The following is a 57,460-nucleotide window of genomic DNA, read 5'->3' as shown; positions in this document are numbered from 1 at the left end:
GCAAGGGCGTGCGTATTGGGGATACCGTTATCATCCGTAAGGCGGGGGAGATCATCCCGGAAGTACTGGGTCCCGTTCTAGAAAAGCGAGACGGCACAGAGAAGGAATGGACTTTCCCGGAGAAGTGCCCTTCCTGCGGCGCCAAGTTGGCGCCACAACGTGATGGTGACGCCGATTGGCGTTGCCCCAATACCCGCAGTTGCCCAGCGCAATTAGCTGCGCGTTTGGAGTACCTTGCCTCGCGCAAGGGGATGGACATAGAGGCACTGGGAGAAAAGGCCGCCACCGATCTCATCACCAGCGGCGTTCTGCACGATGAAGGAGACCTTTTCGACCTCGATGAGGAAAAGCTGCTCAAATCCGCCGCGTATACAACCAAGGCGGGAATTCTCAATGCCCAGGGAAAGAAGCTCCTGGAAAACCTCAGGACCGCGCGGCATGCGGATTTTTGGCGGGTGTTGGTCTCCTTGTCCATCCGCCACGTCGGCCCCATTGCCGCACGTGCCCTAGCCACGCGCTATGGATCGATGGAGGCCTTGCGCGCTGCTCCGGTGGAGGACCTAGCGGAGACCGACGGAGTTGGCGGCATCATTGCGGCTTCGTTCAAGGAGTGGTTCGACGTCGATTGGCACCGCGAGATCGTGCGCAAGTGGGCCGAGGCCGGCGTGACCATGGAGGTCGAGGATACCGATAAGCCGGAGCAGACTCTAGATGGATTGACCATCGTGGTGACGGGTACTTTGGAGAACTTCTCCCGCGATTCAGCCAAGGAGGCGATTCTTTCCCGCGGGGGCAAGGCTTCGGGTTCGGTGTCGAAGAAAACGGACTACGTCGTCGTGGGTGAGAACGCCGGCTCTAAGGCTGATAAGGCCCGTGAGTTGGGTGTGGCGGTGCTCGACGAGCCTGGGTTTGAAAGGCTGCTCGAGGACGGAGTGGCTTAGGCTGGCAGTATGAAGATAGCGGCATTCGATATGGACGGCACCATCTACTTCGATGGAAAGATTCCGGAGGAGATAGCGCAGTCTATTGCGCGCTGGCGAGCGGAGGGCAATATCGCCATCGCCGCAACCGGCAAGTCCATTCATTCTGCCCGCACTTCGCTCGATCCCTTCGGCGTGACCATGGATTATGGAGTGCTCTATAACGGCACCGTGGTCACCGATTCCGCATTTGAGGTCCTCTACGAGGAACATCTTCCCCAGGATGCGGTGGCAGCCATCGCGCGGCACTTGGAGGGAATTGATGGTCTCAATCTTTATTGCACCACGCTCGAAGGCGCGGACGGGCTGGTGTGCCGCGGCGTTTCCGGGCCCACCAATCACATCATCAGCAACCCTCGCCCCATGGGGTGGCAGCAATTGATGCACGAGCAGGTTGTTCTGCTCACTGCCTGGGCGCCGGATCGCAGGGATCTACAGCGCGAGGTTGACGAGTGGGTCACGGCGCACTTCGACCTGGAAACCTCCCACAACGTGGGCTTTTACGACATCATGCCGCCTGGGCATAACAAGGGCTGGGGGATTTCCTGGCTGCTCAAGCACCTGGGAATTGAACGTGATGCGGTGGAGCTTTATACCTTTGGGGATAGTTTCAACGACCTGCCCATGCACGCGCTTGCCGACGTCTCTTTTTCCTTCCCCTGGGCTCCCGCGCCCGTGCGCGAGCAGGTCACCCATGTGGTTCTCGGGGTGGCCCAGGCCCTGGAGGAGTTGTGAATCCGCTACTTCTTTCCGTTACTTCTTGAGGACAGCTCCCAGAATGGTGCCCAAGTTTCCGAGATGCTCTACCTCGGAGGCGAGGTAGTCGGGCCCGCCGGTGCGGCCGATGACGATAACTAGGCCGGTATCGCCCAAAGGCGCGGCTGCGAGCGCGGAGTCGAGCAGGGACCAGCGCTCAGGAACCCAGGACTCAACGTCGGCGCTGAGAGTGCGTGCCGTATCGACCTGGATGTCAGCCGGTACCGTGCCATCATCCTCAGGAGCGGCGATAGAGGAGGCCACGCGGTGGATGGGCTCGTTGTTGTCTATGACGATTGCCCAGCTAGAGGTCAACGCCTTCGGTATGGCCGCTACTAATTCCTCCATAGCTGCTTGCACGCTATAAGCCTTGGCGGCGACCTTGGCTAAAAGATGTATCTGGCCACGCCTGTCCACGCGGCCACTAAAGGGGCGAATCGAGTCGACCTTTACGCCTTCCACCGTTGACGCGGCGGTGATAAGGGCATCCGCCATCGTGGTAGCTGGAAGCTCGACCACGATATCGTCCATGACGGTGCCGTCCGGAAAAGTCTCCACTATATCGACGGATTGGATATTTCCTTCTAATTCTCCAATAGCCTCGGCTAGATTACCGAGGCTGCCAGGCGAATCGGGCAAAAGGACACGAATCAGAAATGACATATGAGGGTTAACTTTCTTTGTAGGAATAGTTTGGCCCATGTTACCTGTGCCGGATTAAAGGCCTCAACCAATCGCGGGCAGGGGCCGGGCGCAGACAGGGTAGTAAGAGTGCAGTAACATGGTCCGGTAGCAATTGACATGGTATGCGTCGCCGCCGGGTTTTCCGTGACGGCGCCACTGTAATGCAGAGAACAAAGGATGGAGTACGCGTGTCTGAGATTTCGCGTGATGAGGTCGCCCACCTCGCCAAGCTATCGCGCCTGGCGTTGAGCGAGGAGGAATTGGCGCAGTTCGCCAAGCAGATCGATGAGATTGTTGGGGCCGTCTCGGCCGTCCGCAACGTTGACGCTGAAGGCGTGGAGCCCATGAGCCACCCGCATTCAATTCAAGCGCCTATGCGCGAGGACAAGATCGTCCGCACGCTAAACGCGGAGCAGGCTTTGGATCAAGCACCCGCCGTCCAAGATGGTCGTTTCGCGGTGTCGCAGATCCTGGGAGGAGAATAAAATGTCTAGTTGTCTAGCCCCGTCCGAAGGACTGCTTTCTTATACCGCAGCCGAGCTTGCGGAAAAGATTCACTCGCGCGAGCTGACCTCCCGCGAGGTTACCCAGGCTTTCCTAGACCGTATCGCGGAGACTGACGGCGAACTCAATGCCTTCCTCCACGTCGGGGCCGAGGAAGCTTTAGCCACCGCTGATGCCGTAGATAGCGCACTCGACGCGGGGGAGGCCCCTGCTTCTGCACTGGCCGGCGTCCCGCTGGCCCTCAAGGACTTGCTGGTCACCGTCGATGCTCCTACTACTGCAGCATCCAAGATGTTGGAGGGCTATCGCTCTCCTTATGACGCAACCGTGACAAAGAAGCTGCGCGCGGCAGGCATCCCCATTTTGGGCAAGACCAACTTGGACGAGTTCGCCATGGGCTCATCGAGTGAGAACTCGGCTTTTGGCGCGGTGCACAACCCTTATGACACCACCCGTACGCCTGGTGGCTCCGGTGGTGGCACGGCTGCAGCGCTGGCCGCTGGCCAGGCTCCTTTGGGAATAGGCACCGATACTGGTGGATCTATCCGCCAGCCGGCCGCGCTGACGAATACGGTCGGTGTTAAGCCCACGTATGGCACGGTATCCCGTTATGGCCTCATCGCTGCAGCATCTTCCCTGGATCAGGCGGGCCCCTGCGCGCGTACCGTACTCGATACCGCCCTTTTGCACGAGGTTATTGCTGGACACGATGCTTTCGACGCAACCTCCGTCGACAAGCCCGTGGCTCCCGTAGTTGCCGCGGCGCGCGAGGGCGCGAACGGAGACCTCAGCGGCGTCAAAATTGGTCTCATCAAGCAATTCGAGCGTGATGGTTGGCAGCCCGGCGTCATGGAGGCCTACCACGCCGCGGTTGAGCAGCTGGTTTCCCAAGGCGCGGAGACCGTAGAGGTTGATTGCCCGCACTTCGACGCGGCGCTGTCGGCCTACTACCTCATCATGCCTTGTGAGGTCTCCTCCAACCTTGCCCGCTTCGACGGCATGCGTTATGGCCTGCGCGCGGGCGATGATGGAACCCACTCTGCGGAACAGGTTATGTCGCTCTCTCGCGCCCAAGGCTTCGGCTCCGAGGTCAAGCGGCGCATCATGCTGGGCACCTATGCACTTTCTGTGGGTTATTACGATGCCTACTATCTGCAGGCACAGCGTGTGCGTACTTTGATTTCGCGTGACTTTGCGCGCGCCTTCGACAAGGTCGATGTCCTCGTTTCCCCGACCACCCCGACCACAGCCTTCAAGCTGGGGGACAAGGTCGAGGACCCGATGGAGATGTACAACTTCGACCTGTGCACCCTGCCGCTGAACCTTGCCGGTCTGTGCGGTATGTCGGTTCCCTCGGGTCTGGCCTCTGACACTGGCCTGCCCACCGGTCTGCAAATCATGGCTCCGGCCTTTGCGGACGATCGCCTCTACAAGGTCGGCGCGGCCTATGAGTCTGGACGCAAGTAGACTGGCGTAAATAGCCCATCGCCCCCAGCAAGGAGTCGCCGTGAATAATAATCCAGGACAGACCCCGGACATCGATGACTTCTTGCGGGGTTTTAGTGAAGGCTACCAGCAGGGCTTTGCCCAGGGCTTTAGCCAGGGTTTTAGCGCCGGCTTCTCCGCAGAGCAGCCGCGCAATCAAGCCCAGCTCCCGCACATGCCGTCAGTTCCCGCTTCTTTGCCTGTTTCCTCTGCCATGGGATTCAAAGGTGTCGAGGCCACCGTGGTGTCTAAGGAAGTTCTTTCTCCCAGCATGGTGCGCCTGCACGTTTCGGCGCCCTCTTTGCGCGGAACGCGCCTAGCGCACACAGATTCTCGCATCAAGATTGTGTTGGCTCCGCCGGGGGCGCAGTACACGTGGCCTTTCGATCGATCTGAGCTCAAACGGACGCAGCCAAAGCATCTTATGCCGGTGTCTCGTACCTATACCGTGCGGAGTCTCGATGCGGAGACAGGTGAGATGGATATCGATTTCTTCATTCACGGTACGGCCGGGGTGGCTGGTCCGTGGGCGAGCAACGTCGAGCCCGGTGAGAAGTTTGGGTTCTATGGTCCGAAGGGAAAGTGGCGCCCCGATCCTTATGTACAGCGCTGCGTATTTGTTGGGGATGAGTCGGCCGCACCGGCCATTGCAGCAGGCCTCGAGGCACTGCCGGAGAAAGTAGCGGCAACGGTGTTCCTTGAAGTGGAGCGCCCCGGTCATGAGCTTTCCCTCCCGCCCAACGCACAGGTGCATTGGGTTTATCGGGAGGATCGGCGGCCGGGGATGGCACTGGCGGACGCCGCGGTGCGTTACACGCCGAGCGAATCCTCCTGCCAGTGGTTCGTGCGTGGCGAGTCACGCATGGCCCGCCTCCTGCGGGAGGAATTGCTTAAAGTACGGCGCCTAGACAAGAAACAGGTCTCCTGCGCCGGATACTGGAAGTCCAAGTAATCTAAGTACCCCTTCAATCGCTACGCTAAGAGCGCGTAGGTTGAGGGGTACATCGAGGGGTGGGAGATTTACTTGGAGTCGGAGAGCGCGTAAGCGGCACCGGCTGCGGCTGCAGTAACTGTGAGCACGGAGGGCCATGCGCCTATCTTCTTTGCGAGCGGGTGGGAGGCTCCAAATCCGCCTAGGTAAAGAGAGCTGAGGGCGGCAGTGGTGGCAACGTTGGTCTTGGCCACCCAAGAGCGCCCGGCCCACACGCCGGCTGCTGCGAGAATGACGCCGCCCAGTGGCCGGATTCCGGTTTCCTTTGCTGTGACCCAGCCGCCGATTAGGCCCAAGGCAACGGTGGTGGCGGTGGATACTTCTTGTGGTTTCTTAATGCTGATCATTGACATGGAACCCGATTGTAGGCTCAAAGCCGGCTTGGTGGACTAAGCGGTGGACGCAGTAGCTAGACTTCCACGCATGACCGTGTTGCCTCCCGTGCCCCCGAATGCCCTGCCCTCGCAACGCGATGCCTGGAAGGCTATGTTTGCCCTCTCTGTCGGCTTCTTTGTCTCTTTGTTGGACCAGACGATGGTGGCGGTGGCGCTTAGTGGCATCCAGCATGACTTGGGTGCGAGCATCAACCAAGTCATGTGGGTATCGGCCGTCTATCTGCTCGCGGTGGTGGTTCCGCTGTTGTTTACGGGGCGGCTCGGAGATATCTATGGCCAGCGGACCGGGTTCCGCATCGGCATCACGCTCTTTGGCATTGGCGCTGTGGCCTGTGCGCTCGCCCCTAACATTGAGTTCCTCATCGTGGCTCGAGTGGTCCAAGGGCTCGGAGCCTCTATTCAGATGCCGCAGACGATGTCCGTTATCAACCGAGTATTTGCCCGCGAAAGGCGCGGACGTGCTTTGGGCGTCTGGGGAATTGTGGGCTCTGTCGCTACGCTGACGGGCCCGTTGTTAGGCGGTTTCCTCGTCAGTGCATTTGGCTGGCAGTCCGTATTTTGGGTTCATGTACCTTTCGCCTTTTTGGCCGTCGTGTTGGTCACTGTGTGGGTTCCCGCCTTGCCCACCACGGCACGGCAAGTAGATTACGTCTCGGTCGGGGTTTCGCTTTTGGCTCTTGGAGCCTTGGTGTTTGGAATTCAACAGGGCCCTGAGGTGGGCTGGACGTGGAAGATTTGGCTGCTGCTGGCGGCAGGTGCAGTCTTTGTGGGCTTGTTTGTCTGGTTACAATCGACGGCGCCTCGACGCGGCACTCAGGCTCTAGTTCCGCTTCAGCTTTTTGGGGATCGCAATTACTCTGCGGGCTCTATAGCCATCGTCGCGATGGGATTCATGGCGGCATCAATGATGCTGCCGCTGATGTTTTGGCTTCAGGACTTTAAGGGCTTGAATGCGGGAGAGGCTGGCGCTTTGGTAGCGCCCATGGCTGTGGTCTCCATGGTTCTCTCTCCTGCCGCAGGCGCGCTGGCGGATAAGCTTGCGCCGCGAATCCTTGCTATCTCCGGGTTCAGCACCCTCATCGTGGCTCTGGCTGCTGCCGCATTCATCATGGGCGCGGATCTTTCTGCATTATGGTTGCTTATCCCGGTGGTTCTGCTGGGAGTCGGCCAATCCTTCGTGTGGGGGAGTAATGCTGCGACGACGATGCGTGATGTCCCGCCGCGCTTAATGGGAGCTGCTTCTGGTGTTTATAACACCTCCCGCCAGCTCGGTTCGGTCCTAGGCGTGGCCGTGGCATCGGCGGCGATGCAGATGGCGCAGGGCGCCTTGGGGCTCGTGCACGCGGTGTTTGTCATCGTCGTTGCGCTGCTAGGAGGCCTTGTTGCCTCGCTCTTCTTCCGCGACACTCTGCATAGCAACACGTAGCGAGGTAAGTTGGAGGGCATGCGCCTTGCTGTACTTACCTCCGGCGGCGATTGCCCCGGACTCAATGCCGTTATCCGCGCGGTCGTTCGCACCGCTTCCAACGAGTTCGGTGACACCGTCGTCGGTTATGAGGATGGATGGGTCGGTCTTATGGAGGACCGCCGTCGCGACCTTTATGATGATGCCGAGATTGACCGCATCCTCCTACGCGGTGGCACGATCTTGGGCACTGGCCGTCTTCACCCAGATAAGTTCAAGGCCGGCCTCGATCAGATTAAGGCCAACTTGGCGGACGCCAAGGTTGATGCGCTTGTTGCCATCGGTGGAGAAGGCACCCTGAAGGGAGCGAAGTGGCTCTCCGATAACGGCATTCCGGTGGTTGGTGTGCCTAAGACCATTGATAATGACGTTAATGCCACGGATTACACTTTCGGTTTTGATACTGCGGTCTCCGTAGCCACTGATGCTATCGACCGCCTACACACCACCGCGGAATCTCATAACCGCATCCTCATCGTGGAGGTTATGGGCCGCCACGTCGGATGGATCGCGCTGCACGCTGGTATGGCAGGGGGAGCGCACTATACCGTCATCCCCGAGGAGCCATTTGATATCGCCGAGATCTGCAAGGCCATGGAACGCCGCTTTCAAATGGGAGAGAAGTACGGCATCATCTGCGTAGCCGAGGGTGCCATGCCCAAGGAAGGCACCATGGACTACTCGGAAGGTGGCGTCGACCAGTTCGGGCATCAGACTTTCAGTGGAATCGGCCACGTCATCGCGAATGAGATCAAGGGTCGCACCGGCTATGACGTGCGCACCACCGTCCTTGGGCACATCCAGCGCGGAGGTACGCCAACCGCCTATGACCGCGTTTTGGCCACCCGTTACGGCGTACACGCCGCTCGCGCCGCGCACGATAATCGCTCCGGCATGTGCGTGGCTTTGCACGGCGAGAATATTGAGCTTGTGCCACTCGAGGAAGCAGTAGGCGAGCTCAAGGTCGTTCCTCATCGCCGCTATGCTACAGCCCGCGCACTCTTTGGCTAGATTTCCGCAGTTCAAGCCCAGGATATGTTCAGCGCTGGAATCTCCGCGTTGACAAACCAGCCCGTCTCCGAAATGGAGGCGGGTTTCTCGTTTTCTGAGAAGGCTAGGGTGTCACCATCCTTAAAGGAGGCGCCTTGCAGTACGTGGTCGGCGATATTGACCAGCCGATAATAAAGCTCAGTGGGGTCCGCGTGTGAATCAGCAATCTCCAGCTCGGGGTGTCCGGCGCTGGTCAGTCCGTAGGTAAAGGCATGCAGGCCATCCTTGTCTGGAAAGACCCATACAGTCGCCGCGGACATGGATAATACATCGCGAGAGATGGCCTCGAAGAAAGGCTCGGGAAACACCGTGGTATTTGCGTTCATCAGGTGCACGGCCCGCGCCTGGGAAGCACGTAGTAATGCCGTAGTGGCCCTGAGCAATAACCGAATCTGGTGCAAGCGGGGTTCACGGAACTGCTGCGCCTTATCAAAGATATCGCCACCTTCCACCACACCGATGAGAATATGTGCGCCAACGTCATTCAAGTCGTGGGGATTGCCGCTGAGCACAGGGTGAAAAGAATACTCTGCCTGCGCGCTAGGCTTCGCCGCGATACCACGCACGGCAAGGTGCACATCCTCGAACTCGTAGCCTTGTTCGAGTTTATGCAGACCCGTCCCAAACTCAGCGCTCAGCAAAGTGCTGAGCTCCTCCGAGGTAGGCAACGATGAGAAGAGGACGGAGTTGAGCAAGGGGGCTTCGACAAGCGGGGCAGCAACGGAATGGGGCGTAGTCATGACTGCCAGCCTAGGGCGTGTGAACACCTGCGGCATAGCGAGGTATTAAGATGGCACGCATGACTGCTGCGATGTATGACCTCATGGACTTTGATGAAGTCCTCGAAACCTTTGATCCGGTGATGGGCCTGGAGGTCCACGTCGAGCTCAATACCCAGACCAAGATGTTCTCCTCCTCGGCGACGAACTTCTCTGCAGCCCCCAACTCCAACGTTGATCCAGTCTCGCTGGGCCTGCCCGGCGCGCTGCCTGTGGTCAACGCCAAGGGCGTAGAGGGCGCCATCAAGATTGGCCTGGCGCTCAATTGCTCGATTGCGAAGTCCTCGCGTTTCGCACGTAAGAACTACTTTTACCCAGATCAGCCCAAGAACTACCAGATCTCGCAGTATGACGAGCCCATTGCCTACAACGGATACCTGGATGTTGTTCTCGAGGATGGAACGAAGTGGCGCGTGGAGATCGAGCGTGCACACATGGAAGAAGATACTGGCAAGCTCACCCACCTCGGTGGCGTCGGCGGACGTATCGAAGGCGCAACCACCTCCCTGGTGGATTTCAACCGCGCCGGGATTCCCCTCATCGAGATTGTTACCAAGCCCATCATCGGTGCGGGTGCCCGTGCCCCGGAGGTGGCGAAAGCCTACGTGGGGGCCTTGCGTGAGCTGGTAGCAGCACTCGGTGTGTCCGATGCCCGTATGGATCAGGGATCGATGCGCGTTGACTCGAACCTTTCCCTGCGCCCCATCGGCCAAGAGGAGTTTGGCACGAGGACGGAGACGAAGAACATTAACTCTTTGCGCTCGGTTGAGCAGGCCGTGCGCTTTGAAATGCAGCGCCAGGCCCGCGTCTTGGAGGATGGCGGCAGCATCGAGCAAGAGACTCGTCATTATCAAGAGACCAATGGAACCACCTCCAAGGGTCGTCCGAAGGAAACGGCGGATGATTACCGCTACTTCAACGATCCGGACTTGCCGCCGGTTATCGCCCCGCGCGAGTGGGTCGAGGAAATTCGCCAGACCCTACCGGAGATGCCGTGGATTCGCCGCGCGCGCATCCAGCAGGAGTGGGACATCAAGGATGAGGAGATGCGTGACCTTGTCAACGCCGGCGCGCTTGACCTCATCATTGCCACGGTCGAGGCAGGCGCGCAGCCCTCTGAGGCGCGTTCCTGGTGGGTATCCTACCTAGCCGGCAAGGCCAACGAGGCCGGTGTCGAGTTGGTTGCTCTGCCTATTACCCCGCAGCAGGTGGTACGCGTCATCGGGCTCATCAAGGAGGGCAAGCTCACCACCAAGCTGGCGCGCAAGGCTGTTGACGGCGTGCTCGCTGGCGAGGGTGACATCGATGAGGTGGTAAAGGCGCGCGGCTTGGAGGTCGTTCGTGATGACGGTGCTATCGAAAAGGCCGTCGATGAGGCCCTGGCTGCTAATCCCGACATCGTGGAGAAGTACCGCGCCGGAAACAAGAAGGTAACAGGTGCAATCGTGGGAGCCGTGATGAAGGCTACCCGCGGCAAGGCGGACCCCGCGCAGGTCAACAAGCTCATCGCGGCAAAGTTGAACTAAGCCAGGTACCATGGTCGACCATGGGAATTAAGACTAAAGCACTACAGAAAACCGCCCCGCAGGAGCCCTTCCGCGTGGTGGAGATCGAAAGGCGTGACCTGCGCGCCGATGATGTCCTCATCGACATCAAAGCCGCAGGCATCTGCCACTCTGATATCCACACCATCCGCAACGAGTGGGGCGAGGCTCACTTCCCACTGACCGTCGGACACGAGATCGCCGGAGTTGTCTCAGCAGTAGGCGATGAAGTGACCAAGTTCCAGGTGGGTGACCGCGTGGGCGTGGGCTGCATGGTCAACTCCTGTGGCGAATGCGAGCAGTGCCTCCAAGGCATGGAGCAAGACTGCCTGCGGGGTAATGTGGGCACCTACAACAGCACTGATGTTGATAGCACCATCACGCAAGGAGGCTACGCGCAGAAGATCGTGGTCAACGAGCATTTCGTCCTGAACATTCCGGAAGGAATCGACCTCGATGAGGCAGCGCCGCTGCTCTGCGCCGGAATCACCACCTATTCTCCGCTCGCGCGCTGGAACGTTCAGGCGGGGCAGAAGGTGGCCATCGTCGGTCTCGGCGGGCTCGGGCACATGGGCGTGCAGATCGCTGCGGCCAAGGGCGCAGAGGTCACTGTCATTTCGCGCAGCCGCCGCAAGGAAGAGGACGCGAAGAAGCTGGGAGCGGTACGCACGCTGGCTACGGGGGAGGACCCGGACTTCTTCAAGAACCACCGCGGTGAGTTCGATTTCATCCTTTCAACCATCTCTGCGCATTACGATCTCGATGCCTATCTTGGTTTGCTTAAGCCGCGCGGCACGATGTCTATTGTTGGACTGCCTCCGGAGGCACTCGCTGTCCGGGCTGGCAGCCTCATCGGCGGCGGTAAGGTGCTTACGGGCAATAACATCGGCAGCATCACAGAGACCCAGCAGATGCTCGATTTCTGCGCCGAGCATGGATTCGGGGCTGTCATCGAGAAGATAGACATCAATGAGGTGGATGACGCCTATGACCGTGTTGTTGCTGGTGATGTACGGTTCCGCTTCGTTATTGACACGGAGACCTTCTAGGGGCTCTGTGCCAAAAGCCGCATTGTGTCAGTCGCTGCATTGAGCTGCGTTAGTGCAATAGAAGCTTGAGGGTCAAGGCGACCATCATGAAGCCGACGGCGATATTGAGCATGCGCCAGACCTGTGGCCGCGAGAGCACGTGGGAGTAGCGGGTGGCGGCATAGCCGATGAAGGGAAACCACGTGAAGCTGGCGGTGATGGCGCCGGCGGCAAAGATCCAGCGTCCGGACTCGCCATATTGATTGGCCATGCTGCCCATCATCACTACGGTATCGACATATGCCGCGGGGTTCAGCCACGTCAGGGCGAGTGCAGTGAGCAGGGGCTTGAGCCACGGGCGGGTGGCGGTGCGACGCTTAGTCTTGACGCGAGTGAGTAGCGTGCCGCTGCGCGCGCTGCCGTCGAAGGAGTCTACTTCCTCCACGCTAGCCGGAGCGGATTGCTCGAGGGTAGTCGTGGACTCGCGCCGGCGCAGCCCATCGCGGAAGCAGGTATAGGCAAAGTAGCTCAGGTAGGCCGCACCCAGGTACTTCATAATGGTCAAGAGCTCGGGGTGGCGGTCTACTAGGTAGCCCACGCCTGCGGTGCCGGAGAAGATCAAGATGACGTCTGACAAGGCACAGACAGCCAGGATGAGGGTGACGTACTCTCTCCTGATTCCCTGCTTAATAATCATGGCGTTCTGGGGACCAATGGCCACGATGAGGGAGAGACCCATTATAAAACCGGCGAGCAAAATCATCATGCGCCTAGTGTGCCTTCGGGCTTATATGAAGTCCAGTTAAACTCTCTTAATATGGTTTAGAATAGCTTCATGAACCCTATTCACCTGGAAACTTTGCTCACCATCGTCGAGGAAGGCAGCTTCGAGGTGGCCGCCGCGGTGCTTGGTATCTCGCCTTCGGCAGTAAGCCAAAGGATTAAATCGCTGGAGGCCGCCACGGGGCGAGTTCTTCTGCGGCGCACCAACCCCGTCACCGCCACGGATGCGGGGGAGATTATTGTTCAGGCGGCGCGACGCATGGCGCTGCTGCAGGCGGAGACGGACGTGGCGCTGGGGCGTCGCCTAGCGCGCGTGCCTTTGTCGGTGGCCATCAACTCGGACTCTTTGGCCACGTGGTTTCGCGGGGTCATCGATGAGACTGCGCGGCGGGGGGAGGCGGCGCTGCGCATCCGGATCGAGGACGAGGCCCGCACACTGGCCCTGCTGCGGCGCGGGGACGTGCTCGGCGCCGTCACGCGCGAGCACACGCCGGTGTCCGGGTGTGAATCCAGCTTCATCGGTACCATGCGCTATCACGCGGTGGCCTGCCCGCGGCTGGCCCGGGAGTTTGCGGCGGGGGAGATAACCTGGGAAACTATGCCGCTCGTGGGCTACGGGCCCAATGATCAGACGGTCAACGATGCCATGCGAGAGCGCTTTATCGATTCTCACGTGGTGCGCGCGCGGGTGTCACAGATCCCCTCATCGGAGGGATACCTGGAGTCGGTACGCTGCGGGCTAGGGTGGGGGCTTATCTCTAAGTTGCAGGCGCGCGAACTACTCAAGGCGGGGCAGTTGGTACTTCTTGACGACAAGCCGCTCGACATCGACCTCTACTGGCAACGTTGGCGCCTGGAATCGGAAGTACTCGAAGCCCTGACCCGGGACGTGCTGGATGCGGCTAGGGCTTTGGCACCATCGAAGCTTGGAAAGGCTCGGGATTCTTAACTTCTTCTCCCGCAGGTACCGGGCCAGGCAGGGTAGTGCCTTTAGCGAAGGGCTGTCCGCCGAAGCGCTCGCGGCCGTGAGCCTCCATGAGCCAAGACATGTCCGGGCCCACGGGGACAATCTGGGTGGGGTTAATTTCCTTGTGGACGATGTAATAGTGCTCTTTGATTTCCGTGAAATCGGTAGTATCGCCGAAGCCCGGGAGCTGGAAGAGCTCCTGGAGATAACCGCGTAGATTCGGCATCTCGGCGATCTTGGTGCGCGAGCACTTGAAGTGCCCGTAGTAGACGGGATCGAAGCGAATGAGGGTGGCATAGAGCCGGATGTCGGACTCGGTGATGTGCTCCCCGACCAGGTAGCGCTGTTTGCCTAGGTGCTGCTCGGCCCAATCAAGCGCCTCCCAGAGCTGGGCATAGGCCTTCTCGTAGGCCTCTTGGGAACCGGCAAAACCACAGCGGTAGACACCATTGTTGATGGAGCGAAAAACGTAGTCATTGACTTTGTCTATCTCTGCGGCATGCTCGGCCGGGTAGAGATCCGGTGCGCCCGCACGGTGGAAAGGGGTCCAGGCGGTGATGAAGTCACGCACCAGCGAGTTGTAATCGTTGGTGACCACGCGCACGGTGGACTCCTCCACGAGCGCGGGAACAGTAATGCCACGCGGGTAGTCGGGGAAGCGGTTGAAGTAGGTCTCCTGCAGCCGGGCAATGCCGAGAACCGGGTCAATATTTCCCGGATCGACGTTGAATGCCCAGGAGCGAACATCGTGCGTGGGGCCAGCCAGTCCCAATGAAATGGCGCCCTCCAATCCCATGAGGCGGCGGGTAATCACCGCGCGGTGCGCCCAAGGGCACGCACGCGCGGCAATGAGACGGTAACGACCTGCCTCCATGGGCCACAAGAAGGTGCCGTCACTTTGCTTAGTGGGCTCCGAGACTGTGGGGGAAATGCGATCTTCTATGTAGTTGGTATCGCGGACGAACTCCCCGTCCGGGGAGGCGTTGTGGGCATCCTCTGTCCAGTCGGCATCTTTGTGTGTACTCATGATCTTCTTCTCCATTCGCGGTGCTAGTGGTGGCCCCTGGCCCCGGCTAGGAAGGCTGGAGGCGTTAATTGTATATGTGTCAACAACTTCTTAAGGCCATGGTAGCGCCGCTTCCGATCCGGCGCAATGGTCTGGTCTAGGCCGAGGGAGGAGGCAGAAAGTCAGTGCCACGCCGTCGCGTCTGCGCCGAACGCGCCGGCAGCTGCCCTAAGTTGGAGACATGAGCGATAAGAACACCCCCGATAAAGCTACTGACCTTAATGAGGACGTTGACGTTCCCACTTATTCACCCTCTGCGCGCAAGGCCGCCCCAGAGCCTGCTCCTGCACCTGCTGATAAGGAGCCCCCCAAGCCAGCTGCGGATTCTGGTCCAGCAGGCAGTAAGACGGAAGCTATTCGCCCCCCGGTCTCCAAGGAGCAGCCCAAGAAGGATGTCTTTTCCTGGGCGGGCCGCGCCGCTCCCCAAAAGATAGAACCGGTGGCCAGCGAGCCCACCGAGATTATGCCTGCGTCTGCCGCGCAGCCGGAGGCTGCACAACAAGACGCAGAGCCTGCGCAATCTGCTGAGCCTGCGGAGACGGAGGTGCTCTCTGTATCGAAGGACGAGCCCGCTGCGGCTTATCATGACGAGGACTTCGCCCCGGCCGCCGCTTCGGAGACTGCTTCGCCGCAGGCACATCCCGAGACTCTTCTTGCGCCGGCGGCGATGCCTACTCCCTCCCAGGAGGATGACATTCAGGATGCGGCAGCTGGCGAGGAAGAGACTGCCACTGAGTCTGCGGAAGGCTATCGCGCCTATGGCCGCCGTGGAACTCTAGACTTCGGGCTCTTCGTTGCTCGTATTGCGCTGAGCGCCTACCTTATCGTCGCGGGGCTGGGAACCTTCTTTGGGCTGGGCGGCAATGAGGGGCTAAGTGGGCTGGAGGCGGAGTATGCCGGCTACGCCATGCCCGCTGTGCTCGCCATCGTTGTACCGACCTTGCAGCTGGTGGCCGGCGCGTTCTTACTCTTTGGCTTGGTATTCCCCTTCGCGGCGGCGGTGGGTGTGGTTGTCACCGCCTTTGGCCTATTGCATACCGTGGCCTTTGCGGGCGCCGGCTTCGATGTGTTTGCCTGGCCGGCGCAGGTCTGGCTCGCTCTTATCCTCGTGCTACTCGCCGTGGCGCTGCAGTTCAGCGGGCCTGGGTTTGTCTCCCTCGACTTCAAGCGCAGCTGGGCGCGCCGCCCCCTGGCATCTTCCTGGATCTGGGTCGTCGTTGCGGTGGCCGCAGCAGCCGCACTGTGGTGGTTTGGGGCGGGAGTGAACCCACTGTCCTAGCCTGTGCTTCCTCATACTTTCCGGATTGGAAACTGTTATAGTAGCCCTAAAGGAAAGCAAACGCGTGGGTATGTAAGTGCCGCGCTTAAGGGCGAGAAAGGAGACCCGTCATGGATGGCAGGGACGGCATGGATGACAGAGGTGAAGGTCAGGAAGTCCCCAAAGAAGTCCACAAGGACGTCGCAAGGAAGTCTCTAGAATTTCAAGAACAAGTCACTGCTCAGTCTCGCAGTGGCTCCCGCTTTCGGTGGCTCCTTAATCTCGCCATTGCGCTCGCTGTGCCTGGGTTCTTTCTCATCTTGACACAGGGCCCACAGTGGCCGGCATGGAGTGGACTGCTTATCTTGGCTGTGGTTTATATTGCAAGCACCGTGGGATTGGCGTCCGCACGCCCGAAGGTGCGTAGCTCCTACCGGCAGGCACCGGAAACCCAGGTTAAGCCGGATAAACAGTATCTCATCGCCATAGCAATCATCCTCTTGCCCGGCAGCTTTTTCATTCTTCTCTCCTCCCGCCTGCCTTGGGCTCTCCTCCTGGCAGTGTGCTGGGCCATAGCCATCTTTTGGGTGCTGCAGACCCGCATGCTTGATGTCAACGCGCGGAGCTAGATCATGGGGGAGATAGATTCGGTCATCTACCCGCTGCCGCGCTTTAAAATCTGCGCCGTCCTCAAGGCGCGGGGCGCGGTGGAAAAGTCTCTGCGGCGCGAGATGAAGTTCTCCGCGCTGAGGAAAGAGTTGGGGGTTAGTGATCCCACCCTTTCCAAGCACTTGGGCGTGCTGGAAAAAGCGGGCTACGTCGACCGTTTCCGCGAGTACGGTGCCACCCGCGCCAAGGACACAGTGTGGGTGACTCTCAATGCTCGGGGGCTCGCGGCCTTTGACTCTCACATAGCCGCGCTGCGGGAGCTCGCGGGGGAGGAGCTGTGAGCGGTGGCTGGAACAGTGCGTAGGCAGATTGCGTAAAGCGCTACCGAAATGAGCGCCAGCCAAACAAAGTCATCGACGAGGAACTTCTGATAGAAGGGCATGGCAAAGACATTGATGGCATCACCGAACCACCACTTAGGCGGGACGGTGACGAGCATGGCGAGCCACGCCACCAATACTGTCAGCAGGGAGCCCGCGACCCACGTGTGATGGCGCCACGTCCACGCCCGGTAGATGAATACAGGCACGACAAGGCTGAGCCATACCCAGTGGTGCGACCACGACACCGGTGAGATGAGCAGCATGACGAGTGCGGTGATGAGCTGGGCGTCGACAAGCATGGAGCGCTTGAGAAGCGCGAGGATGAGCGCCGAGCCGCAGACAATCACCACGAGGGAAAGAACTAGCCACGTCACGTTCAACAGCGTTGATTGTGCTTCCATCGACTCCGCAGAGGAGAAGAGGCGCTGCAAAGCACCCTTGATGGAACTGTTGGATTGGTATTCTGTGGCTACACCCACGTTGGAACCGGAACCCAAAGCGAAGAGCTTGGTGGAGAAGAACTCCACGAAGGCCTGCCAGCGAAAGAGCCCAGCCACCACAGTGGCCACAACGGCGCTGGCTAAAGCCGTGAAGATGGGCCGAGCCTCCTTGCGCAACAGGAAGTAGAGCAAGATGGCCAGCGGGGTGATCTTGATGGCAGCGGCAAGGCCGATAAGTATTCCTTGGGGCAGCCAGCGCCTGCGCGGAACAAGGTCAAGGACAACGAGTGCCATGACAACGATGTTGATCTGCGCGAAATCATTGTTGAGCCGAATGGGCTCTATGGCCATGTCGAGGGCCCACACGCAGGCCGCCACCGGCCACAGCAGATCGCGCTTTGGCAGGATGGCCTGGAATACGAAGTAGAGGCAGACCAGCACGAGGATATTGGATAGGACAATCATGATGTTGCCCGCCATATCGTTGTCGATCCACCCAAAGGCCGTGAGCGGCACCATGACAAAGGCCCCGAAGGGTGGGTAGATGAAGGGCAGGGCGACATCGCCCGCCATCATCGGCTCTGAGTAGACGGAGCGTCCCTCCAGATAGGCCTTGACGCCCTCGCGGTAGATAACCATGTCAATGGGGAAGTCCGTGACGCGAGTGTGGAGCCACGTGCCAATGACACCGACGATGAGGCCAAACGCCGCGAGCGTGTGGCGAAGAATCGAGTGTGCGGGTTTCATCGCGTTTAAGGATAGGTTATGAGGAGTCAGACGCGCGCAAGGGACGCGGCTGGTATTCAAAAACCCCAGCCGCGTCCCTTGAGCGGGGTGCGTTAATCCACGCGACCGTCAACGATGCGGACCGCGCCGCGGTCTGCGGAGGTAGCCATGTGGGCATAAGCACGCAGAGCCTTGGTGACCTTGCGATCGCGTTCGACCGGGGTCCATGGGTTCTCGCGCTCCTCCTGCGCTAGACGACGCCGCTCCAGCTCCTTTGCATCGACGTCCAAGCTAAGGAGGCGCTCGTGGATGTCAATGGTGATGGTATCGCCGTTCTCCACCAAGCCGATGATGCCCTTGTGCGCGGCCTCGGGGGAGATGTGGCCGATGGAAAGCCCGGAGGTGCCTCCGGAGAAGCGCCCATCAGTGATGAGAGCACAAGCCTTACCCAGGCCAGAGCCCTTGAGGAAGGAGGTGGGGTGCAGCATTTCCTGCATGCCCGGACCACCGGCTGGCCCCTCGTAGCGGATGACGATGACGTCTCCCGCCTTGACCTCGCGCTTCAAGATGATGGAGACGGCCTCTTCCTGGGATTCGACGACCCGCGCGGGGCCGGAGAACTTCCAGAGCTCTTCCTCGACGCCCGCGGCCTTGACTATGGCGCCGTTGGGGGCCAGGTTGCCGCGCAGGACCACGAGCCCGCCATCTGAGGAGAAGGCGTGCTCGGCGTCGTGGATGCAGCCGTTAGCCTGGTCGGTATCGAGCGACTCCCAACGGTTGGACTGGGAGAAGGGCTCCGTGGTGCGGACGCCACCCGGTGCTGCGTAGAAGAGTTCCCGGGCCTCTTCTAGAGCCTTGTCGTTGCGGATGTCCCAATCATCGAGCCATTGTTCCGCGTTATCGTAGAGCGCGGTGTGCACCTTGAGGTTGAGGTGTCCAGCACGGCGCAGCTCGCCGAGGATGGCCGGAATGCCGCCGGCGCGGTGGACATCCTCGATGTGATAGTTGCCGTTAGGCGCGACCTTGGACAGGCAGGGCACTCGGTAGGAGATCTCGTTGATGTCATCGAGGGTGAAATCCACCTCGCCCTCTTGTGCAGCGGCCAAGGTGTGCAGGATCGTGTTGGTCGATCCACCCATGGCCATATCGAGGCTCATCGCGTTGGTGAAGGCTTCCTTGGTGGCGATGTTGCGCGGCAGAACCGACTCATCTTCTTCGCCGTAGTAGCGCTGGCACAGCTTGACAATGGTCTCGCCGGCCTTGCGGAACAGTGCGCGCCGAGCAGTGTGGGTAGCCAGCGTGGTGCCATTGCCCGGCAGCGCCAATCCCAAGGCCTCGGTGAGGCAGTTCATGGAGTTGGCGGTAAACATACCCGAGCAGGAACCACAGGTGGGGCAGGCCGACTCTTCGACGATGCGCAAGTCCGCATCCGAGACGTCATCGGAGGCAGAAGCGGTGATGGCGGTAATGAGATCCGTCGGAGCCTTTGCAACGCCGTCGACGACGACGGCCTTTCCGGCTTCCATCGGGCCACCGGAGACGAAGATCGTGGGGATATTCAGACGCAGCGCGGCGTTGAGCATGCCTGGGGTGATCTTGTCGCAGTTGGAGATGCACACGAGTGCGTCAGCGGTATGCGCGTTGACCATGTACTCGATTGAGTCGGAGATGATCTCGCGGGAGGGAAGCGAATAGAGCATTCCGCCGTGGCCCATGGCGATTCCATCATCCACGGCGATGGTGTTGAATTCTTTCGGTACGCCACCGGCGGCGCGAATGGACTCGGCAACGATGTCGCCGACGTTTTTGAGGTGGACGTGACCGGGCACGAATTGGGTATAGGAGTTGGCGATCGCCACGATGGGCTTGCCGAACTCGTTTTCTTTGGTTCCGGTGGCGCGCCACAGGGCACGGGCACCAGAGGCCTTGCGGCCGACCGTGGTGACTTTAGAACGAAGCGGGAACATGGGGTGGGAGGACTTTCTTAACTAGGTGAATAACTATCTCGGTGCAGGCGGCGGGGTACGCCGACTTTATTTCTCAGTACCCTCTACATCGGGGTGCTCGGCGCGATACTGCTCGTAATCGTCCTTGTTGAGAAGTACTTGCCGGCCATCGCGGTGAATTACCACGACCTTGTCATCTGCAGCTTCCTGACCGGCCGTGAGGGCATCGGGGATGCGGCCTCGTGAGGCGGCTGCCAGCCGCGGAAGGGAGTTGAAGGTAACTCCGGGAAGGGTGAACTGGCGGCCATCTTTGGTGCGCGCGAAGGCGTGGGCGCGTTGGAATCCAATGCCGGCGAAGTCTTTCCAGGTGATGGAGGTGTTGGCGCGGAAGGCATAGGAAACGGAGATTCCGCTCTCAGAAACTCTGGTACGAGATTTAATGACCCACCACAGCGCTAGCGCTGGGATGATGAGAAGCCAGGCTAGATATTGAGGCGCCCAGCTGATGCTGAGCAGGGCGATCCCAGTCAGCAGGGCGATGGCCAGGATATGGTCGCGTGCTGGCTTGAAAACCTCGGTCGGCGGGTGAGTCCCTGGAGGCGTTGATTGGGTCATGGTTCCTCATGCTAATTCACGTTGACGTGATTCGGCTAGCCGCCCTATGGTGGCGCGTCCCATTAAGTGGGAAGGAGATTCCAAAACGGGGGTAGGGTTGCGGGGCATATGGCTGCGGATTGATAACTGTCAGTGTAAAGTCGTCGGCATGATCAACATTCGACTTCAGGTAGTACTAGTGCGGCGCTTGCCGTAAAGACTATTTGTCGTCGAAAGCAAGCGCCCTCGCCAGCCTCTCACCTGAGGTTGTGACGGGGGCTTTGCTTATATGTGGCCGCACCTAGGTCGCAGGATCAATGTGAGGACTTCGCCCACCACCATCGGGATCGAAGAAGCCGAAGCAGCAGTATCGAAACGCTAAACCAAGGAGCATTCACATCGTGGCAGCTTCCACACCGCCGACCCCCGCGTCGGTGGCGTCTGCGAGAAAGCAGCGCCCCGAGCGCATCACCGGCGCCCAAGCTATTGTCCGCACCCTTGAAGATCTCGGAACCGACCTAGTATTCGGCATTCCGGGCGGCGCCGTGCTTCCGCTCTATGACGCACTCTATGAGTCAACCCGGCTCCGTCACGTGCTTGTTCGCCATGAGCAGGGTGCCGGGCACGCCGCTGAGGGCTATGCTCAGGCTTCCGGAAAGGTCGGCGTGTGCATCGCCACCTCGGGTCCGGGGGCTACCAACCTGGTAACGCCGCTGGCGGATGCCAATTTGGACTCGGTACCTGTAGTGGCAATTACCGGGCAGGTGGGCCGCACGCTTTTGGGTACTGACGCCTTTCAAGAGGCCGATATCCGTGGCGTGACCATGCCTATTACCAAGCACAACTTCATTGTTACCGATCCTCAAGACATTCCTGGAGCAATCGCGGCGGCCTTCCACTTGGCCTCCACCGGTCGCCCTGGCCCCGTCTTGGTGGATATTCCTAAAGACGTCCAGAACTCTTATCTGGATTATTCTTTCCCGGCCCGCTTCGACCTGCCGGGCTATAAGCCGACCACCACACCGCACCCTCGGCAGATTTCGCAGGCTGTCAAGCTTATTGCCAAGTCGGAGAAGCCGGTGCTCTACGTCGGCGGCGGAGTCATCAAGGCCGAAGCCTCCCGCGAACTCCTCGAGTTTGCGGAATACACCGGTATCCCCGTCGTGACTACGCTCATGGCCTTGGGATCCTTCCCGGACGGACACCCGCAACACCTCGGGATGCCCGGAATGCACGGCACGGTTCCCGCTGTGGCTGCAATGCAGCGCGCGGATCTGCTTATCGCCATCGGCGCTCGTTTCGACGATCGCGTAACAGGGGATACCTCGACCTTCGCGCCGCACGCGAAGGTCATCCATGCCGACATTGATCCGGCTGAGATTGGCAAGATCCGCGAAGCCAACGTCCCCATCGTGGGCGATGCCAGGGAGGTCTTGTTGCAGCTGACAAAGACCTACCGCAACGACTCCACGGCGAATCCGCCGGAAATCTCGGCGTGGTTGGCATGCCTTGAAGATCTCAAGAACCGTTTCCCGCGGGGCTACGAGCCCACCGCTGACGGCATGCTTAATCCGCAGTTCGTGCTGGAGAAACTCAGCGAGACTGTGGGGCCGGATGCCATTTACTGTGCAGGTGTGGGCCAGCACCAAATGTGGTCGGCGCAGTTCATCGACTTCGAGCGTCCCCGCACCTGGATCAACTCCGGCGGCGCGGGAACCATGGGCTACGCAGTTCCTGCAGCGCTGGGCGCCAAGGCGGCCGAGCCGGACCGTGAGGTCTGGGCCATCGACGGCGATGGTTGTTTCCAGATGACGAACCAGGAATTGACCACGGCTGCGGTCGAGGGCTTCCCGGTCAAGGTTGCTGTTATTAATAACGGTAACCTGGGAATGGTCCGCCAATGGCAGACCTTGTACTTCGGACAGAACTACTCGAGCACCAAGCTGCGTGAGCAGGATGTCTACGTGCCGGACTTCGTCCAATTGGCGGAGGCATTGGGCTGCGAGTCTATTCGCGTCACCAAGGAAGAAGAGGTCGTGCCGGCTATCGAGTGGGCGCGCACCATCAATGACCGTCCTGTCGTCATCGACTTCATTGTTGGCCAGGATGCTCAGGTGTGGCCGATGATTGGTGGCGGAAAGTCCAACGAGGAGATTCAGTACGCGCTCGGCCTGCGCCCGCTCTTCGATGAAAACGAGTCAGCGGCCGAAGAACCTGCTGAAATCCACGAGACCTTGGAGGAGGCCCAAGACCAATGAGATCCACGGAGATTACTCGCCATACCCTGTCAGTACTAGTCCAGGATATAGATGGAATCATCACACGGGTGTCCGGAATGTTCACCCGCCGCGGCTATAACCTGATTTCCTTAGTCTCGGCCCGCACCGAGACGGAGGGTATCAACCGTTTGACCATTGTCGTCGACGCCTCCGATATCGTCATCGAGCAGGCTACGAAGCAGCTCAACAAGATCATCCCCGTGATCAAGGTTGTAGAGCTGGAGGAGGATTCGAGCGTGGCCCGGGCCATCATGTTGGTCAAGGTTGCCGCTGATAATTCCAACCGCCCCCAGGTGGTTGACGCGGTCAACATTTTCCGCGCTCGCGTCGTAGACGTGGCACAGGAATCCGTTGTCGTCGAGGCAACCGGAACCCCGGGCAAGCTCGCCGCTTTGCTGGAGGTGCTCGAGCCCTTCGGCATTCGTGAGCTCATTCAATCCGGCCACGTCGCGCTCGCGCGCGGGCCCAAAGCGATGGCTCCAAGCAAATAGTCAATCTCACAATGTGAGCAACTTATCCCGCCGTGTGGTATTAATAGAACAATAGAGATACCCGCCACACGGCTTTCAACCTCAAGGAGATTTTAAGAAAATGGCAATTGAGACTTTTTATGACGACGACGCCGATCTGTCCATCATCCAGGGCCGCAAGGTAGCCGTTATCGGCTACGGCTCCCAGGGGCACGCGCACGCTCAGAACCTGCGCGATTCCGGCGTTGAGGTCGTCATCGGCCTGCGTGAAGGCTCCAAGTCCCGTCAGAAGGCTGAAGAGGCCGGTTTCAAGGTCATGAGCAATGCTGAGGCTTCCAAGTGGGCCGACGTGGTTGTCCTGCTGGCACCGGATACCTCCCAGGCCAAGATCTTCGCAGAGGACATCGAGCCCAACTTGGAGGCAGGCAACGCCTTGTTCTTCGGCCACGGCCTGAACATCCACTTCGGCCTCATCAAGCCGGATGCTTCCATCACCATTGGAATGGTTGCTCCTAAGGGGCCAGGTCACCTGGTTCGTCGCCAGTTCATCGATGGAAAGGGCGTTCCTTGCCTCATCGCCACTGCCCAGGACCCCAAGGGTGAAGGCCACGACCTGACTCTGTCCTACGCTGCTGCTATCGGCGGTGCTCGCGCCGGCGTCATCCCCACCACCTTCAAGGATGAGACCGAGACCGACCTCTTCGGTGAGCAGGCAGTTCTCTGTGGCTCCCTGGAGCGGCTCATCATGACCGGCTTCGAGGTCCTGACTGAGGCCGGCTACGAGCCCGAGATGGCTTACTTCGAGGTTTGCCACGAGATGAAGCTCATCGTTGATCTCATCTACGAGGGTGGCCTGGCCAACATGAACTACTCCATCTCCGATACCGCTGAGTTCGGTGGATACATCTCCGGCCCGCGCATCATCAACGAGGATGTCAAGGCTCGCATGAAGGATGTCTTGACCGACATTCAGAACGGCACTTTCGTCAAGCGTCTCGTCGCTAACGTTGAGGGCGGCAACAAGGAGCTCGAGGGTCTGCGCGCTGAGGTTGCTGCGCACCCGATTGAGGTCACCGGTGCTAAGCTGCGCGATCTCATGAGCTGGGTCAAGAACCCGCTCGACGCCACGGCTTAAGCAACTGGCTGAAGGCAAAGTCAAGGCCAGGCCCAATAGGGCAAAAGTGCCCCTGTGGTTTCCATAGGGGCACTTTTGCTATGCGGGCACCTCCACGCAGGCGGCGATCCCCGCAATCGTATTTTCAATAGATTGACCTTAGTGAAAATACGAGTAGTCTTAAGACATGCACACACATGACAACTCCGCCTCCGGAGCGCACGTCGGGGCGCCAGCGCCAGGAAAAAGCTGGAAATACTTAGCGGCCACACTAGCGGTGACCGCTACCATCTTCTTTGCCGAGCTTTTCGGGGCTTTCATTTCTGGCTCACTAGCCCTGCTATCTGATGCGATGCACATGCTGAGTGATTCCGCCGGCCTTGTTGTCGCCCTTATCGCGGCCCTCGTTGCAGCCAAGGGCAGCAGCGCCAAAGCTACCTATGGGATGGGAAGGGTAGAAGTCATCGCCTCTCTTCTCAATGCTGTGACGGTACTGGCAGTAACCATCTGGATTGCGGTAGAGGCGGTGCGTCGTATCGGCTCGCATGAAGAAATCGACGTGCGCCTGATGCTCATCGTGGGCGCTATTGGTCTGACGGCCAACATCATCGGGGCCGCGATCTTGCACGGACATCAGCGCACCAGTCTCAATGTACGGGGAGCCTACCTGCATATCTTGGTGGATCTCTTCGGCTCCATTGCAGTTATAGTGGCCGGCGTTATCATCGCCTTTACCGGAATTGCCTGGGTGGATACAGTGGCCTCGTTGTTGATTGTCGCGCTCATTTTCCCCCGGGCATTGTCCCTCGCCAAGAAGGCACTGAGCGTTCTTATGGATTGGGTGCCCCAAGAAATCGAGATGGAGGATGTGGAAGAAGCCGTGAGTTCGCTTCCCGCGGTGCGTGAAGTCCACGATGTGCATGTGTGGTCCCACGATGGAGTGCAGCAACTAGGAACCTGCCACGTTGTGGTGGCGGAGGATGCTGACCGCGGCTGTGTTCTCGATGATGTCCAGGCAGTCTTCAGGGAGTTCGGAATTGATCATGCCACCATACAAATAGAAACCAAGGATCACCGCCAGCACGAGGTTATTTGTAGCGATCTGCGATCAAAGTAGAGCCTGCTGCCGCTGGCTCTTCGGGGGTTAGAATTTCCACCGCGGTTCGATGCCGTTGTCGATATTGCGTGCACGGTTGGAGATCAAGAAGGCGTCGGCAAGCGTCCACAGGCCAAAGCCGCCAAAGGTGAGCAGCTGGAGAGTGCCGATCCCGTAGTTGCCGAGATAGAAGCGGTGGCCTCCGAAGAATCCAGTAAAAAGCCACAACAGCCACATTACTGGACGATTGATGTGCTCCGAAAAAATGTGTGAGACAGTCAACGGAGATTCCTCTTGGGCCGAAAGGCCGTAGGGGGAGCCGTAGGGGGAGGGCCCCGTCGCCGGTCGCTGAGCAGGTAGTTGCGCAGGCACCGTCGGAGGAGGAGTTGGGGCACTAAGCAGCGCGTTTGATTGTGGCTCTGGACGCGGATCGAGGAAAGGGTTCGAGATATCCCTGCTGGGTTGCGCGGGGCCGCTTGGCGTGTCGGTGTCGGGCGGCGTGCCCGCTGTCTTTTCAGAAGCGGTAGCGAAAGGCGATGCCTCGCGAGGGACCGTGCGTCGGGTGGGCGCTTGGGGCACCAAGGCCGGCAGAGGATTGACCTGGGGCTCCAGTTCTTCCTCACTGATTTGCGCAGCACGCTTGGCGTGGAGGAAAAGGCGGCCTTGTGAATCCGTCGTGGCAAATCCCGCGACGATAAGCCCCAGCGCCTCGTAATGGCGCACAAGGGGAAGAAGGGCCTCGGAGTCTGTGTCCCCGAGCCTTCCGTAGTCCTGAGCATCGACAGAGACATCGAGAAGCGCTACGGCCTGCCCGGGACGCTCTTTTAGGGTGACGAACACAGCATGCGGATGGCTTTGCTTGTCGACGTCCGCATCCGTTGCCGCCTCCACCGCTAGTGACTCGCCGAAAGGGAGCAGCGCCCACGGGCTTGATGGCGGTTCATTTATCGGGACATTGGTATTGGGGCCAGACAAGGCCAAACGCAGCTGGAACCCGAGGTCACCATCGAGCCGCGACTCGATGTGTACAGTAGCCATCGTCGTGGCAACGGCACCACTTTCATAGACGCGGGAGAACTCCGGAAAATAAGCGGCGCTTAAGGCTTCGGGGATAAAGCCTAAGACCTCATCGCCGCTGCGTATAGAGAGAGCGGTGCCCGTGGCGGAGTTCTTATTATCGAGCTCGGGGACGATGGATACTGAGACATGGAAGCTGCCGTCCGGGGCGGGAGAAAGTCCGGCGACGGCCGTCTGTATCGCGTCGGCATGATAAATCTCGCCAACTACATCAACCACAGCAGGTTGATTGCCAGAAGGGAGAAAATACTCGGAATGTGGGGCTGACGAATGGTCTAGCACAGTGCAGGGTCTCCTAGTTCGTGGGAAGAGCCGCGGTGGGAAGGAGCAGAAGGCAGGGGTGGAGCGCGACTAGTCTCGATCCTCAATTCTAGATCCTCCATTCAAGCAGAAGGCCACGCCAACGCAAAGCACGGGCACCCCGCGCCGCGGGCATTATGGGGGTAGGCTCGGGCTCATGGGTTTTTCGACGCCAAGCTATGACCTCACCGACCTCTTCGCCCGGGTTGATCGCGGCGATATTCAGCTGCCTGATTTCCAGCGAGATTATGCCTGGGACGAGGACCGCATTCGCTCACTTATCGTCACCGTGCTGAGAGGTTTTCCCATCGGCGCGTTCATGGCCTTGGACACGCGCAATGAGAAGATGCGTTTTCGTCCGCGTCCGCTCACAGGCGCGCCGGATCCTGGGGTCAAGCCGGGCTTACTACTGCTGGACGGGCAGCAGCGCCTAACCACGCTCTATCACTGCCTGCGCGGCTCGGGAAGCGTCTCAACTAAGGACTTTCGTTCGAAGAAGATCACCCGCACTTTCTACGTGGATATTCGCCGCGCCACCCAAGAAGACGTCATGCCGGATGATGCGGTATTTGCCGTCAATCAAAACGGGGAGATCCGCTCCCACTTTGCGCCCACCATTGTCTCCTCCATCGTGGATAGGCAGCAGGCCATCGATGCCTATTGCTTGCCTGTAGCTTCGCTGTTGAGTGAGGAGGGTACGTCGATGCTGTTCGAACTCGCCGCCCAGAGCGAGGGGGAAGACCGAGAGGCTCTCGCCGCCTTCAATAACCGCATCTTGCGCCCACTGGCGGCCTATGACGTCCCCATGATCCGCATTGCGCGCGAGACCCCGCTCACCGGTGTTGGCTCCATCTTCGCGCAGGCCAACTCGGCGGGGCTGCAGATGGACGTGTTCGATCTGCTCACCGCTGTATTCGCCGCGGAAGATTCGCACTTCCACTTGGCACAAGACTGGACCCTGGTGGAAAAGGATCTCCGTCGCGCCCCAGCACTGGACGGGATCGGGCGCAATGAGTTCCTCTCTGCAGTCTCCCTGCTGGTCAGCGGCGAGCGCGGCAGGGCCGGCGGTGAGCGGGGCGACATCGTCAAGCTCACGCTCAATGAATACAAGAGCGCGTCGGCCTCGTTGCGCATTACTTTCCGCGAGGTGGCTGCATTCTTGGCGCAGCGCTGCATCTTTAGTATTGAACAGGTTCCCTACACTGAGCAGATCATTCCCCTCGCGGTTATTCTGGCCCGGCTGGCGCAGCGCAGTGGGGTCTTGTCGAGCCAAGAGGCTTGGGACAAGATCAACCAATGGTTCTGGTGTGGCGTATTCGGCGAGCTTTATGGATCTTCCGCCGTCAAGTTGCGTGCAGCACGGGACGTCGAAGAAGTGACCGAGTGGGTCTCTGGAACCACAGAAGAGATTCCTAAAACCGTTCGTGATGCTAGGTTCCGCGAGTCGCGCCTGTTGTCCGTGGACGCGCACGATGGCGTGTGGCACGGCATCTATGCCCTGCTGATGTCGCGTGGTGCCCAAGACTGGCGGACGGGAGAAAAGTTCAACCGGAAGACAGTAGAGAGTCTGCGTCCCGGCTTCTACGCCATCTTCCCGCTGAATTGGTGCCAGCGTCACGGAGTGGACAAGGTTCTCGCCGAGTCGGTTCTCAACCGCACCCCCATGGGCAAGCGCACCGAGGTTGTCATCGACGGCAACTCGCCGGCCCGCTACCTGCCGCGCGTGCAGTCCAAGTCCATCATGGAAGATCCCGAGTTTGATGTGGTACTCGAATCCCACGATCTCGACCCCGAGCTTTTGCACGCTGCCAAGGCGGAGGAGTTCTTCATCGACAGGCGTGAGCGCTTCGTCGGCATCGTTGAACATGCCTTGGGCAAACCCGTCATCCGTGACGTGGACGAGGAAGATCTTGCAGGGGGCGAGGAAGGGCCACAGGCCTTTGCCCGTTAGAATCTTTGGTGCCTCGCTCTCAATTCTTGTCCTAACGGCGGCCCTTTCGGCCTGCTCTGGAATCGGAGGCAGCGAGAAGCTGGTTTCCCCCAGCATCACCTCGCTGCCGGACTCGGAGATTGATCTTGAGAAGGCTCGCGCCGAAAATACGCACCGCCTGGTTGATCCAAAGTTTGAGAATCAGATCGAGGTCATAGAAGATTCCAGCGGCATTGAAAGCGCTCGTACTTTCTTTTCGAATACGCGTACCCTCATCGTGGCCGAGGACCGCGACTCGGCGCTGTTGCGCGCGGCGTCTCTGGCTGTATCCCAACGCGTGCCGCTGGTGGTCTACAGCGACGAAGACCGCGGCGCGATAATGCAGTTGGTTCGAGACTTAGAAGTCGAGCAGGTTGTCACCGTGGGAAAGGTGTCGTGGGCCGAGGCAGAAGGCTCCCTTGAGGTTGTCCATGATCCGGGCACCACCGCGGCGATGGGGCAATTCACGGCTTTTCAGTTTACCTCGAAGGTCGTGGCGAGTCCGTCCCAGATGGTAGAGGCCGTGGCGCAGCTCGATTCCGATGAGAAAACCGAACTCAAGGCGGCGTGGGAACCATTGGTCCGCAGCGATGAGGAACGCACGATGCCGGCCATTGAAGGGCAGTCGAGACGCGATTCACAAATGGCCCCTAATATGATTGCAACCGCAGCGACGCCGCTGGCCAATGTTATCAACGCCAATGCTTATGGCGGAACTGTACTGGTTATGCCCAGTTCCGAGCTCATGGCAACCAAAGCGAGTGCCGCAATGGTCATCGGCTTAGAGCATGGTTCCCTTATCGCTCTTGGGCCGGAGTTTGGTCGCCCAGAAGAAATTAGTGAAAAGATCTCGCGGGGCTACGAGCAATAAACTACTCTTCAATTCATCGTCTGTCTCAAGCTCGTCCGACGTGCGGTGAGACTTGAGCGCAGACGCCTCATACAGAGAGTCGAGTTGAAGGAAGATATGTCGAAGCCGGTAGTTCTCATCGCCGATAAACTTGCCCCCTCCACCGTGGAAGCCCTTGGGGATTCCGTTGAGGTTCGATGGGTAGATGGCCCCAACCGCCCCGAGCTTTTGGCCGCGGTTCCTGAAGCAGATGCGCTTTTAGTGCGTTCTGCCACCACCGTCGATGAGGAAGTCCTCACTGCCGGCTCCAATCTAAAGATCGTCGGCCGCGCAGGCGTGGGTCTAGACAACGTTGATATCCCCGCCGCCACCGCGCGCGGCATCATGGTGGTCAACGCGCCGACCTCCAATATTCACTCCGCCTGCGAGCAGGCCATCGCCCTGCTTCTTGCCACTGCGCGCCAGATTCCTTCAGCTGACCATTCGCTGCGTGAGGGCGAGTGGAAGCGTTCCTCCTTTAAAGGCGTGGAAATCTACGGCAAGACGGTCGGAATCGTGGGCTTTGGCCACATCGGTCAGCTCTTTGCCAAGCGCCTGAAGGCTTTTGAGACCAGCATCATTGCCTACGATCCCTATGCCAACCCGGCCCGCGCCGCCGCACTGGGCGTCGATCTCGTCTCGCTCGAGGAGCTCATGGCTCGTGCGGACTTTGTCACCATCCACTTGCCCAAGACTCCGGAAACCGCCGGCATGTTCGATAAGGACGTGTTGGCCAAGGCCAAGAAGGGCCAGATCATCATTAACGCCGCCCGTGGTGGACTCGTTGACGAGCAGGCCTTGGCAGATTCCATTCGCGCAGGCCATCACCGCGGTGCGGGCTTCGATGTTTATGCCACAGAGCCTTGCACCGACTCGCCGCTCTTCGGCCTGCCTGAGGTGACGGTGTCACCACACCTGGGTGCATCCACTGTCGAGGCACAGGATCGCGCCGGTACCGACGTTGCAGATTCCGTGCTCAAGGCCCTGGCCGGCGAGTTCGTGGCAGACGCCGTCAACGTTTCCGGTGGTTCTGTGGGTGAGGAAGTTGCAGGTTGGCTCGATCTGTCCCGCAAGCTGGGTCTGGCCGCGGGCAAGTTGCTCGCACAGGCGCCGGTTGCGATCAAGGTTCAGGCCTGCGGCGAGCTCTCCAACGAGGATGTTAGCGCCTTAGGGCTCTCTGCTGTGCGTGGCCTATTCAGTGGCGTCATTTCCGAGCCGGTTACTTTTGTCAACGCCATGCAGATAGCCGAGTCGCGCGGTGTCGAGGTTAACGTCTCCACCAAGGCCGAGTCCAAGGGCCAGCGCTCCTCCCTCGTTGTTACCGTCATCGCGGCGGATGGCTCCACGAGCACTCTGACCGGTGCTCTGACCGGAATCGACGGGGTGGAGAAGATCATCCGTATTGACGCACGTGGCGTCGACATGCGCGCTATGGGCCGCAACCTCTTCTTCTCCTATGCTGATGCCCCTGGCGCCTTGGGAACCGTGGGCACCAAGTTGGGTGCGGCGGGCATCAACATCGAAGCTGCAGCGCTGACGCAGGGTAAGGAAGACAGCGATGCAGTGCTGATTCTGCGAGTTGAGCGCGAGGTGCCGGAAGAGTTGGTGGATGACATCAACGCCGCACTGGGCGCAACGAGCCAGCAGATCGACTTCGACGCCTAAGTTACGCCGATAGTCAGGCGGGGGCTAGGCGGAGAGGGTTCCGGATTTTGGGAACCCGCTCCGCCATCTTTTTTGCGTGCTAAGCTGAAGCAAATAGTCCAGTACGTGAGAAAGGAATCCCGCAAAATGAAACTCGCGGTAATTGGCGGAGACGGCATCGGACCAGAGGTAACGGCGGAGGCGCTGAAGGTTCTGCGTGCGGTGCGCGATGATATCGAAACCACAGATTATGATCTAGGCGCTCGGCGCTACCTGCGCAACGGCGAGCTCCTCACCGACGAGGATCTCGCTTCGCTGCGCGAGCATGACGCTATCTTGCTGGGTGCCGTTGGCGCCCCAGGTTCGGTTCCTCCCGGCATCCTGGAGCGTGGCCTCCTGCTCAAGATGCGCTTCGCACTCGATCATCACGTTAATCTGCGTCCCTCCAAGCTCTATCCCACCTCGCATTCTCCGCTGGCTAATCCCGGCGAGATCGACTTCGTCGTCGTCCGTGAAGGCACCGAAGGGCTCTACTGCGGGAACGGCGGAACCCTGCGCGAGGGTACCGAGCACGAGATCGCTAGCGAGATCTCCCAGAACACGCGCTTCGGCGTCGAACGCGTCGTGCGTGATGCCTTCGCCCGCGCGCAGGCGCGTCGCGGCCACCTCACGCTGGTGCACAAGACCAACGTGCTCGTTAATGCCGGCGGCCTGTGGCAGCGCACCGTGGATGAGGTAGCCAGTGAGTTCCCGGACGTCGAGGTGGACTACAACCATATCGACGCCGCCACCATCTACATGGTCACAGATCCCGGTCGCTATGATGTCATCGTCACGGATAACCTCTTTGGCGATATCCTTACGGATCTGGCAGGGGCCGTCACGGGCGGTATTGGCTTGGCAGCTTCCGGAAACATCGATGCTTCCGGAAAGAATCCTTCGATGTTTGAGCCCGTCCACGGCTCGGCGCCGGATATCGCTGGCAAGGGAATCGCCGATCCCTCCGCGGCTATATTGTCCGCAGCTATGCTGCTGCGCCACCTCGGCGACGAGGCCAATGCGGCCCGCATCGAGGAGGCCGTGGCGGCGGATGTCTCCACTCGTGGAGATGGCCCGCTCAATACCACGGAAATTGGGGATCGAATCGCGGCCGCACTGGCCTAGCCACACGGTATGTTTGACGCATGAGCGTCGAACTAGACGAGGTCCGTGGCTTCCTCGCCCAGCATGAGCCCTTTTCCCGCCTTACAGGCCCCGTCCTTGATGAGCTTTCCGCGGCGTTGCGTATTCGCTACGCACGCCGCGGGGAAGAACTCGTTGCCGCAGGAGCGAACAACGATACTCTTTTTATCATCCGCTCTGGAGCGGTCGATGTCATCGACCCGGACGGACTGCTCTTGGATCGCCGTGAGGCGGGTTTTGCCTGTGGCTACTCCTCGCTGGTCAGTGGCTCTCTGAGCCACTTTTCTCTCGAGGCCGTAGAAGATAGCCTCCTCTTTGAGCTAGATCGCCCTGGTTTTCTCGCTCTTATTGAGGAGAATCCAGCGGTCGAGCGCTTTTATTCAGCCCAGTCGCGCCAAGTCCGAGCAGCAGCAAAGGAGCTCGTGGATGACGCGCCGACCGATGTCCTGCGCACCAAGATCTCCGAGCTCTTGGGCGATCCGGCGTTGCAGGCTTCGCCCGAGACCAGCATCCGCGAGGCCGCCACATTGATGGCTGAGCGTGGGGTATCCTCCTTGCTCATTGCACAGGGCACGAGCCTGCAAGGGATCATCACTGATCGTGACTTGCGCGCTCGAGTACTGGCCGCCGGGGTAGATCCAGCTACGCCTGTCTCCGAGATTATGACCCCGCACCCAGTCACGGTGGCCTCCGATGCGCCGGCTATGGAGGCGCTGCTGCACATGGCGCAGATGTCCATTCACCATCTGCCTGTGGTTGATAGTGGCAAGCTCGCCGGGATCATCAGCCAGAGCGATATCACGCGGCTTTTGCACAATGACCCCATTTATCTCACCGCAGACTTTAGCCGGCGATCCTCGCCCGCAGCCTTGGAAGGCGCATATGGTGAGGCAGCTACCCTGGCCGCGCGCTACGTAGAACGCGGCAGCTCGCCGCAGGAGGCGGCGAGCATGCTCACCCTGGCTGCCGACGCCCTTGGCCGCCGACTGTGCACCCTCGCAGAGGAAGAACTGGGCCCGCCTCCTGTGCCTTATGCCTTCGTCGCGGTGGGCTCACAAGGCAGACGCGAGATGGCAATGGCCTCTGATCAAGACAATGCGCTGGTCTTAGATGATTCCTATGATGAGGCCGCGCACGGGGAGTACTTTGCGCAATTGAGTGAGTATGTCTGCCGCGGCTTGGCCGGCGCGGGCCAGGTGCTGTGCCCCGGGGAGATGATGGCAATGGTGCCGCGCTGGCGCATGACGGTATCTGACTGGAAGGCAACCTTCCACGATTGGATTGCCGCACCAGAGCCGGATGCCCTGCTCAACGCGCAGATCTTTTTCGATATGCGCTCCATCTTTGGCGCACAGCAGCTCGTCTCCGAGGTGCATTCCTATGCGGTTTCCGCCGCCCGCCCCGCGCGCAGGCTCCACGCTCACTTAGCAAGCCTAGCCGCGCGCCGCGAGCCGCCTTTGACATTCTTCCGCGGGCTCGTGGTTGAACGCGATGGGGACTACGCCGACACCCTTGACATCAAGAAGGGCGGAACGGCTGGCATTGTCCAGATGGCGCGTCTTTTTGCCCTGGCAGGGGGGATGGAAGCCGTAGATACGCGCGAGCGCCTGCGCCAATCCGCTGGGGATACGGTTAGTGCCCAGGGGGCGAGAGATCTGGAGGATGCCTTTGATTTCCTCACCTTTATAGGGCTGCGCCACCAAGCAGCGCAACTGCGGGCGGGTGAGGCGCCGGATTATCACATTTCTCCTAAGTCCTTGACCAAGCTCGAACGCGAGCGGCTGCGTGATGCCTTCAGGGCTATTAAGTCCATGCAATCGGCGCTGGCCACCAAGTATCCGGTTCGGAATATCTGATGGGTATCTTCGATCGCTTTCGAGACCGGCTGGACCTGCAGGCGCCGGCGCCTTCGACAAGCGTGGCCGAGCTTGACCTTTTGGCGGTGGACATGGAGACCACCGGAGTGCATCCGGGTAAGGACCGCCTTCTTTCCATCGGCTGGGTGCCGGTCACAGGCGGGAGAATAATCCTGGCACAGGCGGGCTACGTCCTCATCAAAGGATCGCAGGTGGGGGACTCGGCCACCATCCACGGCCTGACGGACCAGGCTTTGGAGGCGGGAGTGGACTATGACGAGGCCATCGCGAGATTGCTCGATGCGCTGCGCGGAAGGGCGCTGCTGGCACACTTCGCCGCCTTAGAGGTGGGTTTCTTGAGCGCAGCTACCACGAGGCTCCATGGTGTGCGGCCGCGGCTGCGGGTGGTGGATACTTTTGCCTTGGAGCGCCGGCACATGGAGCGGATGGGGACCTACCCGCGTGGAGAAGACCTGCGTCTACCCCGGGTGCGTGAGCGCTATGGATTGCCACGCTATGCAGCGCACAACGCTCTTAGCGATGCCCTGGCCTGTGCCGAGCTCTACTTGGCCCTGAGCGCAGACCGGGGGAGTGATACCTTGGGCGACCTCACCCGTGTTACACAGATTAACAACAATTAAGTGGAGCCTTTGCATAGCCGTTAATGAGGATCTTAGTAGTATGGCCGTTATGCGTTTAGGAAGAATTGCTCACCCTGATGGGATATGTTTTGCCGTTATTGACGGCCCCGATGAAGCTCCAGCAGAACAACTAGTAGTGAAGGAAATTGCTGGAACGCCCTTTACCAGCCCGGAGCCAACCGGACGCGAGTGGAAGTTGAGCGATGTCCGCCTCCTGGCTCCTACCTTGCCCACCAAGGTCGTTGCGCTGGGACGCAACTACGCCGACCACGTCGCCGAGGTATTCAAGCAGTCCGCGGATTCGCTTCCGCCGACCATCTTTATCAAGCCCTCTACCGCGGTCATCGGCCCAGGCGCCCCGATCAAGATCCCGGAATTCGCCACCAAGGTCGAGTTCGAGGGCGAGCTAGCCGTTGTCATCTCCAAGCCTTCGAAGAATATCAAGGCTGAAAACTGGAAAGCCCACGTCTTGGGTTATACCATCTGCAACGATGTTTCCTCCCGTGACCTGCAATTTCAGGACGGGCAGTGGGCGCGCGCCAAGGGCATGGACACCTTCTGCCCGCTCGGCCCCTGGATCGAAACTGACCTGGACAAGCTCAACCTCGATGATCAGAAGATCAACGCTTTCCTGACCCATGATGGCCACCGTGAGCAGAAGCAGGACTCCAACACCGACCAGATGATCGTGAAGATGGGCGGCATCCTTGAGGAGATTTCCGCCTCCTTCACCCTCTTGCCCGGTGACGTCATCACCACCGGTTCTCCGGCTGGCACTGCACCGATGGTCCCGGGGGACTCCATCGAGATCGACATCCCTGGCGTGGGTTCGCTCATCAACCCCATCGCTCGGGCTTAGTTACAGGCTCAGCGCTAAAGCCCCAGCGCCCGCAGGATGGTGCGCAGCTTGGCCGAGGTTTCGGCCAGCTCCTCCTCGGCGATGGAATCCTCCACGATTCCGCCGCCTGCCCAGGCGCGGGCACTAAGGCCCTCGCCGCCCACTTCAGCGCAGCGAATGGCCACCATGTATTCTCCGTCCCCGCTGCTATCACACCAGCCCACGGCCCCGGCGTAGAAGCCGCGGTCGGTCTCGGCGGTATCGATAAGCGCCTGCGCAGCCTCGGTAGGGGTGCCACAGATAGCTGGGGTGGGATGGACTAAGGTGGCAAGCTCGAGGGCACTAATACTCGGATCCTGTAGGGTGCCGGCCACCGGCGTCCCCAGGTGCCACATCTCATTGGTGGACATCAACTCCGGCGTCTCCGGTGCGTCAAGGTGCGTACACAAGGGGCTCAAGATGCGGCGCAGATGCTTGACGACGAATGCGTGCTCCCGCAGGTCCTTCCCCGAGTGCAGGAGGTCTTGACCTGCGACATAATCGCGTGCCTTGTCTGCCAAGCGCGGGGTAGACCCGGCCAGCGGAAAGGCCGTGACCGTGGAACCCTGCTTCTTCACCAGTACCTCCGGTGAGGAACCAACGAGCATCGCGCCTGGGCGGCCGGCCGGGGTGAGATCAGCAATGAATCCATCGCGGTTGGCGGAAAGATCAATAAGGCGCGCGGCAACGAGGCGGGGATCCACTGGGCGCGCGAACTCGATGTCGACTGCGCGGGCCAGCACGACCTTCTCCAGCTTCGAGGACTCGATGGTGGCAATGGCTGCCTCCACGCGGCGCAGGTGCTCCTCGGGCTCGGGATCAAAACCCACCACGCGGGCCTGCAGCGTGCCCTGGCGATAGTAGGCATGTGGCTCGAGGGGGCCTTCCTCCCGAATGATGCTGCGTGGCACCGTCAACGCAGCCGGCTCACCCACATCAAAAGGCAGGGCGCCGACGACCATCTCCACCTCGCCGGCGCGCAGTGCCTCGATGGCATCCTGGGGATCCTGGAAGGTTCGCAGGCTGCCCTGGGTGCGCACCGATCCCGTTGCTCGGGAGAGGAGGAAATCGGGCGCGGTGGTGGGTCTGTCTGCGTGCATGTCCATCCACCTTAGTTCTTGGGCTTTTATCTACAGAATTCGCACCGGAAGATTGTCCAACTTTCCTCCCCTTATCCAAGCCGCGCACCTGCCTGAACTACGATGTAGGGCATGACTGAAGTTCGTGTACGTTTCTGCCCATCTCCAACCGGCACCCCGCACGTCGGCATGGTGCGCACCGCCCTATTTAACTGGGCCTATGCGCGCCACACCGGCGGCAAGCTCATCTTCCGCATCGAGGACACCGATGCTGCCCGCGATTCCGAGGAATCCTTCCAGGCGATTATCGATTCCCTCAACTGGCTCGGCCTGGGCTGGGATGAGGGAGTGGGCGTCGGCGGCCCCGATGCTCCCTACCGCCAGTCCCAGCGCATGGACATCTACGCTAACGTCCTTGAAAAGCTCAAGGAGGCCGGCTATGTCTATCCGGCCTATTCCACCGCGGAGGAAGTAGAGGAGCGCCACAAGGCCGCCGGGCGCGACCCGAAACTCGGCTACGACAACTTCGACCGCGATCTCACCGCAGAGCAGGTCGCCGAATTCGAGGCCGCCGGACGCAAGCCGGTCTGGCGCCTGCGCATGCCGGAGCAGGACTGGTCCTGGAACGACCTCGTGCGCGGGGAGCTGACCTTCAAGTCCTCCACCCAGCCGGATTACGTGGTCGCCCGCTCCAATGGCGCCCCGCTTTATACCCTGGTCAACCCGGTCGATGACGCGCTCATGCGCATCACCCACGTCTTGCGCGGCGAGGATCTGCTTTCCTCCACCCCGCGTCAGCTGGCCATGTATGAGGCGCTCAAGGGCATCGGCATCGCCACCTTCACCCCGGAGTTTGGCCACCTGCCCTTCGTCATGGGGGAGGGCAACAAGAAGCTCTCCAAGCGCGACCCGCAGTCCAACCTCTTCAACCACCGTTACGCCGGCATCATCCCGGAGGGCATGCTCAACTACCTCTCTCTGCTGGGCTGGTCCCTGTCTGCCGATCAGGACATCTTCTCCGTCGATGAGCTCGTTGCCAACTTCGACATCCATGACGTGCTGGCCAACCCCGCCCGCTTCGACCAGAAGAAGCTCGAGGCCATCAACGCCGACCACATCCGTCTGCTTGAGCCCGCCGACTTCGCTACCCGCCTGCGCGAGTACCTGAGCGAGTACACCGACTTCCCGGCCGACTACGACTCCGCCAAGTTCGCCTTCGCCGCCGACCTCGTACAGACCCGCATCAAGACGCTTTCCGAAGCCTATGGTCTCCTCGCCTTCCTCGTCATCCCCGACGCCGAACTCACCCTGGATGAGAAGTCCGCGAAGAAGAACCTCAAGGAAGACGCCCTCCAGCCGCTTGAGGTCTCCATCGACATCCTCGAAGGCATCGACCCCGCCGACTGGAACACCGCCACCATCGAGGCCGCCCTTTCCAAGGCCCTTATCGAGGACCTCGAACTCAAGCCCCGCAAGGCCTACGGTGCCCTGCGCGTTGCCATCTCCGGCCAGGCCGTCTCCCCGCCGCTGTTCGAATCCATGGAGCTGCTGGGCAAGGACTCCACCCTCTACCGCCTGCGTGCGGCCAAGGAGCGCACGCCCTTCGTCCCCGCCACTCAGTAGGGAAGCAACTACTAGCTAACTTCCATGGTTGTCATTAGGTAACCAGACCACGCTCGCCCGGCGCCTCAAAAATCACCAACTAGCTGCCGATTTGGCGCTTTCGGGCGGTGGTGGTTATAGTTATAAACCGTTGCAGAGAGCGCGACGGAGCGAGTACAATCCCTCCGAACAGAGCTCAATGCAATGATTGGCCTATGGTGTAATTGGCAACACAGCGGTTTCTGGTACCGCCATTCTAGGTTCGAGTCCTGGTAGGCCAGCAGTGAGAACTGCCGAAGCAGCAATCACTTGTTCTATGCCCCGTTCGTCTAGCGGCCTAGGACGCCGCCCTCTCACGGCGGTAACACGGGTTCAAATCCCGTACGGGGTACAAAAGCACAATCCCGGGTCACATGCAGTATCGTGGCTCGGGATTTTCTCGTCCGGGTGGAGGCCCATTTTGAGCGTCTCCGTTATCGGCGTTGATAATGCAGGCGTGGTTTCGATCTTCAGTAGTGGTAGCGGGCCTGAAGAATGATTAGATCTTCTCCAGCGACTAGATAGACCAGGCGGTGTTCATCGGTGATCCGCCGTGACCACGCCCCTTGTGCGCCGTACTTGAGTTGCTCGGGCTTTCCAATGCCTTCGAAAGGTTCGCGCAGGCATGCATCGATCAGGGTGTTGATGCGTTTTAGTATGCGCCGATCAATGGTTTGCCAATGCTTATAGTCCTCCCACGCCGACTTGTCCCAGACGAGACGCATTATTCGTCTCGGTCAAGCTCGTGCTCCTGGACCGCGCCTGCGCGTGCACGCTCATAGGAATCAAGCAGCCTGCGCGCATTTGCCGGAGAACGGAATAGATAGGCCGTCTCCTGCCACGCTGCGTACTCGTCGGCGGGCATCAAAACGGCATTGCCTTTGCGAGAAACGATCTCCACTGCGTCCCGATCGGCGTTGATTCGCTCGATCAATGGAAAGAGCGTCCTCCGGGCTTCACTTGCGGTGATGGACATTGCTGGAACCTCCAATCATTCTGCCAACATGTACCACATTACGGTACCACCCATTCAGAGTGGAGTCACCGTCTCCGCCATGGCCGCGGGAGGCAGGGGAAACTACCTGAGTCTTTCATCGAGAGCTTCCAGAGCAGCGTCCCAGGGAATGCGCTCCTGCTCGATACGGATCTTGCCATGCATGAGCAGGGCCCGCCGGGTATCGGACTCTTCGCTGCTGAGGAGCGGCAGGTCGGTGGCATAGTTGCCTGGGTCCGGGACGCCGAGGTGGGCCCAGCGGTCGACGTCAGCTGGCGACATAAGCACAGACTCAACCGTCGGGAAGTGGTGGCGCAGCCGGTGAAGGATAGCAAAGCCCTCGGCATCGAGGTCACCCCAGTACACAAGCCTTTGGCAGCGGTGGAGCCACGGCAGGCGGTCTAGCATGCCCACCGCGTAGCCAGCACCCCATACTGCGACGGTGCTAGGCCAAGCGTTAGTCAGATTTAAGAAGGTTTCCTTGTTCTCTACTATCAATGCGACTTGTGGCCCGCTCGATGGCCCGCCTGCTGGCCACAGCGTGGAAGCCTCTGCGAGGGGAGTGGAGACATCGATAAGCCCAGTGCCCAGTGATCTATCTAAGATTCGCAGGCGGATAAGGTGATCGCCGGAGACGAGACCAAGGTCTTCGACTCCTAGCAGATGGCGCACCAACCGTGCGTGGTGCTCCAGCCATTTGCCGTGGACTCCCGCCACGGGCACGCTACGGGGGCGCAGGCCAGAGCTAGGATTGACCCGAAACCAGTCCACCACTTGAGGTACCCAGGCGCATTCTTGCGGTGTTAGGTCGCGCCACAATTGAATTACTTCTAAGGCACGTTCGGTATTTGCACTGCCGAGGAGCACCAGTTTTTCCTGTAGAGCCTTAAAGTCCTCTGTGGCACCCGCCAGTGCGGCGAACTCCGCAGGGGTCGACGTGCTGATGCGAGTTGGCACCTGCTGGATTCCCAAGCCAGCGCGATGCCAGTGCTTGCTTTTGGTTGTGATGCTTCCGGGGCCAGTCCAGCCCTGCCAAGTGCGGATAAAATCCTGAACCGTGTCAAAATCTATCGAGGCGGTAGAGGCTTGAGGAGCGTGGAGAGGTAAGGACCACTCATATGAATCGGCATCGAGAAGCTCCGGAAGCCGCGAAGCGAACTGTCTGGCGGCGAGCCGGGAAACGTCGGCAGGAAACCTCACTGTGTGCCCTCCGCGGAAGAATCGATGTGGGCCCACCCAGACCTTGCCACGTCGTTGCCTTTGTCATCGACTCCTTCGGAGTAATTGATTACTACGGTGCCGTCAACGTAGGGAGAGAGCGTTTGAACGAGCTTTAGGGGTGTGGCCAAAACCATGTGGAATCCGAACTCGCTAAAAATATTCATAGCGGTGCGAGTAAAAGCGGGATCGGCGCGGTCGAAGGCCTCGTCGAGCACTACCGTGGCGTAGCGCGGATGCGCCTCGTCGGCTTCGGCGAGGCGGAAGCGCAGTGCCGCAGCCAAGCAGAAGAACACCAGTTTCTGGGCCTGCCCGCCGGAAAGGGAAGCCGAATCGACGTAGGTGTTTAAAACGCCTCCTGTGGCGTCGATCTCCGAGGCGATGAAGCGGACATGCAGGCGGGTGTCTAGGACCAGACGGCGCCAGCGTTGATCCTCGGCGTTGTCACTGCCGAGGCGATCCAGGATGATGGAGAGTGCTTGGTAGCGCTTCTCGGCCTCCTTAATGTCTCGGTCGCGAGTGGCGGCCATCGCGCCACTTGTTGCCTCCGTGAGATCGTTCATAAACTTCAACGCATCAGCATTGCGGTTGTCCCGGACTTCGACCTTTAACCAGCGGCCGGCATTAAACTCCGAATCTCCGAGTGATTCGTTGACCGGTTGCAATCGCGTTTCGATATCTCCGCGGGCGCGGCGCAGCGCAGTAGATAACGCGCCTAGGTTCTTCACTGAGCTTTCATTCATGAGGTCGAGGAAACGTCCCTCAAAATCACCTAGTCGATCGCGGCGCAGGAATGTCAGGCGATTGATGGCCTCGCCCGCGAAGCTGGGATCGTCTCGCAGCTCAGACTTCTCGGCCGGCCATTCGGAGATGTACTGGGTCAATATCCGGGTGATGCGGGAATTCGCCTCAGTGATAGCGGTCTCGCAGGAAGAAATCGTGGCATCGAGTTTCCCGATAATTTTTTCGGTCATCTGGTCAATGTTGCGCTGAGTCACGCGACGAGTGATTTCGCCGATGAGAGAGCTTAACTCCGCGTAGGTAGCGTCCTCGACCTTCTCGCGGTTGGCCAACTCGGATTCCAGGCGGGCTACGTCTTGGTTGACGGTAGTAATTTCTCCTGCGAGCTGCGCAGCCTTGCGGTCGGCGGCTCGGTAACTGGAGTTTACCTCCGCATAACGATTCTCTGCTTCGTTGACCAACTGCTGGAGCTGCGCCAACTCAGGGGAAGTTAGGATATCAGCGCGCTGTTTTGCCAAGGCCTCGAGACTGGCATCATCGACACGGATGTCGATCTGGTCAAAGGTATACTGGGCAATCTTTTCTGCGCAATCGATCATCTCTCGTTCACGGTCGATCAGGCGTTTCTTTTCTTTAATTCGGTTCTCAGTGGCAGTGATCTTTGAGTTCAGTCTGGAGATTTCTTTACGCAACAGCTCGACTTTCTCGTCGTTGGAGGTTCCCAAACGATAAGAAGAGAGATCACCTAGCCTGCGGCGGTCATCTTTGACATAGCCGACCGATCCATCCTTGTGGGTTCGCTCACGCACAAGCCCTTTGATGGTTGCGCCCTGTTGATGGGCTCCAAGGGCTTCTAGTTCTTGTTCGTTATCGACGCATTCGTAGTCATAAACTCGCAGTATCTCGTTACGCACCCACGTCGACATTGGTGCCTCGAGGAAGCCGAGCTTATTGCTCAGGGCCCTTGGGCTCCCAGAACGGCGGGAAGGAACAATGTTTGATGGAATGACTCGATAAGTTAATCGAATGCCGAGGCTAGTCCGATTGACGTAGCTATTGATGGTGCGCGCAAGACGCTCAGGGACCAACAGTGTGGTGGCGAAGCTGCCCAAGAGTCTCTGGACGACCGGCTCCCAGCGCCGCTGATCATGGCGAACATCGATGAGCTCACCGGCGAATGGAAGTTCCTGTTCAGTGACTTGCAACGACTCAGCAAGTTGCTTCCTTACGTGAATATAGCGCCGGTCTATATTACTGCTGCGCTGACTCAAGGAGCTTAACTCGGCCGCAAGTTCTTCGCTCTGCTTCTTTAAACCGCGGCGGTCCACTTCATCACTGATCTGTTCTGCTTCCCAAAGGCTAATCTGCTCAGGGGAGTTCGACTCAATCTCTTGGACTTGGACTAGCAGCTGTGCGTATCCTTCGGCGTCGGTGGGCATGGCGCCTCCGACGGACTGCACAGCATTGTGGACTTTAGTTCTATTTTCTAGGCGCCATGCGCGCTTTTCCCTAGCCCGAGAGTCTTGTTCCTCAAGGACTCCAAGACGGCCATCACCTTGGGCCTGGAGCGCCGCAGTGGCCGAGGTAACCTGCTTTTGCGCTTGGTCTAGTGCTTCTTGCAATTGAGCAACATGGGAGTCAGCTGCCGTTACCTCCGTGGTCAACTCTGCCAAGCGATCGCGGTTCCCCGCTAAGTGCAAACTGTCTCGGACCGCCGGAAAGGCCCGCTTCATCTCTAGTGCGTGAGCTTTGCTGACCTCCGCGTTGGAGCGTTGGTCCCGCAGGCCAACCAGTGGCTGAAGAGTATCGATCTGGGCGCGGACGTCGACGACGCGGTGATAGGCCTGGCGCAGATCGTCGAATTGTTCGACCGCTTCCTCGGCCATGGCGAAAGTAGTCGGCGGCTCGAGCATATAGTCGCGAAAGAGTTGGTCGAGGCTCGTCAGGGACTTCGCCGACTGTGTACGATGCAGGAGCAGTTGCGCTTCTTCGCTGCGCATGCCCAGACGCGGCCGAAAGTAGTCGGCGAAAACGCGGTATTGGTCGCTGAAGCGACCATCGGCGAATGTGCTCTTTATCTTTCGCTTGTCGACGCCTGCCTTGAGAAACTGTTCGAATTCTCGTACATCGACGCTGGCGGGAATCATGCCATAGAATTTCTGTACTTGCGCGTTTGCCGTGTCACCTGCCCTTAGATAGAACAGGCCGACGAGTGTGAAGACGGTGCCTTTAGCGTTGTCATAAGTCAGCCCGACTACAGAGTAGGTGGCTTTGCTGCGCAGGAAGGTCGAGGCGATGCCGCCGGTCTCGGCATTTTCCCGGCGCCGCCATGCGCCCCGGATATAGGACGCCAAGGTACGTCCTTGTTCCCGCCTGAGTCCTTGTTGTGCCGCCTCATTGAAATGAACCTTGACGGGAGGAACGAGGATGGAGGACATGGCATCGAGGAGAGTGGATTTACCAGATCCAGAGCCGCCGGTGATGAGATGCCCGCGGCGGGCGATGGGCATGTCGACATAACCCGAAAAGGTGCCCCAGTTGATCAACTGAACTCGGGAGAGCCGGAATTGCCCGGGGTAGACGTCACTCATAGCTCGTCCTTTGCACTACTCGTTTTATCTTTTGCGGCGTAACGCGCGTACTCATCCCGGAGCGCGGTTACAGTGTCAGCATCGAAAATATGGCGCAACACCGGAGAAACCTCATAGCGCCCGGCGGTTTCGGTGTCATCGAGTAGGTTATAGGTGTTGCGTATGCGGGTGATCGCAGCGTTAAAACGCTTGGTATATGCAGCGTCATCCAAGTCATCTGAACGCTGGTAGGAACGAACCTGGTCACGCAGTTCCTCCGCATCAATGATTACGCGCTCTCCGGGAGTGCTCAGACCTAGTTCACTGCGCAGGTGCAAGAGGATCAACGTATCGACGTGCTTAAGTCGGTCGACGCGCAGCACTGCGGGAACCTTTAAGTCGTTGTCTATTGTGACCATACGAGTAAAGGCGATTCCGGCTTCCTCATCGATGATCAGGTCGAGGAATACATCGGCGAGGCGGCTACGGAGGGCCTCGGTGTCCGTGATGAGAGCTGACCACAGATCCGGATGTTTAGACTTGCGCATCAATGGACCTTTTAGGAGCTGTACCAAAGCGCGGCGAGAGTCAAGGGTCAAAGTTCCCAAGTCTCCGGTCCATAACGGGTCAGTATTTGACATCTACATTTCCTCCAGGCTTGTCACATCAAAAGAGTACTGGTCGATGGTGGCACGGCGCGTTGAGTCGCCCTCTTCCCAGGAAACTTCCCCGGCCCTTCCGCTAGGGATACCGTATTTGAGTCCCAAGTGGAGTAACCCGACAATGCTACCCAGTCCCTGAGTTGCGGGGTGCCTGGTCAATACTTGGCTGATGGTGGCTTGGCCAGTTCCTGAAGTCACGGTGTCCCGAACTGAGTTGATCAGCTCCTCTAGATCAATTTCGGACTGACGGACCGCAGACAATAGCTCTTTAACGTCCAGTGCTTGCGGCGCATTTACTGCAGTTTCGCCCTCAACTATTTCTTCACCAGGATTAGTGAGAACAATTGAGCTCACTGACTGGATACTCATACCGATACGTTGAAGGGGAGTCTCCATGGCATGAATCGCACTCAGTTCAAATTTTTCAACGGCGTCAGCAGCCAGAGCACGGGTTTCTCGGATCAGCTCAATCATTCTCCGGTCCTCCGCGAACTGCTCGCTGGCGACATAATGGCGAAGCGAACGCGCCAGCCCTGTCATTACGGAGTTCACTTCGGCTCCGGATTCCTCCATGTCTCGGATGAGACGGCGCAGCGATACTCGGGTCTCTGGATCAAGTTCGCGTGCGGACTCGCTACTGAGAATCTTGTCGATCCAATTATCGATGTAGGCGCTGCGCTCTGGGTCCGTAATGATGGAGTAGAAGCCATTGAAACTGCGACCTGCCTCTGAGCTGCTGATGACATCGACGCCGGTGAAAATATCGTCTAAGACGTCACCGCGGGTGGAGTCAGGATCCAGTAATTGTCGGCGCAGGGTCCGGTTTAGGACCTCGAACTCGTGACGCACGCGTGCGAAGTCGGCGGGTACTGAAGACGCGGAGGTTAATATATCCCCGATCCTTTCAGACACCAGATCTGGAGATGGCAACTCAAAGTCACCGCGTGAGACTCGTTCGATTTCACGATCTAGGCGATCTCTTTCGAGTTGCAGGCGTTCGAGGCGCGAGGAGATGTTCGGGTCGGTGTCTCGAGCAAGGCTGCCTAGAGCTTCGGAGATTGATTCCAACCGCGAAGCAGTGACTGAGGAGCGTGGCTTTTCCCAGCTCTGGACTGTATGAAGAGCACTTAGCGCGTCTGTGGAAGGTTCAAGCAATTCTCCGGTTCGCTGGTTTCCTGCCTTGCGCATTAGCCACCGACTGCGAACCCAATCGGTGCAGTATTCTGCTGGAGTCTTTGGCAGATCCATCCCGTTTTGACGAAGCACCGCCAAGTCTGCCGCCATTAATTCATACAGCTCGGATGCCGGACGCGCGGTAGGAGAGTCGCCGAAGTGAACGGCAACGGTAGCCAGCACAAAAGGCGCATTAGTGGCGGTCAACAGGCGGACGGCTGAGGAGTCCTTCAGAATGCGTTGAAATGACAACACTTGGGAGAGCGAGCTCATGGTCATTAGTGTGCCACAAGGCTTGGACACACCAAGATGATTAGAACAAATGCTCGCGCGAGAAAATACCGCTCAGGATGTTAGTCAGACACTCCCTAGCAAGCACTTCCTAGGCGGTATTCCTCAGCCTCCAACATCAAACGAGCAGTGTTGGAGTGATTCATATGAAACTAAATATCGTCTTCGCCACCGGGGCCACCTTCATCTTCCCAGCGCTTGAGCTGGCGAGTCTTCGAGGCGTTGTGGCGTTTGCGTACTCCGTAGCCGTAGTTCTCGTCTTCTGCGATGAAGGCGACGCCGTAGTTCTCGAGGGTCTTGTAAAGGCGAGCCTTTTCTTCGAGGGTGAGCCTACCAACGCGCTTCTCAAAGTCCCTGACTTGTTGCCGGGTTAGACCGTCATCTTCGGCGATGATAAGAGAGTTGACTTGAGCGAGGGCGCGTCCGGCGCGGGCGAGCCCTGGAGTGATGTCTTGTGGAAGTACACGCATGATCTGATCCTTTCTTGATTTAAAACACGATTGGTAGAGTATGTGAATTGGATCTCAGTTTACCTGTGATTATACAGCTTGGGTAGCTGTTCCAACAGCCCCGCCGAGCACTCCCTGGTACAGCACGAAATGCTCTGCGGGATTCAATAAATTACGGGTTTCGCGGAGGCGCCGTCACCAGTCTCAGTTAGGCTGCCGTTCCGGGAGGTTTCTGCAGGGTCATTGCATGCTCGATCTTGGCCTCGAACTCGGGAAGTAGCTTCGAGTATTTGTATCCGGGGTAGAGCTTGTATTGGTGCTCGTAGACCTGCATCAGGGCCGAGGCTAGGGAAAGCCAGCGAGTAGGCGCGTCTGGCCATAGTTCACAGGCTAGGTCCCACGTCGCGCTGTCGCTGGAAAGGTAATGCCACTGGGTCATCCACAGGTCTGGTGAATTTAAGACCTGGAGGCTCGGCGGGTTCTCCTCGTGTTCCTTCAGCTCCGCCTCGATTGCTTCCTGGGTCAATGGATCGAGCCACAGTTTGCGGATCTCGTCCGCCGCAATCTGGTTGCTGAGTCTAAGTAACTGGTCCCTAATCATGGCATCGACGAGGGACCGACCCGTCTGGGCTACCACTTTGTTAGTCAACTCACTCAGCTTGGTCAGCGCCAATTCTTCCCACTCACTCATCATCTGCTCATAGCGTTCGTCGAGCTGGGATTCTGTTATTTCGTAGCCAGCCGCCTCGTAGGCCTGTCTCATCGTGTCTTTGAGTATCAGCAACGGGGTCTCCTTCTCGTATGAAGCGCAGTTAAAAGCCTCAGTTATGTCTCGTCCTTGGCGTGGCTCCGCATTGTAGAGGAGGTCTTGGACATGCTCTCTGGGTAAGGCCTGCGGCAGTGTAGTTGGTCCAGAAAAGTGAGACAACTGAGGTTTGGTGACGGCGAATCTTACGCGTCGGCTGGACTTGAGGAGATGTGGGGTGCTGTAAAGCGCAGCTTAGAACGTGGGGAAAGACAATTTTCAATGGGGGAGGTACCGGATCATCAACAAACTCGGCGTTCAAGCGCTCGTGACAGGAGGAGAAACCCAGAACTACTCTTGTAATCGCACTACAGCCAAGCCTTGCCAGTCGCAGCAAAGCATGCCACGCCAAATAGCGTGGAACCGCCCTACCGGCAAGGTACAGCGGTTCGGCCCCCACTGAAGGCTACTGGCAGGTGGGGGCCAACTTAAATTTCGAGAAGAGTTGTGAATTTCTCGACATATTCGGCGAATAAGTTCGCAGTCGGGTCCACATGGGTTTTACTTCGGCGGAAAGCCACGCCGAACTAGATCTAGGAGCCACAGTGTCTGTTCTTCTGCGGGCGAAACCCAAGCGAAATGGACGCCATGTGGCACCACTCTTTGTCGCCTCAGTGCCTTAATAAATCTCCTGTCGCGGTAGTTGTCATTGTTCTCACGGCGAGCTTCAAAGATGAGGCCGGAAAGTTGTGGTATCTGGGGGACAGCATGGGAGAGCAGCGCTCGCATGCAGTCACGGCGCGCATCTTCGAGTGCCCGCTCAGGTGAGAGAGCGGTTTTGCAGCTTATGAAGGTGGGGTCTTTCCATTCTTGGCAATGACTCAGCAGATTCTTGGCACGTTGCCGGTCCACGTCGGATTGTAGTGCTTCAGTGGCGTGCCATTATTGTGCCGCAGCTGTTTCAACTAACGCCTGCCTAATGGCGGGCAAGTCCGCATGACGAAGTTGAACTGCGGTTAAGAAGTAGAAGGATTGGCTGAAGCTCTCCTGGGAAGTCGAATATGTCTCGTCAAAATAGAGGGACTCAGCGGAAGCTTCGCTGTAGATGCGAATCAATGAGGGGTGCAGCGGGCGATGCATAATCATCTTCTCATTTTGGCTTCTGGGTGGTTTGAGTTCCAGCTCTTGGCTCAGATTAACCGAGCACGGGAACACGCGTAGACCAGAAGTCCAACAGCATCTTTTGGCGCCTACTGAAGTAGGATTACCGGCGGTAATGGTTTAGGAAAAGTTCAGAAAGAGCGTGAAATGTCGGATTCGAAATTCTTGCTGTATTTGCATGGTGTGAGCACAAGCAAGACTCATGACAGTGGCTCCAGCGAAGCATGGAAAACGGCTCTATTTGCAGAACTAGAAGAGTTGGGTTTCCGCAACCTAGATTCATTTCGCGTTATTGAGCCTTCCTATACAGACCTGCTGCATTCGAACGATGCTAAAGCTGACGTTCCGCCGACGACCACGAAGCGTTTGGGCAAAGTGGAAGCCGAAGATCACCTCCGGGCTTATCAGGAGAGGGTCTCTGCCCTTGAGGTTAAGTGGGGATATAGCTACGAGGGCCCAGGCATGGCGTACCAAGATTCCCTCGTGTCCGCGGTTAAGAATATCGGGGCATTTCGGCAGGCGAAGTCTTATGTTGAAGATGACAACGTCAGAGCCCAAGTACTCAGCAAGATTCTGGATTCACTTCCTGATGAAGGGCGGCTTGTCATTGTGGGCCATAGTCTTGGCTCGGTCATCGCTGCAGATCTCGTGACGCGGATATCCCCGAAAGTACAAGTGGAAGGGATGATTACCGTGGGCAGTCCGCTCGGGACCTCATACTTCTCAGGAAAGAAGCTGACGAAGGAACTGGTCAACTCGCCCCAGAATCTTGGGTGGTGGGTAAACCTTTGGGGAACAGGAGACCCTGTAGCGGCATCACGGGGGATTTCAGCCAAGATTGAATGGGTCCTCGACTTGCCGGTAAAGACCGGTTGGAAGCCCGTGCCGGCGCATTCTTCCAAGAACTATCTATCCAACCCAAATGTGGCGAATCTTATCGGCACTGCGCTGCTCGGCCCGCTGTGCAGAGAAATCGTCCCAGTGGATTCTGGTGTCGACGTTCCCTTTGACCAGGCCGAATGGTTGGCCGTGGCGGCGCTGCGCTACGTATACCTTGTGGAGTGCCAGCTTAAGGAGAATAGCAAGAGCAAGAAAGACAAAGAGACGTTGGAGCGGTATTCCGGGGCCCGCATCCTCGTCCAATCGCGCGCGATAACGGAGCTGATTGAACGCAGAAAGACTGAAGCTAAGCCCATTCCCTCTGAGCTCATTCGGATGAGCATAGAACTCGCTGAGGAGGGAAAGAAGACGGCCCCAGAACCTACTCAGCTGACACGACTGAGCCGAGAAGACGCAGTGGAAATCGTGCCGCGTCTTTTGACCGAGAACCTCATTAATCCCTATGAGATCTCCATCCGCGAGGAGATTAGAAAAGAGGCTGCTAAAGATCTTAGCGCGGAGCTGGGGTTGAGAAGCACCTTCGGCGTGCAAGCGCTGGAATCAATTCAGCTTGTCCAAGAAGAATTGCGAGGAGGCAGTAACGCCCTTGGGAACGGGCTTATTCTGGGCGCTGCCGGCTTGGGGGCGGTGGCAATGGTAGTCGCGACAGGTGGACTTGCCCTGGCAGCGGCTCCGGGTGCATTTGGAGCCGCGGCGGTGACCAGCGCTTTAGCTGCTTTTGGCCCAGGTGGAATGATTGGGGGGCTCTTTAGCTCCGGCGCCTTGTTGAGTGCCGGAAGTGGAACTCTAGCTCTTAGCCTCTCAAACACCCGAGCTAGTGCTGCGGTTGTGGAAGAAATGCTCGTGTTACCGCTCGTGGAGGCAGAACTTCGCAAGCAGCTTAAGCTTGAGGCAAATCCTTCGATCTGGTTTGAGATCGTTGAAGCGGAAATGAATGTCCGCCGTGAGTACCAGCAACTTGTGCCTTTCTGCGACCATAAGTCTGCGGCGTTGAAGGGCCTAAAGTCAAAGCTCACCTCTATAGTACGTGCCCTCGACTTCTTGAGAGCACTAGGTCTTGAACCAGGCGTAGAGAAGTCTGAGGCAAAGAAAGCCCCAAAGAAGGCCGCAAAGAAAACTGCAAAGGATGCAGATGCTAAAGCGGAGCGTAGAGACGTAGGACAGCGAAAGGTTCCTAAGCTGGAGTTAGCCGCAGGCACTTCTAAGTAAGAAGCTTGGAGCCTTCGGTCATGGTCATTTGCTAAATGCCGAGTTCGAGGGGGAACTTTTGGTCTGGCGGGGCATCGCCAAGCGCGGGCAGGAGCTGTGTTGCGGGCGTGCTGTAGGGGGCGTGGGGGCCTCGTTGTCTTGGGAATTTGTTGCAGTCAGTGGCATAAAGCAAGGTCTGAGTACAGTTTTTGATTCGTCACACAAACTCGATAAAGTGAGGCTTCCTTTAGTTAGTACATCCTTTGGAGAAGGGGGCTACGCCTTGTCGCGATTTCGTTTGTTGAAGCAATGGTCTGCACTGACGGCGGTGGGACTTGCTGGTGTGATGATGGCGTCGTGTGGCGCCTCCGAGGCTGTGGACGAGGCGCCGGCGCAAGCACAGGGCGAGGGTGCCACGCAGTACCCGTTGACCTTGGAGAACTGTGGTACCGAGGTGACCATTGACAGTGCGCCGTCGCGGATAGTGTCGCTGGACCAGAACTCCACGGAGATTCTCTTGTCTTTGGGACTTGAGGATCGAATGGTGGGCACGGCTTCGTGGACGGACCCGGTGTTGGATTCGCTGGCCGAGGCCAATGACAAAGTCCCGCGCCTTTCAGACAACGCGCCGACCTATGAGGTGCTGTTGGATGCGGACCCTGATTTCGTGACCGCATCATTTGGGCGTCACTACAAGGCGGAGGGCGGGGTGGCCTCCCGCGAGCGCCTTTCCGAGACGGGCATTGGTTCTTATCTCTCACCGACCGATTGCGAGGGTGGGGTGAGCATCAACGCGGGAGGAACGCGCACCACGCCGCTGACGGTCGATGTTCTCTACCAAGAGATTCGTGATTTGGCGGCCATTTTCGATGTGCCAGAGCGCGGTGAGGAACTCGTCGACAAGCTTGAGGAGCGCACCCAGGCTGCCCTTAAGGGCGTGGATCTGCACGGCCGCAGCGTGGCCTTCTGGTTCGCAGACACCCGAGCGCCGTATATTGCCGGCGGGTTGGGCTCGGCCTCCATGCTGGCAAATATGACGGATATGAAGAACGTCTACGCCGATGTGAAGGACGATTGGCCCGCGGTTGGTTGGGAATCCTTCGTTGGCAAGGATCCGCAGATCATTGTCTTGGGGGACTTGCAGCGTGACCGTTTCCCCGGAGACCGGCTCGATGACAAGATTGACATCTTGAAGTCGGACCCGCTGACGAGCAAGCTTTCAGCCGTCCAGAATGAGTGCTTCATTGCGCTACATGGGGCGGAGATGAACCCGTCGATCCGCTACGTGGATGGGCTGGAGAAGATTCAGGCCTGGACGCGTGATGCAGGAGCATGCGCAGCTAGTGAGTAATAAGACCATTGATGTGGGGACGGGCCCAGCAAGCTCGACGACCCCAGTGAGCCCAACGCGTGCGGCGATGGCCCCGCGCGCCGGGTCGAAGGCATCGCGGGGCCTGGCTGTGGCGGGTTTTAGCCTGCTTGGCATCCTAGTCTTTCTCCTCTCCGTGGGAGTAGCTATGACGCTGGGCCCGGCAGATGTTTCTTTGGTGAACGTGCGCGATATCATCACAAATCATCTGGGGCTCACGGACATTCCGATACGTGTTTCGGATGAGGCGATTGTGTGGCAGGAGCGTCTGCCACGCGCGCTCGTCGCCGCAGCGTGCGGTGCCGGGTTGGGGTTATGCGGAACGATCTTGCAGTCTTTATTGCGTAACCCGCTGGCGGATCCCTTCATCCTGGGGGTGTCCTCGGGCGCGTCCACCGGTGCCGTGCTCGTCGGTGTCCTGGGTCTTGGGGGCACGTTCATCGGGCTTTCGGGCGGTGCCTTTGTCGGGGCGCTTGCGGCCTTTGGCCTGGTGCTCTTGCTGGCGAGGTATTCGAATGCAGGCACGGGAAGCATCGTGCTTGCCGGCGTGGCGAGCACACAGCTATTTTCGGCGCTCACCTCGCTGGTGATCTTCGCCTTTGCTGACTCCGATGAGGCCCGGGGCGTGATGTTCTGGCTGCTTGGTTCCTTGGAAGGAATGAGGTGGGCAGATGTTGCGCTGACTGCTTCGGTCGCTTTCATCGGGGTGGGGATCGCACTGTTTTATCTGCGCTCACTCGATGGCTTTGCCTTTGGCGATGAAGTGGCCTCCTCCCTAGGCATTCACGTCACGCGCACGCGGGTGATTCTGTTGATTCTTACCGCGCTGGTGACGGCGACCCTGGTGAGCGTGGCTGGCTCGATTGGCTTCGTCGGATTGGTTCTGCCCCACGCGGCGCGCCTCATGTTTGGGCAGCGCCACTCCCGGGTGGTCCCAGCCACGGTGATTCTTGGTGCGATCTTCATGGTGTGGGTCGACGCGGCCTCCCGGGTGGCCTTTGCGCCGACGCCCCTGCCCGTCGGCGTCGGTACGGCGCTCGTGGGCGTGCCGGTATTCGTCCTCCTTCTCGTCAGAAGGGGGAAACGAGCATGACGATCCACGCGAATGAAGTCTCTTGGCGGCGCGGGGGAGCGTTAGTTGTTGACAGCGTGAGCGTAAACCCGCAGCGCGGTGAGACCGTCGGGTTGCTCGGGCCGAATGGCTCGGGCAAGTCCTCGCTGCTCAACCTCCTGCAGGCCGCGGCGAAGCCAGATTCAGGGTCCGTCTTGCTCGATGGTGAGGACATTCACGGATTGGGGCGCAAGGCCGTGGCGCGCCGCGTCGCCTCAGTGACGCAGCATGCGGATACCGATACGGACATCACCGTCTACGATGTCGTGCGTTTGGGGCGCACTCCGCACCGCTCGTTGTGGGGTGCGGGAAGTGCCGGCGATGAGCAGGCAATAGCGCAGGCATTGGACAAGGTTGCTCTCACGGACAAAGCCGAGCGCCCGTGGCGTTCACTATCTGGCGGTGAGAGGCAGCGCGCCCACATTGCCCGCGCTCTCGCGCAACAACCGCAAGAGCTGTTGATGGATGAGCCGACAAACCACCTCGACATCCGTCACCAGATTGAGCTGCTGCATCTTGTTTCCACGCTCGATGTCACCACCATCGTGGCCCTGCATGATCTCAATCTTGCGGCGATGTTTTGTGACAGCGTTGTCGTTCTCAAACAGGGCCGCGTAGTGGCCGCTGGCCCGCCCGCGACGGTGCTGACTAAAGAACTAGTCCGTGATGTCTACGAGGTAGATGCAGATATCACGGAGGACCCTTCCACGGGGAGGGTGAAGATCTTCTTTCGCCCGCCCGCGGCTTCTGCAGGTATTCAACCCAGTTAGGGTAGTACTGAGCTAGGCCACCGAGGCCTTGTAAATCTCCTCAATGCTGTGGTTGAGGGTGGCGTTGAACTCCTCGTCGGACTGGCCGGCGGACAGCCCCTCAAGCAGCGCGCGGCTGAAGCTGGCGATAAGCCCCGGGTTGCGAGCCAGGCGCTGTGCGGCTTCATCGCGCTCGTAGCCGCCGGAGAGCGCTAGCACGCGGGCAACACGCGGGTGCGCAATGAGCTCGGCATAGAAGTTATCCTCGGTGGGAATGGTCACCTTGAGGGAGACCTGAACATCACCCAGCGCGTCGAGACCTTTGAGGAGTTCCTCTCGCAAGATTGCCTCGGCCTGTGCCTTGTCGGGCGCTTCGATGCTGACCTCGGGCTCGAGGATAGGAACGAGACCCGCGGCGATGACTTCCTCGGCCACCTCAAATTGCTGCTTGACGACGTCCGCTATACCCGCAGCGTTCGCCGCATGGATGACGGAGCGCTCCTTGGTGCCAAATACGCCGTGGGCACGCGCCTTGGCGAGGGTCTCAGCCAGGCCCGGGATGTCCTTCATCAGCTGGACATCATTATCGGTGGGAAGCAGGCCCTTGTCGATCTTGAGGATCGGCACGATGCCTTTGTTCTTCCAGAGATACTCGGCGGTGTTGATGCCCTCAATCTCACGGTCAAGGGTGTTCTCAAAGAGGATGGCGGCGAGGATGCGTTCCCTGGTGAATACCGGGCTGGTGATGACCCGGGTGCGCGCCTCGTGGATGAGATCGAACATCTCCTCATCATTGGAATAGGCGCTTTCCTCGACACCGTAGGCCTTCAGTGCCTTCGGGGTGCTTCCGCCGCTCTGGTCGAGCGCGGCGACGAAGCCGGGATCGTTGGAAAAACGTTCTGCTTGCTGCGGATCTGGAGTGAGTTTTTGTTCTGTGCTCATAAGCCCGACTCTAGCACTAATGGAAATCGGCGTCATTAGAAATCTCTGTAGGCTGGTGAGGTATGAAAAGGAACCGTGGTGTGAAGGTTGGAATCGTCACCTGCGGGGCGATAGTCGCAGGTGCCGTGATGGTGGGCTGTGCAGAGTCCTCCGCGCGGGAAGACGCCGTGGGAACGTGGGGACCGGGCGAGCCGCAGCTGGTGCTCGATGCAGATGGCAGGGTCAGCGGCAGCGATGGCTGCAACCGGTTGATGGGCAGCTGGAGTGAGTCCGATGGCGAGATTCAGTTATCGGAGCTGGCCAGCACAATGATGGCATGCCTGGGAGACGTCGATACCTGGCTTAACGGCGCCTCCAAGCTCAACGTGGAGGGAGACACCATGCACGTCCTCGACAACGGTGGAGTAGAAATCGGGGTCCTTGAGCGCCAGCAGGAGTAGCACGTGGACGCGGGTGTGAGTTCCTCCCGGAGTATTCAACGCGACCTTGGCTGCCTGTGCGAGTGGCTCTTTTAGGTGATCCGAAGCTGGTGGAGAGCTTTCTCAACACCCTCCCAGTCGGGGAAGTTTTCGATGTTCCCGAGGGACGATTGCGCTCACTATTGACCCGGCTGGGGGACGCGGCTCAGATGACGCAGGTGGCCTCCGTCATCAGTGAGAACTCCGGAAAGTGGCTCAAACTTGATGATGCCTCGGCGGCCGCGCTGAAGCAGTACGGCATGTCCATTAGCCGCGAGAACGGCCTCATGTGTGGGGTGGTGCGCGCGGAAGGAGGCGCCATCGCCCAGCATCTCCAGTTTGTGGGATCGCCCGCACGCTTGCTTAATCCGGCCGTGCTGATGGGCATGGGCGGAAGCATGAACCAGATTGCCATGGAACAACAGATGGCGCAGATCAATGACTACCTCAAGACCATTGTTGGCAAGCTCGATGATCTGGCGAAGGGGCTCCAGCGGGAGAAAGTCGGGGAGCTGCGCGCGAGCCGGAAGCTGCTAGAGAAGACCAAGAAGCTTCATGAAGCCACGGGTCATATTACGCCGGTAATGTGGTCGAAGATCGCTGATTTTGAGAAGCAACTGCAGGTCAGGCAGTCGGTATTGGTGGATGAATTGCGCGACATGGCCACGGAGGTGAGCAAAAAATCCAGTGTCAGCAAGCGCCTTGAGGCGCTGCAGAAGTACAAGCCTGTGATCGCGCAGAATCTTCCGCTCCTGGCGGAGACACTGTGGCAAGTGGATCTGTACCACGTCCTTGAGATCGCCTTTCAGCTGCAATCCGAGATAGACGCCGAGGAAGGCAAGCTGCATGCTGCTATCCATCAGGCGGATACCCAGGAGGCGCGCGAGGAAGCTTCCTTGGCCGTAGCGGAGCTCTTTAGCGCCATCGCGCAGGCCGCTGTGCTGAGCGATGTCGAGCGCGCCCGCTACGTCAAAAAGTCCACGCAGCTCGTCGATCTCTGCCTACAGAGTTTGACTGAGATTGCGCGGGCGGAGAATTCCTTCTTCGGCGTCGAACGCGAGATTCCAGGCCTCGAGCGAGAGCTTTGGCGCGCCGCCGTTGGCAGCATCCGGGATGAGACATGGGAGGACGTCGTGGGCCTAGCCAAGGAGACCTCGGCCAGCATCGGTTCCGGGGTGGAAAAGCTGCGGGGAAGCTTCGATGAGAAACGCCTCCAACACCGCCAAAAAGCGGCGCTGAAGAATGCCCAGAAGCACAGCGCCGGTGAGCTGGATTCACTTAAAGAAATAGCATCTGATGCGGATTCCGGCGTGGGTAACTAGGCCATAACTGGTATTAACCCCACCCCATACCGGTGAAGTACTTCTCCACGCGGGCCATGTGAACATGTGAATGACCAGGGGGAGAACCACCGGCTGATTCAGACAAGGCTCTTCCGGTATGCAAGCTCGCAGCCTTAGACTGCAAGTACATCGTAACCGGATGAGAGGAGAGCAGGTGAAAGAAGCTGATTCGCATCATTTTACCCGACGCGTTTCGCAGTAACTTCGCTGGGCGGCACAGCCAGAATCCAGTACTTCCTTCCCATCAACACTCGTACGAAGTAGGAGCCTCAAAGCGAATGCTATTGCACATATCGCGTCATCCCGAACCTTCGCTACAGCGCTAAATTCCAGCCACTGACTATCCACAGATTGCAAGCGGAATAACCACTGATTCGATCCGCACCTAGGCTGAAGAGAACGCAGTAAGTAGCACACATAAGGTTCGGGATTTCTTTGCGTTTTCTAGTCTTTTTCTTGCCGCGGATTCTCACGCTGAACTGGCGATTTGTATAAGCGCTGAGTTCTCAATTACGCTTAGCCAGTCCGCAAGGATAGGTGAACATGCCCCGTTCGTCTAGGGGCCTAGGACGCCGCCCTCTCACGGCGGTAACACGGGTTCAAATCCCGTACGGGGTACAAAATGAAAGTCCCGAGCTGTATCAAAGATACTGGCTCGGGACTTTTCGCGCTGTGCGCAGTCCGTTGCGGGATCTTCTGGGTTTTGGAGTGCATGGTGGAGAGGGACACGCAAAAACGTGTCCCTTTTTGGGGTGCGGGAAGTCGCCGTTAGGCGGTGTTGTCCTAAAGGCTGGTGTGCGGTGGTTGCCAGACTATCTTTCCGCCTTGGCGGGCCAGGCGCCCGCGCCG

Annotated in this window: 50 protein-coding genes and 3 tRNA genes (1 of these 53 cut by a window edge); 34 read left to right on the top strand and 19 right to left on the bottom strand. The window is 59.0% G+C overall.

What is annotated here, in order from left to right; genetic code table 11:
* Positions 1-941 carry the 3' portion of an NAD-dependent DNA ligase LigA gene (gene ligA / locus B2696_RS00265; RefSeq protein ID WP_286953148.1) on the top strand. 1,081 nt of this gene lie to the left of the window's left edge, so the window shows 941 of its 2,022 coding nt (coding positions 1,082-2,022); its start codon lies off the left edge, out of view; the stop codon is at positions 939-941.
* Between the two features lie 9 nt (positions 942-950).
* Complete coding sequence (locus B2696_RS00260) at positions 951-1,715, top strand: HAD family hydrolase (RefSeq protein ID WP_276623437.1); 765 nt, start codon at positions 951-953, stop codon at positions 1,713-1,715.
* An 18-nt stretch (positions 1,716-1,733) separates the two neighbouring features.
* Here the strand turns inward: B2696_RS00260 and B2696_RS00255 are convergent, their stop codons facing one another.
* Positions 1,734-2,399 (bottom strand): amino acid-binding ACT domain protein, encoded by a 666-nt coding sequence (locus B2696_RS00255; protein WP_286953146.1) that lies wholly within the window; start codon positions 2,397-2,399, stop codon positions 1,734-1,736.
* A 209-nt stretch (positions 2,400-2,608) separates the two neighbouring features.
* Between B2696_RS00255 and gatC the strand changes: the two genes are divergently transcribed.
* Genes gatC through B2696_RS00240 form a run of 3 tightly spaced genes read left to right on the top strand, consistent with a single transcriptional unit; the run spans position 2,609 to position 5,361 of the window.
* Entirely contained in the window at positions 2,609-2,905 is a 297-nt protein-coding gene (gene gatC / locus B2696_RS00250) for an Asp-tRNA(Asn)/Glu-tRNA(Gln) amidotransferase subunit GatC (protein ID WP_075729653.1), read from the top strand.
* A gap of 1 nt (position 2,906) precedes the next feature.
* Positions 2,907-4,391, top strand: a complete 1,485-nt coding sequence (gatA, locus tag B2696_RS00245) for an Asp-tRNA(Asn)/Glu-tRNA(Gln) amidotransferase subunit GatA (RefSeq protein ID WP_075729654.1) — start codon at positions 2,907-2,909, stop codon at positions 4,389-4,391.
* A gap of 40 nt (positions 4,392-4,431) precedes the next feature.
* Entirely contained in the window at positions 4,432-5,361 is a 930-nt protein-coding gene (locus B2696_RS00240; RefSeq protein WP_286953143.1) for a siderophore-interacting protein, read from the top strand.
* A 68-nt stretch (positions 5,362-5,429) separates the two neighbouring features.
* Here the strand turns inward: B2696_RS00240 and B2696_RS00235 are convergent, their stop codons facing one another.
* On the bottom strand, positions 5,430-5,753 hold the full coding sequence (locus tag B2696_RS00235) for a hypothetical protein (RefSeq protein WP_276623433.1): 324 nt from the start codon (positions 5,751-5,753) through the stop codon (positions 5,430-5,432).
* Positions 5,754-5,823: 70 nt separating this feature from the next.
* On the opposite strand from B2696_RS00235, the gene B2696_RS00230 reads away from it, so the two are divergent.
* Both B2696_RS00230 and B2696_RS00225 read left to right on the top strand, forming a co-directional pair.
* Positions 5,824-7,221 (top strand): DHA2 family efflux MFS transporter permease subunit, encoded by a 1,398-nt coding sequence (locus B2696_RS00230; protein WP_286953140.1) that lies wholly within the window; start codon positions 5,824-5,826, stop codon positions 7,219-7,221.
* Between the two features lie 18 nt (positions 7,222-7,239).
* Complete coding sequence (locus B2696_RS00225) at positions 7,240-8,271, top strand: ATP-dependent 6-phosphofructokinase (RefSeq protein ID WP_075729658.1); 1,032 nt, start codon at positions 7,240-7,242, stop codon at positions 8,269-8,271.
* A gap of 11 nt (positions 8,272-8,282) precedes the next feature.
* Here B2696_RS00225 and B2696_RS00220 read toward each other — a convergent pair whose 3' ends face one another.
* Positions 8,283-9,050, bottom strand: coding sequence for a DUF4261 domain-containing protein (locus B2696_RS00220; protein ID WP_276623430.1), 768 nt, complete (start codon positions 9,048-9,050; stop codon positions 8,283-8,285).
* 59 nt (positions 9,051-9,109) lie between these two features.
* On the opposite strand from B2696_RS00220, the gene gatB reads away from it, so the two are divergent.
* Both gatB and B2696_RS00210 read left to right on the top strand, forming a co-directional pair.
* Entirely contained in the window at positions 9,110-10,615 is a 1,506-nt protein-coding gene (gatB, locus tag B2696_RS00215; RefSeq protein ID WP_286953374.1) for an Asp-tRNA(Asn)/Glu-tRNA(Gln) amidotransferase subunit GatB, read from the top strand.
* Between the two features lie 20 nt (positions 10,616-10,635).
* Positions 10,636-11,682 (top strand): NAD(P)-dependent alcohol dehydrogenase, encoded by a 1,047-nt coding sequence (locus B2696_RS00210; protein WP_286953136.1) that lies wholly within the window; start codon positions 10,636-10,638, stop codon positions 11,680-11,682.
* 49 nt (positions 11,683-11,731) lie between these two features.
* Here the strand turns inward: B2696_RS00210 and B2696_RS00205 are convergent, their stop codons facing one another.
* A complete protein-coding gene (locus B2696_RS00205) occupies positions 11,732-12,427 on the bottom strand; it encodes a LysE/ArgO family amino acid transporter (RefSeq protein ID WP_286953135.1) in 696 nt (231 codons plus the stop codon).
* Between the two features lie 69 nt (positions 12,428-12,496).
* Between B2696_RS00205 and B2696_RS00200 the strand changes: the two genes are divergently transcribed.
* Positions 12,497-13,393: a LysR family transcriptional regulator ArgP gene (locus B2696_RS00200; protein ID WP_286953133.1), complete on the top strand. Its 897-nt coding sequence runs from the start codon at positions 12,497-12,499 to the stop codon at positions 13,391-13,393.
* Here the strand turns inward: B2696_RS00200 and B2696_RS00195 are convergent.
* Entirely contained in the window at positions 13,347-14,438 is a 1,092-nt protein-coding gene (locus B2696_RS00195) for a glutathione S-transferase family protein (RefSeq protein ID WP_286953132.1), read from the bottom strand. The two genes, B2696_RS00200 and B2696_RS00195, sit on opposite strands and share 47 nt — an antisense overlap.
* Positions 14,439-14,658: 220 nt before the next feature.
* Here B2696_RS00195 and B2696_RS00190 point away from each other — a divergent pair, with 220 nt between their 5' ends.
* From B2696_RS00190 to B2696_RS00180, 3 genes are all read left to right on the top strand, one after another.
* Entirely contained in the window at positions 14,659-15,756 is a 1,098-nt protein-coding gene (locus B2696_RS00190; RefSeq protein WP_286953131.1) for a DoxX family protein, read from the top strand.
* A gap of 110 nt (positions 15,757-15,866) precedes the next feature.
* Complete coding sequence (locus B2696_RS00185; protein WP_286953130.1) at positions 15,867-16,364, top strand: hypothetical protein; 498 nt, start codon at positions 15,867-15,869, stop codon at positions 16,362-16,364.
* A 3-nt stretch (positions 16,365-16,367) separates the two neighbouring features.
* A complete protein-coding gene (locus B2696_RS00180; protein WP_075729667.1) occupies positions 16,368-16,685 on the top strand; it encodes a transcriptional regulator in 318 nt (105 codons plus the stop codon).
* Here B2696_RS00180 and B2696_RS00175 read toward each other — a convergent pair.
* From B2696_RS00175 to B2696_RS00165, 3 genes are all read right to left on the bottom strand, one after another.
* Complete coding sequence (locus B2696_RS00175; protein ID WP_286953129.1) at positions 16,643-17,914, bottom strand: glycosyltransferase 87 family protein; 1,272 nt, start codon at positions 17,912-17,914, stop codon at positions 16,643-16,645. The two genes, B2696_RS00180 and B2696_RS00175, sit on opposite strands and share 43 nt — an antisense overlap.
* Before the next feature lie 92 nt (positions 17,915-18,006).
* On the bottom strand, positions 18,007-19,860 hold the full coding sequence (gene ilvD / locus B2696_RS00170) for a dihydroxy-acid dehydratase (protein WP_276623422.1): 1,854 nt from the start codon (positions 19,858-19,860) through the stop codon (positions 18,007-18,009).
* A 66-nt stretch (positions 19,861-19,926) separates the two neighbouring features.
* A complete protein-coding gene (locus B2696_RS00165) occupies positions 19,927-20,454 on the bottom strand; it encodes a PH domain-containing protein (RefSeq protein ID WP_286953127.1) in 528 nt (175 codons plus the stop codon).
* Between the two features lie 380 nt (positions 20,455-20,834).
* Between B2696_RS00165 and B2696_RS00160 the strand changes: the two genes are divergently transcribed.
* The 4 genes from B2696_RS00160 to B2696_RS00145 all read left to right on the top strand — a co-directional run bounded on the left by B2696_RS00160 (position 20,835) and on the right by B2696_RS00145 (position 25,413).
* Entirely contained in the window at positions 20,835-22,691 is a 1,857-nt protein-coding gene (locus B2696_RS00160; RefSeq protein WP_276623419.1) for an acetolactate synthase large subunit, read from the top strand.
* A complete protein-coding gene (gene ilvN, locus B2696_RS00155) occupies positions 22,688-23,203 on the top strand; it encodes an acetolactate synthase small subunit (protein ID WP_075729672.1) in 516 nt (171 codons plus the stop codon). The genes B2696_RS00160 and ilvN overlap by 4 nt, the downstream gene beginning before the upstream one ends.
* A 100-nt stretch (positions 23,204-23,303) precedes the next feature.
* Positions 23,304-24,317 carry a ketol-acid reductoisomerase gene (ilvC, locus tag B2696_RS00150; protein WP_286953124.1) on the top strand — a complete coding sequence of 338 codons (1,014 nt, stop codon included), beginning with the start codon at positions 23,304-23,306 and terminating at the stop codon, positions 24,315-24,317.
* A 166-nt stretch (positions 24,318-24,483) separates the two neighbouring features.
* Positions 24,484-25,413 (top strand): cation diffusion facilitator family transporter, encoded by a 930-nt coding sequence (locus B2696_RS00145; RefSeq protein WP_286953122.1) that lies wholly within the window; start codon positions 24,484-24,486, stop codon positions 25,411-25,413.
* A gap of 27 nt (positions 25,414-25,440) precedes the next feature.
* Here the strand turns inward: B2696_RS00145 and B2696_RS00140 are convergent, their stop codons facing one another.
* Entirely contained in the window at positions 25,441-26,688 is a 1,248-nt protein-coding gene (locus tag B2696_RS00140) for a TM2 domain-containing protein (RefSeq protein ID WP_286953120.1), read from the bottom strand.
* A gap of 238 nt (positions 26,689-26,926) precedes the next feature.
* Here B2696_RS00140 and B2696_RS00135 point away from each other — a divergent pair, with 238 nt between their 5' ends.
* The 7 genes from B2696_RS00135 (at position 26,927) to B2696_RS00105 (ending at position 35,809) form a co-directional block, all read left to right on the top strand.
* Entirely contained in the window at positions 26,927-28,720 is a 1,794-nt protein-coding gene (locus B2696_RS00135) for a GmrSD restriction endonuclease domain-containing protein (protein ID WP_286953118.1), read from the top strand.
* Entirely contained in the window at positions 28,710-29,609 is a 900-nt protein-coding gene (locus tag B2696_RS00130; RefSeq protein WP_286953116.1) for a hypothetical protein, read from the top strand. Before B2696_RS00135 ends, B2696_RS00130 begins: the two co-directional genes overlap by 11 nt.
* 96 nt (positions 29,610-29,705) lie before the next feature.
* A complete protein-coding gene (serA, locus tag B2696_RS00125; protein ID WP_286953114.1) occupies positions 29,706-31,292 on the top strand; it encodes a phosphoglycerate dehydrogenase in 1,587 nt (528 codons plus the stop codon).
* A 126-nt stretch (positions 31,293-31,418) separates the two neighbouring features.
* Complete coding sequence (locus B2696_RS00120) at positions 31,419-32,435, top strand: 3-isopropylmalate dehydrogenase (RefSeq protein WP_286953112.1); 1,017 nt, start codon at positions 31,419-31,421, stop codon at positions 32,433-32,435.
* A 20-nt stretch (positions 32,436-32,455) separates the two neighbouring features.
* On the top strand, positions 32,456-34,309 hold the full coding sequence (locus B2696_RS00115; protein WP_286953110.1) for a DUF294 nucleotidyltransferase-like domain-containing protein: 1,854 nt from the start codon (positions 32,456-32,458) through the stop codon (positions 34,307-34,309).
* Positions 34,309-34,950: an exonuclease domain-containing protein gene (locus B2696_RS00110; protein WP_286953108.1), complete on the top strand. Its 642-nt coding sequence runs from the start codon at positions 34,309-34,311 to the stop codon at positions 34,948-34,950. The genes B2696_RS00115 and B2696_RS00110 overlap by 1 nt, the downstream gene beginning before the upstream one ends.
* A 49-nt stretch (positions 34,951-34,999) precedes the next feature.
* Positions 35,000-35,809 (top strand): fumarylacetoacetate hydrolase family protein, encoded by an 810-nt coding sequence (locus tag B2696_RS00105; RefSeq protein WP_286953106.1) that lies wholly within the window; start codon positions 35,000-35,002, stop codon positions 35,807-35,809.
* 14 nt (positions 35,810-35,823) lie between these two features.
* Here the strand turns inward: B2696_RS00105 and B2696_RS00100 are convergent, their stop codons facing one another.
* A complete protein-coding gene (locus tag B2696_RS00100) occupies positions 35,824-36,927 on the bottom strand; it encodes an isochorismate synthase (protein WP_075729682.1) in 1,104 nt (367 codons plus the stop codon).
* Between the two features lie 111 nt (positions 36,928-37,038).
* Here B2696_RS00100 and gltX point away from each other — a divergent pair, with 111 nt between their 5' ends.
* The 3 genes from gltX to B2696_RS00085 all read left to right on the top strand — a co-directional run bounded on the left by gltX (position 37,039) and on the right by B2696_RS00085 (position 38,899).
* On the top strand, positions 37,039-38,529 hold the full coding sequence (gene gltX / locus B2696_RS00095; protein WP_286953103.1) for a glutamate--tRNA ligase: 1,491 nt from the start codon (positions 37,039-37,041) through the stop codon (positions 38,527-38,529).
* A 188-nt stretch (positions 38,530-38,717) separates the two neighbouring features.
* A tRNA-Gln gene (locus B2696_RS00090) sits at positions 38,718-38,789 on the top strand.
* A 37-nt stretch (positions 38,790-38,826) separates the two neighbouring features.
* Positions 38,827-38,899: transfer RNA gene (locus tag B2696_RS00085), tRNA-Glu, on the top strand.
* A gap of 118 nt (positions 38,900-39,017) precedes the next feature.
* On the opposite strand, the gene B2696_RS00080 is transcribed toward B2696_RS00085, so the two are convergent.
* From B2696_RS00080 to B2696_RS00045, 8 genes are all read right to left on the bottom strand, one after another.
* A complete protein-coding gene (locus B2696_RS00080; protein WP_286953101.1) occupies positions 39,018-39,272 on the bottom strand; it encodes a Txe/YoeB family addiction module toxin in 255 nt (84 codons plus the stop codon).
* Positions 39,272-39,523, bottom strand: a complete 252-nt coding sequence (locus tag B2696_RS00075; RefSeq protein ID WP_075729685.1) for a type II toxin-antitoxin system Phd/YefM family antitoxin — start codon at positions 39,521-39,523, stop codon at positions 39,272-39,274. Before B2696_RS00075 ends, B2696_RS00080 begins: the two co-directional genes overlap by 1 nt.
* Before the next feature lie 102 nt (positions 39,524-39,625).
* On the bottom strand, positions 39,626-40,741 hold the full coding sequence (locus B2696_RS00070) for a Wadjet anti-phage system protein JetD domain-containing protein (RefSeq protein WP_286953098.1): 1,116 nt from the start codon (positions 40,739-40,741) through the stop codon (positions 39,626-39,628).
* Positions 40,738-44,091: an ATP-binding protein gene (locus B2696_RS00065; protein WP_286953097.1), complete on the bottom strand. Its 3,354-nt coding sequence runs from the start codon at positions 44,089-44,091 to the stop codon at positions 40,738-40,740. Before B2696_RS00065 ends, B2696_RS00070 begins: the two co-directional genes overlap by 4 nt.
* Positions 44,088-44,711, bottom strand: a complete 624-nt coding sequence (locus B2696_RS00060; RefSeq protein WP_286953094.1) for a DUF4194 domain-containing protein — start codon at positions 44,709-44,711, stop codon at positions 44,088-44,090. The genes B2696_RS00065 and B2696_RS00060 overlap by 4 nt, the downstream gene beginning before the upstream one ends.
* Positions 44,712-46,178, bottom strand: coding sequence for a DUF3375 domain-containing protein (locus B2696_RS00055; protein ID WP_276623404.1), 1,467 nt, complete (start codon positions 46,176-46,178; stop codon positions 44,712-44,714).
* A 170-nt stretch (positions 46,179-46,348) separates the two neighbouring features.
* Complete coding sequence (locus B2696_RS00050; RefSeq protein WP_286953089.1) at positions 46,349-46,666, bottom strand: hypothetical protein; 318 nt, start codon at positions 46,664-46,666, stop codon at positions 46,349-46,351.
* 187 nt (positions 46,667-46,853) lie between these two features.
* Positions 46,854-47,408 carry a hypothetical protein gene (locus B2696_RS00045; protein ID WP_286953087.1) on the bottom strand — a complete coding sequence of 185 codons (555 nt, stop codon included), beginning with the start codon at positions 47,406-47,408 and terminating at the stop codon, positions 46,854-46,856.
* Positions 47,409-48,698: 1,290 nt separating this feature from the next.
* On the opposite strand from B2696_RS00045, the gene B2696_RS00040 reads away from it, so the two are divergent.
* The 4 genes from B2696_RS00040 to B2696_RS00025 all read left to right on the top strand — a co-directional run bounded on the left by B2696_RS00040 (position 48,699) and on the right by B2696_RS00025 (position 53,889).
* Positions 48,699-50,660, top strand: coding sequence for a hypothetical protein (locus B2696_RS00040; protein ID WP_286953085.1), 1,962 nt, complete (start codon positions 48,699-48,701; stop codon positions 50,658-50,660).
* Between the two features lie 325 nt (positions 50,661-50,985).
* Positions 50,986-51,990 (top strand): ABC transporter substrate-binding protein, encoded by a 1,005-nt coding sequence (locus B2696_RS00035; RefSeq protein ID WP_286953371.1) that lies wholly within the window; start codon positions 50,986-50,988, stop codon positions 51,988-51,990.
* A 67-nt stretch (positions 51,991-52,057) separates the two neighbouring features.
* Positions 52,058-53,101 (top strand): FecCD family ABC transporter permease, encoded by a 1,044-nt coding sequence (locus B2696_RS00030; protein ID WP_286953368.1) that lies wholly within the window; start codon positions 52,058-52,060, stop codon positions 53,099-53,101.
* Positions 53,098-53,889, top strand: coding sequence for an ABC transporter ATP-binding protein (locus tag B2696_RS00025; protein ID WP_286953069.1), 792 nt, complete (start codon positions 53,098-53,100; stop codon positions 53,887-53,889). Before B2696_RS00030 ends, B2696_RS00025 begins: the two co-directional genes overlap by 4 nt.
* 12 nt (positions 53,890-53,901) lie before the next feature.
* On the opposite strand, the gene B2696_RS00020 is transcribed toward B2696_RS00025, so the two are convergent.
* On the bottom strand, positions 53,902-54,810 hold the full coding sequence (locus B2696_RS00020) for a fructose bisphosphate aldolase (protein WP_286953067.1): 909 nt from the start codon (positions 54,808-54,810) through the stop codon (positions 53,902-53,904).
* A gap of 62 nt (positions 54,811-54,872) precedes the next feature.
* Here B2696_RS00020 and B2696_RS00015 point away from each other — a divergent pair, with 62 nt between their 5' ends.
* From B2696_RS00015 to B2696_RS00005, 3 genes are all read left to right on the top strand, one after another.
* Positions 54,873-55,250: an META domain-containing protein gene (locus B2696_RS00015; protein WP_286953064.1), complete on the top strand. Its 378-nt coding sequence runs from the start codon at positions 54,873-54,875 to the stop codon at positions 55,248-55,250.
* Between the two features lie 62 nt (positions 55,251-55,312).
* The gene (locus B2696_RS00010) at positions 55,313-56,590 is read left to right on the top strand and encodes a hypothetical protein (protein ID WP_286953061.1); all 1,278 of its coding nucleotides are present in this window, start codon (positions 55,313-55,315) and stop codon (positions 56,588-56,590) included.
* Between the two features lie 566 nt (positions 56,591-57,156).
* A tRNA-Glu gene (locus B2696_RS00005) sits at positions 57,157-57,229 on the top strand.
* Positions 57,230-57,460 lie beyond the last annotated feature (231 nt).

Source organism: Corynebacterium sp. UBA4397, assembly GCF_002390965.1.
GTDB lineage: Bacteria > Actinomycetota > Actinomycetes > Mycobacteriales > Mycobacteriaceae > Corynebacterium > Corynebacterium flavescens.
The sequence above is the reverse complement of the archived record's forward strand: the minus strand, read 5'-3'. Positions and strand labels throughout refer to the sequence as shown.

Excerpts from the sequence above, each read along its gene's own strand:
- B2696_RS00025 (WP_286953069.1), top strand. The coding sequence starts at position 53,098 with ATGACGATCCACGCGAATGAAGTCTCTTGGCGGCGCGGGGGAGCGTTA.
- B2696_RS00020 (WP_286953067.1), bottom strand. The coding sequence starts at position 54,810 with ATGAGCACAGAACAAAAACTCACTCCAGATCCGCAGCAAGCAGAACGT.
- B2696_RS00135 (WP_286953118.1), top strand. The coding sequence starts at position 26,927 with ATGGGTTTTTCGACGCCAAGCTATGACCTCACCGACCTCTTCGCCCGG.
- B2696_RS00210 (WP_286953136.1), top strand. The coding sequence starts at position 10,636 with ATGGGAATTAAGACTAAAGCACTACAGAAAACCGCCCCGCAGGAGCCC.
- B2696_RS00235 (WP_276623433.1), bottom strand. The coding sequence starts at position 5,753 with ATGTCAATGATCAGCATTAAGAAACCACAAGAAGTATCCACCGCCACC.
- B2696_RS00145 (WP_286953122.1), top strand. The coding sequence starts at position 24,484 with ATGCACACACATGACAACTCCGCCTCCGGAGCGCACGTCGGGGCGCCA.
- ilvN (WP_075729672.1), top strand. The coding sequence starts at position 22,688 with ATGAGATCCACGGAGATTACTCGCCATACCCTGTCAGTACTAGTCCAG.
- B2696_RS00105 (WP_286953106.1), top strand. The coding sequence starts at position 35,000 with ATGCGTTTAGGAAGAATTGCTCACCCTGATGGGATATGTTTTGCCGTT.
- B2696_RS00220 (WP_276623430.1), bottom strand. The coding sequence starts at position 9,050 with ATGACTACGCCCCATTCCGTTGCTGCCCCGCTTGTCGAAGCCCCCTTG.
- B2696_RS00060 (WP_286953094.1), bottom strand. The coding sequence starts at position 44,711 with ATGTCAAATACTGACCCGTTATGGACCGGAGACTTGGGAACTTTGACC.
- B2696_RS00175 (WP_286953129.1), bottom strand. The coding sequence starts at position 17,914 with ATGAAACCCGCACACTCGATTCTTCGCCACACGCTCGCGGCGTTTGGC.
- B2696_RS00015 (WP_286953064.1), top strand. The coding sequence starts at position 54,873 with ATGAAAAGGAACCGTGGTGTGAAGGTTGGAATCGTCACCTGCGGGGCG.
- B2696_RS00230 (WP_286953140.1), top strand. The coding sequence starts at position 5,824 with ATGACCGTGTTGCCTCCCGTGCCCCCGAATGCCCTGCCCTCGCAACGC.
- B2696_RS00045 (WP_286953087.1), bottom strand. The coding sequence starts at position 47,408 with ATGAGACAGGCCTACGAGGCGGCTGGCTACGAAATAACAGAATCCCAG.
- B2696_RS00035 (WP_286953371.1), top strand. The coding sequence starts at position 50,986 with ATGATGGCGTCGTGTGGCGCCTCCGAGGCTGTGGACGAGGCGCCGGCG.
- serA (WP_286953114.1), top strand. The coding sequence starts at position 29,706 with ATGTCGAAGCCGGTAGTTCTCATCGCCGATAAACTTGCCCCCTCCACC.
- B2696_RS00195 (WP_286953132.1), bottom strand. The coding sequence starts at position 14,438 with ATGAGTACACACAAAGATGCCGACTGGACAGAGGATGCCCACAACGCC.
- B2696_RS00190 (WP_286953131.1), top strand. The coding sequence starts at position 14,659 with ATGAGCGATAAGAACACCCCCGATAAAGCTACTGACCTTAATGAGGAC.
- B2696_RS00180 (WP_075729667.1), top strand. The coding sequence starts at position 16,368 with ATGGGGGAGATAGATTCGGTCATCTACCCGCTGCCGCGCTTTAAAATC.
- B2696_RS00075 (WP_075729685.1), bottom strand. The coding sequence starts at position 39,523 with ATGTCCATCACCGCAAGTGAAGCCCGGAGGACGCTCTTTCCATTGATC.
- ilvD (WP_276623422.1), bottom strand. The coding sequence starts at position 19,860 with ATGTTCCCGCTTCGTTCTAAAGTCACCACGGTCGGCCGCAAGGCCTCT.
- gatB (WP_286953374.1), top strand. The coding sequence starts at position 9,110 with ATGACTGCTGCGATGTATGACCTCATGGACTTTGATGAAGTCCTCGAA.
- B2696_RS00040 (WP_286953085.1), top strand. The coding sequence starts at position 48,699 with ATGTCGGATTCGAAATTCTTGCTGTATTTGCATGGTGTGAGCACAAGC.
- B2696_RS00200 (WP_286953133.1), top strand. The coding sequence starts at position 12,497 with ATGAACCCTATTCACCTGGAAACTTTGCTCACCATCGTCGAGGAAGGC.
- B2696_RS00110 (WP_286953108.1), top strand. The coding sequence starts at position 34,309 with ATGGGTATCTTCGATCGCTTTCGAGACCGGCTGGACCTGCAGGCGCCG.
- B2696_RS00260 (WP_276623437.1), top strand. The coding sequence starts at position 951 with ATGAAGATAGCGGCATTCGATATGGACGGCACCATCTACTTCGATGGA.
- B2696_RS00255 (WP_286953146.1), bottom strand. The coding sequence starts at position 2,399 with ATGTCATTTCTGATTCGTGTCCTTTTGCCCGATTCGCCTGGCAGCCTC.
- gatA (WP_075729654.1), top strand. The coding sequence starts at position 2,907 with ATGTCTAGTTGTCTAGCCCCGTCCGAAGGACTGCTTTCTTATACCGCA.
- B2696_RS00100 (WP_075729682.1), bottom strand. The coding sequence starts at position 36,927 with ATGCACGCAGACAGACCCACCACCGCGCCCGATTTCCTCCTCTCCCGA.
- B2696_RS00080 (WP_286953101.1), bottom strand. The coding sequence starts at position 39,272 with ATGCGTCTCGTCTGGGACAAGTCGGCGTGGGAGGACTATAAGCATTGG.
- B2696_RS00055 (WP_276623404.1), bottom strand. The coding sequence starts at position 46,178 with ATGAGCTCGCTCTCCCAAGTGTTGTCATTTCAACGCATTCTGAAGGAC.
- B2696_RS00030 (WP_286953368.1), top strand. The coding sequence starts at position 52,058 with ATGGCCCCGCGCGCCGGGTCGAAGGCATCGCGGGGCCTGGCTGTGGCG.
- B2696_RS00115 (WP_286953110.1), top strand. The coding sequence starts at position 32,456 with ATGAGCGTCGAACTAGACGAGGTCCGTGGCTTCCTCGCCCAGCATGAG.
- B2696_RS00065 (WP_286953097.1), bottom strand. The coding sequence starts at position 44,091 with ATGAGTGACGTCTACCCCGGGCAATTCCGGCTCTCCCGAGTTCAGTTG.
- B2696_RS00185 (WP_286953130.1), top strand. The coding sequence starts at position 15,867 with ATGGATGGCAGGGACGGCATGGATGACAGAGGTGAAGGTCAGGAAGTC.
- ilvC (WP_286953124.1), top strand. The coding sequence starts at position 23,304 with ATGGCAATTGAGACTTTTTATGACGACGACGCCGATCTGTCCATCATC.
- B2696_RS00205 (WP_286953135.1), bottom strand. The coding sequence starts at position 12,427 with ATGATGATTTTGCTCGCCGGTTTTATAATGGGTCTCTCCCTCATCGTG.
- B2696_RS00050 (WP_286953089.1), bottom strand. The coding sequence starts at position 46,666 with ATGCGTGTACTTCCACAAGACATCACTCCAGGGCTCGCCCGCGCCGGA.
- B2696_RS00165 (WP_286953127.1), bottom strand. The coding sequence starts at position 20,454 with ATGACCCAATCAACGCCTCCAGGGACTCACCCGCCGACCGAGGTTTTC.
- B2696_RS00120 (WP_286953112.1), top strand. The coding sequence starts at position 31,419 with ATGAAACTCGCGGTAATTGGCGGAGACGGCATCGGACCAGAGGTAACG.
- gltX (WP_286953103.1), top strand. The coding sequence starts at position 37,039 with ATGACTGAAGTTCGTGTACGTTTCTGCCCATCTCCAACCGGCACCCCG.
- B2696_RS00225 (WP_075729658.1), top strand. The coding sequence starts at position 7,240 with ATGCGCCTTGCTGTACTTACCTCCGGCGGCGATTGCCCCGGACTCAAT.